General features: G+C 42.6%; 33 protein-coding genes and 1 pseudogene. 4 read left to right on the plus strand and 30 right to left on the minus strand.

The genetic code is table 11. The features are described 5' to 3' along the window. Positions 1-4: 4 nt before the first annotated feature. Genes DXB15_RS14615 through DXB15_RS14620 form a run of 3 tightly spaced genes read right to left on the minus strand, consistent with a single transcriptional unit; the run spans position 5 to position 1158 of the window. Positions 5-436 (minus strand): hypothetical protein, encoded by a 432-nt coding sequence (locus tag DXB15_RS14615; RefSeq protein ID WP_243115661.1) that lies wholly within the window; start codon positions 434-436, stop codon positions 5-7. Next, positions 415-537 (minus strand): hypothetical protein, encoded by a 123-nt coding sequence (locus DXB15_RS17450; protein ID WP_256385924.1) that lies wholly within the window; start codon positions 535-537, stop codon positions 415-417. Before DXB15_RS17450 ends, DXB15_RS14615 begins: the two co-directional genes overlap by 22 nt. Continuing rightward, positions 538-1158, minus strand: coding sequence for a sugar O-acetyltransferase (locus DXB15_RS14620; protein WP_109216726.1), 621 nt, complete (start codon positions 1156-1158; stop codon positions 538-540). Positions 1159-1320: 162 nt separating this feature from the next. Between DXB15_RS14620 and DXB15_RS14625 the strand changes: the two genes are divergently transcribed. Then, positions 1321-1896, plus strand: coding sequence for a cupin domain-containing protein (locus DXB15_RS14625; RefSeq protein WP_118703351.1), 576 nt, complete (start codon positions 1321-1323; stop codon positions 1894-1896). Between the two features lie 5 nt (positions 1897-1901). Then, the gene (locus DXB15_RS17905; RefSeq protein ID WP_431733527.1) at positions 1902-2210 is read left to right on the plus strand and encodes a helix-turn-helix transcriptional regulator; all 309 of its coding nucleotides are present in this window, start codon (positions 1902-1904) and stop codon (positions 2208-2210) included. A 14-nt stretch (positions 2211-2224) separates the two neighbouring features. Here DXB15_RS17905 and DXB15_RS14635 read toward each other — a convergent pair whose 3' ends face one another. The 3 genes from DXB15_RS14635 to DXB15_RS14645 form a co-directional block, all read right to left on the minus strand. Next, positions 2225-2671: a hypothetical protein gene (locus DXB15_RS14635; protein ID WP_109216728.1), complete on the minus strand. Its 447-nt coding sequence runs from the start codon at positions 2669-2671 to the stop codon at positions 2225-2227. A gap of 462 nt (positions 2672-3133) precedes the next feature. Next, positions 3134-4054 (minus strand): Cof-type HAD-IIB family hydrolase, encoded by a 921-nt coding sequence (locus DXB15_RS14640; protein ID WP_158582280.1) that lies wholly within the window; start codon positions 4052-4054, stop codon positions 3134-3136. After that, a complete protein-coding gene (locus tag DXB15_RS14645) occupies positions 4041-4535 on the minus strand; it encodes an alpha-amylase family glycosyl hydrolase (RefSeq protein ID WP_243115662.1) in 495 nt (164 codons plus the stop codon). The genes DXB15_RS14640 and DXB15_RS14645 overlap by 14 nt, the downstream gene beginning before the upstream one ends. 616 nt (positions 4536-5151) lie before the next feature. Here DXB15_RS14645 and DXB15_RS14650 point away from each other — a divergent pair. After that, a complete protein-coding gene (locus DXB15_RS14650; protein WP_118703355.1) occupies positions 5152-6525 on the plus strand; it encodes an NAD(P)/FAD-dependent oxidoreductase in 1374 nt (457 codons plus the stop codon). Positions 6526-6856: 331 nt separating this feature from the next. Here the strand turns inward: DXB15_RS14650 and DXB15_RS14660 are convergent, their stop codons facing one another. The 10 genes from DXB15_RS14660 to DXB15_RS14705 all read right to left on the minus strand — a co-directional run bounded on the left by DXB15_RS14660 (position 6857) and on the right by DXB15_RS14705 (position 24089). Next, positions 6857-10024: an ATP-binding protein gene (locus DXB15_RS14660; protein WP_118703357.1), complete on the minus strand. Its 3168-nt coding sequence runs from the start codon at positions 10022-10024 to the stop codon at positions 6857-6859. A gap of 287 nt (positions 10025-10311) precedes the next feature. After that, entirely contained in the window at positions 10312-12492 is a 2181-nt protein-coding gene (locus DXB15_RS14665; RefSeq protein ID WP_118703358.1) for a YhgE/Pip domain-containing protein, read from the minus strand. Then, positions 12489-15029, minus strand: a complete 2541-nt coding sequence (locus DXB15_RS14670) for a YhgE/Pip domain-containing protein (protein ID WP_243115663.1) — start codon at positions 15027-15029, stop codon at positions 12489-12491. The genes DXB15_RS14665 and DXB15_RS14670 overlap by 4 nt, the downstream gene beginning before the upstream one ends. A gap of 445 nt (positions 15030-15474) precedes the next feature. Beyond that, entirely contained in the window at positions 15475-16164 is a 690-nt protein-coding gene (locus DXB15_RS14675) for a GntR family transcriptional regulator (protein ID WP_118703360.1), read from the minus strand. Positions 16165-16330: 166 nt separating this feature from the next. Beyond that, entirely contained in the window at positions 16331-17548 is a 1218-nt protein-coding gene (gene pepT / locus DXB15_RS14680; protein WP_118703361.1) for a peptidase T, read from the minus strand. Between the two features lie 297 nt (positions 17549-17845). After that, a complete protein-coding gene (locus tag DXB15_RS14685) occupies positions 17846-19573 on the minus strand; it encodes a peptide ABC transporter substrate-binding protein (protein ID WP_118703362.1) in 1728 nt (575 codons plus the stop codon). 113 nt (positions 19574-19686) lie between these two features. After that, positions 19687-20724, minus strand: a complete 1038-nt coding sequence (locus DXB15_RS14690; protein WP_109215922.1) for an ABC transporter ATP-binding protein — start codon at positions 20722-20724, stop codon at positions 19687-19689. Continuing rightward, positions 20717-21781: an ABC transporter ATP-binding protein gene (locus DXB15_RS14695; RefSeq protein ID WP_109215923.1), complete on the minus strand. Its 1065-nt coding sequence runs from the start codon at positions 21779-21781 to the stop codon at positions 20717-20719. The genes DXB15_RS14690 and DXB15_RS14695 overlap by 8 nt, the downstream gene beginning before the upstream one ends. Positions 21782-21798: 17 nt before the next feature. Beyond that, the gene (locus DXB15_RS14700) at positions 21799-23145 is read right to left on the minus strand and encodes an ABC transporter permease (RefSeq protein ID WP_109215924.1); all 1347 of its coding nucleotides are present in this window, start codon (positions 23143-23145) and stop codon (positions 21799-21801) included. Positions 23146-23147: 2 nt separating this feature from the next. Further along, on the minus strand, positions 23148-24089 hold the full coding sequence (locus tag DXB15_RS14705) for an ABC transporter permease (RefSeq protein WP_109215925.1): 942 nt from the start codon (positions 24087-24089) through the stop codon (positions 23148-23150). Between the two features lie 645 nt (positions 24090-24734). Here DXB15_RS14705 and DXB15_RS14710 point away from each other — a divergent pair. After that, a complete protein-coding gene (locus tag DXB15_RS14710) occupies positions 24735-25787 on the plus strand; it encodes a M42 family metallopeptidase (RefSeq protein WP_118703363.1) in 1053 nt (350 codons plus the stop codon). Positions 25788-26081: 294 nt separating this feature from the next. On the opposite strand, the gene DXB15_RS14715 is transcribed toward DXB15_RS14710, so the two are convergent. The 14 genes and pseudogenes from DXB15_RS14715 to DXB15_RS17910 form a co-directional block, all read right to left on the minus strand. Beyond that, positions 26082-26912 carry a PRD domain-containing protein gene (locus DXB15_RS14715; protein WP_109215926.1) on the minus strand — a complete coding sequence of 277 codons (831 nt, stop codon included), beginning with the start codon at positions 26910-26912 and terminating at the stop codon, positions 26082-26084. A gap of 262 nt (positions 26913-27174) precedes the next feature. Beyond that, a complete protein-coding gene (gene ptsP, locus DXB15_RS14720; RefSeq protein ID WP_118703364.1) occupies positions 27175-28803 on the minus strand; it encodes a phosphoenolpyruvate--protein phosphotransferase in 1629 nt (542 codons plus the stop codon). A gap of 111 nt (positions 28804-28914) precedes the next feature. Beyond that, the gene (locus tag DXB15_RS14725; protein WP_118703365.1) at positions 28915-31071 is read right to left on the minus strand and encodes a PTS transporter subunit IIABC; all 2157 of its coding nucleotides are present in this window, start codon (positions 31069-31071) and stop codon (positions 28915-28917) included. Between the two features lie 329 nt (positions 31072-31400). After that, the gene (locus DXB15_RS14730; RefSeq protein ID WP_118703366.1) at positions 31401-31937 is read right to left on the minus strand and encodes a signal peptidase I; all 537 of its coding nucleotides are present in this window, start codon (positions 31935-31937) and stop codon (positions 31401-31403) included. Positions 31938-32102: 165 nt separating this feature from the next. After that, a complete protein-coding gene (locus DXB15_RS14735) occupies positions 32103-33110 on the minus strand; it encodes a MucBP domain-containing protein (protein WP_118703367.1) in 1008 nt (335 codons plus the stop codon). A 1-nt stretch (position 33111) separates the two neighbouring features. Continuing rightward, entirely contained in the window at positions 33112-33912 is an 801-nt protein-coding gene (locus DXB15_RS14740) for a hypothetical protein (protein WP_118703368.1), read from the minus strand. Positions 33913-33926: 14 nt separating this feature from the next. Continuing rightward, on the minus strand, positions 33927-34676 hold the full coding sequence (locus DXB15_RS14745) for a hypothetical protein (protein WP_242979863.1): 750 nt from the start codon (positions 34674-34676) through the stop codon (positions 33927-33929). Positions 34677-34689: 13 nt separating this feature from the next. Beyond that, on the minus strand, positions 34690-35199 hold the full coding sequence (locus tag DXB15_RS14750) for a hypothetical protein (protein WP_118703369.1): 510 nt from the start codon (positions 35197-35199) through the stop codon (positions 34690-34692). Positions 35200-35213: 14 nt separating this feature from the next. Then, positions 35214-36215, minus strand: coding sequence for a DUF5979 domain-containing protein (locus tag DXB15_RS14755; protein WP_118703370.1), 1002 nt, complete (start codon positions 36213-36215; stop codon positions 35214-35216). A gap of 30 nt (positions 36216-36245) precedes the next feature. Further along, entirely contained in the window at positions 36246-37148 is a 903-nt protein-coding gene (locus DXB15_RS14760; RefSeq protein WP_118703371.1) for a class C sortase, read from the minus strand. Further along, complete coding sequence (locus DXB15_RS14765; protein ID WP_118703372.1) at positions 37145-38026, minus strand: class C sortase; 882 nt, start codon at positions 38024-38026, stop codon at positions 37145-37147. The genes DXB15_RS14760 and DXB15_RS14765 overlap by 4 nt, the downstream gene beginning before the upstream one ends. Positions 38027-38141: 115 nt before the next feature. Further along, positions 38142-39497 carry a SpaH/EbpB family LPXTG-anchored major pilin gene (locus tag DXB15_RS14770; RefSeq protein ID WP_118703373.1) on the minus strand — a complete coding sequence of 452 codons (1356 nt, stop codon included), beginning with the start codon at positions 39495-39497 and terminating at the stop codon, positions 38142-38144. Between the two features lie 120 nt (positions 39498-39617). Beyond that, on the minus strand, positions 39618-40415 hold the full coding sequence (locus DXB15_RS14775) for a SpaA isopeptide-forming pilin-related protein (protein ID WP_118703374.1): 798 nt from the start codon (positions 40413-40415) through the stop codon (positions 39618-39620). 333 nt (positions 40416-40748) lie between these two features. Beyond that, positions 40749-41084 (minus strand): annotated as a pseudogene (locus DXB15_RS17910) (Cna B-type domain-containing protein); the annotation flags it as partial. Between the last annotated feature and the right edge of the window lie 14 nt (positions 41085-41098).

The raw sequence follows: 41098 nt of genomic DNA on the forward strand, positions 1-41098 counted from the left end.
TAGGTCATCTTGCAGTTTTTACCGCTATTGTGTGAATTGTGCCAATTATTTGCGCAATTTTTATTTTCGCTAGTGTTGCTCCACCATACGCGTGTCCCTTTGTAACTTTTGCCATCTCGCGCGCCGGAATGCTATCGATTTGCAGTTTACGTCTATACAACTCAGTCATTCTTACCACATTTAATGGTTCTGTATTTAGTGTTGCCGCCCTTCGATAAAACGTCAGATTTTTAACACTGCTCAACTCATGCATATTTTCATAAGAACCTGCACACATGAAATACACGGGATAACCTGCTCTCAACCATCTTCCATATTCAGAAATAAACTTTACCATTTGCGGAGATTTTGATACATCGTCAATTGCAATTAAAATTTTCTTTTGCTGAACCTGTTGGATCATCCCTTCCACTTCTACACAAATGTCCCAGAACATCCTGTCTTTTCCACAATTTCATCTACGTTTTCCGTAATAATATAAGTATCTTCCGGTACTTGGACAGCAGTAACTGCAAATGGATTGCATGTATTCTGCATTTATCTCCCCCCTATCATTTTCCACGCCTCATCATCAATTTCCCCATCCCGAAACAATTTTCTCTTATCACGTTCTGTTATCTTTCGAATGACGCGACATGGGTTGCCTGCTGCCACTGACCAGTCAGGAATATCTTTTGTAACAACACTTCCTGCTCCGATGACTACATTATTCCCTATATGAACACCAGGACACACCACTGTATTGCCTCCCAGCCAGACATTGTCACCGATAATAACTTCTTTTCCATATTCAAAAGCAGAATTTCGCGTATCCGGATAAACTGGATGTCCTGCCGTATAAATCGCAACATTCGGAGCCATAAAACAATAATCTCCAATTTTTACTTTTGCAACATCTATGATCGTACAATTATAATTGGCAAAAAAATTTCTTCCTACCTCAATATTGAACCCATAATCACAGTAAAAGGGCGGATTGATCCACGCATCGTCTGATTTACCCAAAAGTTCTTTTACAATCTCTGCAATTCCCGCAAAATCTGAGCGATCTGCAAAATTCAATTTTTGCAAAATCTTTCTGCATTTTATCTGTTCTGCCATAACAGCTTCGTCCGCAACATATGCAAGGTGCATGTCTCTTCTCAATTTCATATCCATGTTCCGTCTCCTCCTGTTTCACATTACCGGCAATACGCTGCCAGAAAAAGTTTTTTCACTTATTTATGATGTTTTATACAAAAATAAACTTTTCCAATTGATTTTTATACCAAAATTAATCATAATTATATAACAATCGTTCGCAAAGGAGTTTATTTTTTTATGGAAACCTGTCAAAATCTCATTATAAATTCAGATGCATCTGAAAACGTTGCTTACAACCATCCTGACTTTCCTGCCTATATAAAAAAAAGACAGCTTTCAAGCTATTCTGATTTTCGTGCGGTCAGCCACTGGCATGACGACTTGGAGTTTATTCTGATTTTAGATGGGACGATGGTCTACAATGTAAACGGAGAAAAAATCCCTCTGCAAACAGGTGAAGGTTTATTTGTCAACAGCCGCTGCCTGCATTATGGTTATTCTGGTGCACATACAGAATGTTACTTCCTCTGTCTCCTGTTATCTCCGGCACTTCTTTCTGCGAATACATATTTTAACCAGTATTTTTTTAATCCCTTATTGCAAAATGTTCATTTTCCTTATGTAAAATTGAGTCCAACAGTTCAATGGCAGAACCTTATTCTTCATGATCTGGAAATACTCTACGACAGTAATTCAGAAAAAATACAGGCTTTTATCGTGCTGGAAAAATTTGCCCACATCTGTAGATTACTCTATGAAAATATGAATCATTTTCCAGACACGATAAAAACACTGCCGATCTTATGTCTCTGACTGCAATGATCGGATATGTTCAAAAAAATTATGCAAACAAAATATTGCTGAAAAATATTTCATCTGCCGGAAATTGCTGCAAAACAAAATGCACTTCACTTTTCCAAAAATATCTGTCCACTTCGCCTATGCTATACCTGATCCACTATCGTTTAGGAAAATCCATTTTTCTTCTTCAAACCACGACCATGACGATTACAGAGATAGCATATGCCTGTGGCTTTTCCAATACCAGCTACTTTTGCGAACTATTTCGGGAATATTACAATACCACACCAGGGCAATACCGAAAAAGCATGCCGCCAACAATATGACACACAAACAAGACTTACTTGTCACAGAAGCAGATATACTCCTTCTCATAGTTTCCCCACCATGTTGTGCGTCCTCTTCCGCCTGCTTTTTCACTCGGCAGAAAATAAATTGTAGAAAATAGAATTTCTTCCGCATTCAATTTTACAATTATTTTCAGAAGTTTATCATCAAGTGGAAATACAATATCCTCATCTAAGTCTTCCGGCATCATCAGGTTCAAATATGTCTTTTCTGCATCTGTGAGAACCTCATCCACCATCTCACGGGAATCCAGATCCAGTCTGTAATAATAGAAATCGGCAAATGCCTTATTATTTCCATATTCTTTTTTCAGATTTTTAAAATGCGCCAGTGCACGTTTTTCATCCATCACCAGTTTAATATCTTTATAGTTCCGGAAACCCTCTGTAATTTTATCAAAATAAATTGCTCCCTGTTCCTGTAATTCTGCAGTCGTCATCACAAGTCCTCCTACCATTCACTTATACTATTATGGAAACAAACTTTTATATGCATGATCAGCACCAATGCTTCACCATGTCCCTCCAGTTTCTTCTATATATAAAATATAAAGCAATTTTCCACTAAAAACTGCATAACCCAAAAGAAAAAAGAGATGAAATTGCTTCCACCTCTTTATTCTACAATATTTTACTCATTTTATATACTATTTTTCGTAACAAAACTCTGGAAAATATCATTTGTGTTTTTTACAATGATATAAAACACATTCGATATCTTTGTATCAATCATGGAATGCCCACACTTTGTTTTAATTATAAAAATACACTCCGTTGAAACACCTATCATTCATTCGTATTCAAATTCAAGAATGCTCCGGCATTCTTGTTGCAAGGTGCGCGTCATGCAATTGCATGACATACTTCAACTGCGCACCTCTGTAATCCTGCCGGAGGCTATATCAGATGGGGGATTGGCTCCCACCACTGATACTAACTTGTTTCTCACCACCTATAGAGGTGGGAGTCATCTCCCATCTGATATACTTCTCAATAGCATGTGCCACACCACATTCTTCATTCGTGAGGGTAATAACATCCGATATTGCTTTAATTTCCTTCGATGCATTTCCCATAGCAACGCCAAGTCCTGCTGCCATCAGCATTTCTGCATCGTTTCCACTGTCGCCCACTGCCATTGTTTCTTCTATAGAAATGCCAAGTTCTTTTGCAATGAAACGAAGTCCCAACCCCTTGTTGACATTTGCGGCTGTGAACTCAATATTGTGGAAACCACCGTCTACCACGCAGATATCCGGGCAGGCTGTCAACAGATTCCATATCTCGTCACGGTGTAAAAAGGTGCCGTCTGCTGCCGGGATAAAATTCAGTGTCACTTTCTGGATTTTGGCTTTTCCACTTTTTACATAGGAAAGTAAATCCGGTAATTCATGACGTCCTTCCAGGAAATGATTCACAATGTGCTCCGGAAGTCCCAGTCTCCACACATAATCGTACACCGAAACCGGGGTATAGTTATGTCCGTCGATAAACACTGTCATATAAACTTCTCTCTGAAGGATAAATTCAAAAATAGAAAGTAATTTTTCTGCCGGAAGACAATGCTCATCCAGACAGATTCTGTCTGCCGTACGATAAACAGCAGCTCCGTTTGTTGTGATCAGATATGGCATTGCCACTTCTTTTAACTGGTCGTGTGGTACACCGTCATAGTCTCTGCCGGAAGCGACCACTACGGTCACACCAGCTTCCTGTGCCTTTTGAATGGCACGGATATTTTTCTCCGGGATCTGTCCCGCATTGTCAAACAGCGTTCCATCTACGTCCAGTGCCAGAAGTTTGATTTTGTTATTTAATTTCATATACATATGCTCCGTATGGTTTTAATTCGATAGCATCCGCATACTGCTGCGGTGCATCGTCATAATTGGAGATGAGCAATGTTCCCTGTGTGGCTTCCACAAAATCGCCCACCGGATAATCGATGGTTTCTTTTGTAAAGTTACAGATCACCAGTAATGTCTCATCCTCATTTTTTCGTAGTCGTAGATAAGTATATACCTTTTCATTGTCCGCGTCCAGAAGTTTGTATACGCCGTCTGTGATCACCGGCACTTCGTGACGCAATTGCACTAACTTCTTATAATAGAAGAAAACCGATTCCGGATCTTTGACTGCAGCCTCTGCATTGATGGTTTTGTAGTTGTCATTTACGGCAATCCACGGCTCTCCATCCGTAAATCCGGCATTTTTTTCGGTGTTCCACTGCATCGGAGTTCTGGAATTGTCTCTGGGCTTCTGCTTTTTCAAGCTGGATCTTGAAGTATCCGATTGCTGCCGCAAAACCATTGTCTCCCAGACAATGTGCGCCCTCGCGGAGCATTTATCTCAGTCGGAGATTGAACTCCCACTGAGAAATACTTGTTACTACTCACCACTTGCAGAAGTGGGAGTCTCAACTCAGACTGAGATCAAAATATTCTGTAACCAAATCATAACTTTTTACCTCAACCTTTCTCTTGCAGGTCATCTACTACCATAAAACGTTTTCTCTTTCTTGAACAAAAGTTCAAGAAGTATCACCTGAAAACAGGCATTTTTGCAAAATTGGTATCGTTTTGAATTTTGTCAAAACCATACAATTCAGGGTAGTTACCTTTTGGTACTGTTACACAAGAAGAAAACTTTTTTACTTATTTTCACATGCCTTTTGGCTTTCTATTTTTTCATTCTTTTCTAAACAAGTTCCTTTTCATCGTTTCTGCTTTCACTAAATATATTTTTCAATTTTTCCATGATTTTTATTGACATACCACCAATTTCCGCGCTAGAATAAATAGTAACTATAAGCAGTGCCAGTTACATAAAATTCAAAGCGAAAATCTATTTTCACTCTTGTATTTGTTGTAGAATGTTGCACTGCATTTTTCATGTCTTACTATTGGAGGTTATATCAACTATGAAATATGACGTTATTATCATTGGTGCCGGTCCTGGCGGTATTTTTTCTGCTTACGAACTGATCCACCAGAATAAAGATTTAAAGATTGCCGTTTTTGAGGAAGGCTATTCGTTAGAGAAACGCCACTGTCCGATCGACGGCAAGAAAGTTCCATCCTGTATCAAATGTCCGACTTGCGCGATCATGAGTGGTTTCGGCGGTGCCGGTGCTTTTTCTGATGGAAAATACAATATCACAAACGACTTTGGCGGTACTTTATTTGAATATATCGGCAAAGAAGAAGCACTGGATCTGATGCGCTATGTGGATGAGATCAACGTGACACACGGCGGTGAAGATACAAAACTGTACTCTACCGCTGGTACACATTTCAAAAAAATCTGCATGCAAAATAAACTGAAACTTCTGGATGCATCCGTTCGTCACCTTGGAACCGATATCAACTACGTTGTTCTGGAGAACATTTATAATGAACTGAAAACTCAGGTTGATTTCTTCTTCCAGACACCGGTTACAAAAGTTGAGTGTTTAGAAGGTGACAATTATCGCGTATATTATGGAGATACTTCTGCCGACTGCAGCAAATGTATCGTTTCCGTTGGTCGTATCGGAAGTAAATGGATGGAGAGCATTTGTAAGGAACTGAACATCCCGACAAAATCCAACCGTGTGGATATCGGTGTCCGCGTGGAGCTTCCGGCTGTGATCTTCTCTCATCTGACCGATGAGCTGTATGAGAGCAAAATTGTTTACCGTACAGAAAAATTCGAAGATAACGTGCGTACGTTCTGTATGAACCCACATGGAATCGTTGTAAATGAGAATACAAACGGTATCGTTACTGTAAACGGACACAGTTACGAAGATCCGGCTCAGCAGACAGAGAACACAAACTTTGCACTTCTGGTTGCAAAACATTTCTCTGAGCCGTTCAAAGACAGTAACGGATATGGCGAAAGCATTGCAAGACTGTCCAACATGCTTGGCGGCGGTGTCATCGTACAGCGTTTCGGTGATTTAGTCCGCGGACGTCGTAGTACCGTAAAACGTATCGAAGAAGGTCTGGTTCGTCCTACCCTCTCCGCGACTCCGGGTGACTTAAGTCTGGTACTTCCAAAACGTATCCTGGACGGCATCATGGAAATGATCTATGCTCTGGACAAAATCGCACCGGGTACTGCAAATGATGACACCCTGCTCTACGGCGTAGAAGTAAAATTCTACAACATGGAAGTAGAACTGGATGAGCATCTGGAAAGCTGCCACAAAGGTCTCTACATCATCGGTGACGGCAGCGGCGTGACACATTCCCTGTCCCATGCATCTGCCAGCGGTGTCTATGTAGCAAGACATATCTGTGAAACTATGTAAATCCTATCAAAATTCAAGTCGAACGCACGTGAGACTTGGTGCGTGATTCTGGTCAGCGAAAGCTGACATATTCTTCTCAGAATCACTGCACATCTACACTTCGGTCCGGTCGGCGCAAAACCATTGTCTCCCAGACAATGTGCGCCCCCGCGGAGCGTTTATCTCAGTGGAGATTGTACTCCCACTGAGAAAGACTTGTTATTACTCACCACTTGCAGAAGTGGGAGTCTTCTCGACTGAGATAAATACAAACGGATTTTTTCAGAATATTCCGATTGTACGCAAAAATCTCATCCCACAGGATCAATTTCCTGCAGGATGAGATTTTTTATTACTGCTCCTTTGTATTCGAATGTCTCAATTTATAGATTGTCTCTACCAAAGACTCCATTTTCAACGGTTTAGACAGATGTTCGTTCATTCCTGCCTTTTTGCTCATCTCAATATCATCAAAAAAGGCATTTGCTGTCATTGCAACAATTGGAACCGTCTGTGCATCTGTTCTGTCTAACTCACGGATTCTCCTTGCTGCTTCCAGTCCATCCATAACAGGCATCATGATATCCATCAGGATCAGGTCAACGCTTCCCGGCTCAGAAGAAGCAAAATCATCCAGCGCTTCCTTTCCGTTCCATGCTTTACACACCTTTGCTCCCTGTTCTGTCAGCATAAACTCTGCAATTTCCATATTCAACTCATTATCTTCTGCCAATAAAATCCTTGTTCCGGAAAGCAGTTTCTTACTCAGATCCAGTTTTGGCATCTCATCCTGTACTTCGGTCTGATCAATTTCAAACGGAATTTTAACGGTAAATGTAGATCCCACATTTACCGTACTTTCCACAGAAATCGTACCGCCCATTTCTTCGATCAGTTCCTTTACGATTGCCATACCTAGTCCGGTTCCACGGTACTGTGTTCTGGCATCATTTTTTTCCTGTGTAAATGGCTCAAATAACTGTGTCTCCACAAATTCTTTGCTCATGCCCACACCGGTATCTGATATTTTAAATAAAAACCATGCCGCATTTCCATCGTTAGACAGTTCTTCGGAATAAATGTTAATTCTTCCACCCGGTTTGTTGTATTTTACCGCATTGCTGAACAGATTCAATAAAATCTGACGAAAATGTATCGGGCTGCCAAGCAGACGGGTATGCTCCATCGGTCCACGCACAGACTGGCATACAATGTTCATCTGCTCGATCTGCGTCTCTACCAGCGTGGATACCACATGAAGCACATCATCCAACACAAACGGTACATGCTCCAGTTCAATATAACCTGCCTCCAGTTTGCTCATATCCAGCACATCATTGATCAAAAGCAGCAGATGTTCTGCGGACACATTTATTTTTTCCAGACATTCATCCACTTTTGCCTGATCCTCACGGTTATGACGGATCATCTCCAGCATTCCCATTACACCGTTGATCGGTGTGCGGATATCGTGACTCATCCGGCTTAAGAATGCCGTCTTTGCCTGATTTGCAGCTTCTGCTTCCTCATAAGCCACCCGAAGATCTTCCATTTCCTTTTGCTCCTGCGCATGAAGTTCTGTCACATTTCGCAACAGAACGATTCCATGCACGGCATCCACTTCACTGTCACTTACCACATCGTAAATACGATTTTCTGACATCAACACCGTCTTTTGTATCCAGTAATAGTTATCATCGCTTCCTTTTTCCCGATATTCGATCACGACCTGATTTTCACCATTTTCAAAACGTTTCAGCAGTTTATCGGATGTATCGATCATGCGGTAAGCTGCCCGTGTCTCCTGACTGAGCCGCTCACAATATTTCTGACAGTAGGCATCATATGAACACGGAAGCTCCATACCAAGGTCTGAAAGATCCTCCAGTTTGTTTGATTCTCCCGGTTTAAAAAAGTTCTGTTCCAACACATCTTCTGTCAGATTCACAGAATAAATAATGTCTGCATTTCCAAGCAGCGCATCTACATAATTCTCATCTTCCAGCACCGACTGTTTCATCTGCTCATAATACTGCTGCAGCTGAAACCGTGCATCTGCCATGTCATTGACCGCATTATGCACCTTCTCAAATGCCAGCAGGAAATGATGCAGCGCTCCGGTCTCATCTGCATCCACAAACAGTACAAAAATTCGACCATAGACTGCCTCCGATTTATCCCGGAATTGAATCTGAAATTCTCTGGTCGGACGCTCACTGGTCAGATTTTTTGCCAGTGCTTCCACCCGAAGCTGCTGCAAAATGGTATCCTGATCCTTATATTCTGCCAGTTCCAGTGTCAGCTGTTCCACTGCGCCGGAATAATTTCCCTCGGATGCCAAAATAAAATCCTCACTTTTTCGGATCATACGGTACATATCACGCTTCGCATCACAATACATACATTCCGAAAACTTATGCCCCGGAAGACGAAGTTTCCGCAATAGCTGACGGTCCATCTGCTTTTCTGCACGGGATTCCTCCAGTTTCATATGATTTTTGTGAATATACATATTGCGGTCTGCCCGGTCAAACAGCATCCGCATGGTGCTTCCTTCCCAATCCGTAGAAAGCGCATAACCAACGGCGTAACTGATCGGCATTTCCGCACGTGTCGCGGAATAAACTGCCACATGTTCTTCAATTCGTTTTAACTGCTCCTGCACTTCCAGATGATCCATGTCATAAAACAGCACAATAAATTCATCGCCGCCATTTCTGCCGACAAAATATTCCTTTGGAACGATCTCATACAAAAGCTGTGCAAAATTGCGGATATAGGCATCTCCTTTTTCGTGTCCCAGACTGTTATTGATGACACGGAGATTATTCAAGTCAAACACACACAATGCCACTTTTTCCGTCACTGGCTCCGCTGCGCTCAAAAGTTCTTCACATTTATTTTTATTTGGGATTCCGGTCGCTTCATCCAGATACACTTTTTTCTGCAATTCCCGGTTCAGGGCGGCATAGCGAAGCGCCCGCACCAGTTCCAGTGCAGTCAGAAAAATCAATGCCAGAATATCAACCGTTACCACTTTTTCCAGAATATCAAGCTGTGATGCTTTCCTCTGAGAATACGCTTCCGCAAGTCCGGTGGCATCATCACAGATCTGGAAAAAAGTCTCACTGTCCTCAATAATATTGGTATTATAATACCCACTCTCCCGGACATGCTGCACTTCCTCTTTCAGCTTCTGAAAATATTCTTTTTGTTCTTCCACCTTTGCCTGATACTTTGCATCTTTTAAGCGTACCAGTCCCAGATCTTCACTTCCGTTTTGCAGACCATCAATGTACGATTCTACCGCTTCCATCATTTTATCTCTTGGATTGCCGGTGATCTCCATCTTGATCCAGCGCTGTGTCCCTCCACGCACCAGTCCCGCATAATTAACCACACGGGCAGTTCCCTGAATCCCGGAAACTAACCGCATCATGATCAGAATAAATATAACAAGCAACACTGTCAGTACACCGATTGCCTTCCGTGTGATACCCGATTCTTTTTTTGCTGGCATTACAATCTATCTCCCAACTCTCTATCCCAAAAGATGTTTCCCAAACACCTTCTCATTCTTATTGTCACGTTTCAAGTAACATCTATATCAATCTAATTTTTAATGCTTCTTTTAATTTCTATTTTTAGATGATAGCATACGACCTACCGTTTTTCAAATAAAATACAGATATTTTACGGTTTATTTGCAATACAACGTTTCCTGTGCATTTAAAAAAGCTCTGCCACGTTTTCTTACATGACAGAGCCTCTTTTTATAAATATCAATTACATTTTCCTGATGATTCCTTACATCAATTTTGTTTCTTCTAATTTTTCCGTAAACGCATCGTTCAACTTGATGATCGGTTTTCGAAGAACCAGACCGACGATCAGGGAAATCACTAAGAAGATTGCAAGTTTTCCAAGGTCGATCCAATAATTCATTCCATACATACCGCCCACCGTCTCACGGAGTGCCGCCATACTGTGGGTAAACGGAAGCAGCGGATAAACCGCCTGGAAAAATTTCGGTGCAACCTCAATCGGGAAAGTACCACCGGTTCCCGCAACCTGTACAACCAGCAAAATAACGCTGACCGCTTTTCCGATATCGCCCAGAGATACTGTCAGGGTGTAGATAATGTTGACAAATACGATGCTGGAAAACCAGCAGGCAAGCAGGAACAAAAATGGATGCTCACACTGAATGCCAAGATATAATAGGTCTCCCAATGCGATCAGTGTACTCTGGAACAGACCTACGATCAAAAATGTGATAAAACGACCGAAGTAAACCTGATACAGTTTTACATTTTCCAAACCTTCCGTGCATTTATCCGACACATTGACTTTCAACATTGCAACCAGCACAATACCGCCGATCCAGATGGAAAGAACGGAATAGAACGGCGCCATGGAGGAACCATAGTTCGCAATCTCATACACCTTGTGTGTTTTGAGTGAAACCGGTGCTGCCAGGAAGGAACTGATGGAACTACGATCTCCGGAAATAATAGATTCCAGTTCTGAGAAATCTCCACTCTGCTCCATCTCATCCAATTTCGCCGTCGTATCGGAAATCTTGTCTGCTGCATCGTTTAGCAGTTTTCCGGAATCTGCCAGTACACTCTGAATCTGTGTCAGATCCGAATCCGCCGCATCGGTCAGAGAATAAATGCCGTCGGTGCTTTTTTCCAACTGGGACAACAAGCTGGAAATCTTGGTTTTTGAACTGTCAAGTGCATCCGTCAGCTTATTTAAGGAAGTCTCCATGGACGACTGATACTCATTTGTTGCATCTGCGATCTGTGTTCCATTCGTTGCAAAAAGATCCTGCAATTCTTTCTTCGCCGTCGCAATATCTGTCGTCGTATCACGCAAAGACTGTGCTGTATTTTGCAGTTTATCATGCAGTTCCTGCTGCGCTTTAATCGAAGTATCCATACGGGATACCACCGCATCTACCGCTGAAGCAAGTTCCGAATGGCTGTCTGAGATTGATGCCACCGCATCACGGACAGACTGATAAGAATCAATGATCTTCTGTACTTTTGCTGCCAGTGTGTCTAATGTGGATGCAACCGTTTCTGTATCCTGACTCTGGGCCTCAAAGGCTTTTGTGATTGTCTGATTCATCTCATCATATACAGACTGTGTCGCATTTAAAGCCGTTTCTACGTTGTCAGTCGCCGCATCCAGTGCACTGTCAATATCTGAAAAGCTATCCTTACTCTTCTGAAAGGTTTGCTTGCTCTCCTGAGACTGTGTCTGTGCACTCTGCATAAACTCAGTGGTTGAATTCAGCAGATTCTGTGCCGATACTGTCATGTCAGAAAAACTCTGTAACAGACCGGCAGATGCACTCAAATCTCCGGAGATCCGATTCAGATTTGTATTCAGATTACTTACGATTGTCTCTGCACCGCTTGCCTCTGTCATATTCGAAACCGCCTGCAATACAGTCAGTGTAGTATCCGAAATTGTCTCAATAAAGACCTGATTTACCTGACGCTGCACCGCACTGGCTCCTTTATCGGTAACCTTCGGTGCGATCGCATTTTCCTTTGCATTGGAATAATAAGTAATCTCTGGTTTTTCTACATTTTCAGAAAAAACGCTCATCATTTTATTACTGAAATCCTTCGGGATTACAATCGCTGCGTAATATTTTCCGGATTTTACACCGGCAGTTGCCTTATCTTTTGTGGTAAATACCCATTCCATCTGCGTATTTTCCCGCAAAGCAGACAACACCTGATCACCGATATTGATTTCCAGTGGAATCAGGCTTCCCTCATATCCCTCATCCACACTGGCAACTGCGACTTTCAGATTGCCGGTATTGGAATACGGATCCCAGCTTGCCGCAATATTAAACCACGCATACAGACACGGAACCACGCTGATACCAACGATAACCACAAGGGCAATGACATTTTTGCGGATCCGCATCATATCTCTTTGAAAAATTTTCCAGATGTTTTTCATTTGTCATTCCCCCCCTTTATCATATCCATCAGTTCTTTCTCTGTCAGGCCGCTCATTTCAAGCTGCCGCACGATCCTGTCATGAACATACTCCACACAGATCAGATATACCACCAGTGCGATCAATGATAAGATCCACAAAATCAGAAATACAAATTTTGCCTGCAGACTGAATGATAAGATTAAAAATACCAGCGGAATGATGATAATTCCGGCAAATCCCATCTTGATCATCTTCGGATAACGCTGTTCGAACTGTCCGGATTTTTCAATGAATTTCTTCTTGGTCTCCTCATTCTGCATTAATGTTTTCAACATCAGCTGTGCCTGCGGAAGTTGTTTTTCGCTGGTGGCAGTCTCGCCTACCATCATTTCTGTTTCTTCCAGTCTGCGGTCAAACAAATGATTCAGGTTCATCAGCAATGGGCGAAGTACCAGACCGATAAACAGTGCCAGTGCAACAAACACCCACAGAACCGTCAGATTTTTCACATAAGTATGGTCATAATATCCCGCAATACATTCTCTCATTGCCCGAATCGAATAAGTAAACGGCAGGAACGGATTGAGTTTCTGGAAAAATCCCGGCATCATCTCAATCGGATAGGTTCCGGAAGATCCCGGTATCTGTAAAATGATGAAAAATACACCCAGTGCTTTTCCAATATGCTTGAAGGTCAGTGCCAGTGCATAAATGATATTGACATACACAAAAGAGCAAAATACACCCGTGCAGACAAATACGACCGGATGGACGCACTGTACTTTCAACAAGATCAGGTCACCCAGACACACAATAAATCCCTGGATCAGTCCCAGTACGACAAACAGCAGCCATCTGCCAAAATATGCGCTGGTGGAAGAAAAATCGGACACTTCTTCATCTTTGTCTACTTCCTGCTTCAAAATAGAAACCAGGATCAGACCACCAACCCACAATGCCAGATTGGTGTAAAACGGTGTCATGCCGGAACCATAATTTTTCACATCATACAGTACTTCTGAGGTGATGGAAACCGGTGAGGACATAAAGTCCGAAATAGCTTCTGCATCAATGCCTTCCAGAGACAAAATCTGCTGATATGCTTCAGAACTCTGTAATGCCTGCACATCGGTTGCTGTAGATGCAAGCTGCGCGTCGACTTTTTCCAGTGCTTCTCCCGTCTTGGTCAGAGCATTCACACTGTCATCCAGACTGGTCTGCAGTTGCTGCAGCATTGCCTTTAACTGATCCACCGTTGGTGTAATTCCGGATAAAATTGCAGAAAAATTACCACTGACGGAAGCCACCGCATCCAATGAATCATCTACGTTCGGAAGGGTGTCCTGACTCAGAGAGTTTTTATAATCACGCAGGGAATTTTTGTTGTTTTCTGCGATCTGTTCCAGACTGGTACGTGTTGTCTGAGCATTTTTTATGCTGTCTGCAATTGCTGAATTTCCGCTGTTTAAGGAATCCAAAAGCTGTGAAAATTCCTGATTCTGCTGCTGCAGTTTTGTGATTTGCTCTCCAATCGTTGCAGAAATCTGAGAATCTCCACCGATGCTGTCATGCAGTTTGGAAAGTTCATCCAGAATCTGTTTGTTTTTCTGATTTAATTCGTTTACAGAATCAATACTTCCAGACACAGAGGTTGCAATCTGTTCTGCCTGTGTCTCCAATTTTCCAAATTTTACTGCCGCATTGATATAGGCATCGTTTACAAAACTTTCTCCATCCGATAAACTGTTTGAAATCTGTGTAGCAAAGGAGCTGGTTGACAGTCGGCTCTCCTTTAACAGATCGGTGCTGGTATTCAATGTGTCAGAGACAGATTTTACAGAATCTTTTACCTGATCCAGTGTCTTTACCGTATCGTTGATCAGACTGTCAGACTGCTTTACGGTGTCCTGAAAATCTGTCAAAACGCCCTGATAACCGGACAGGTTCTCACGCACGTCCTGAATCGTCTGTAACAGTTCCGAATTGGTTTGATCCACATCTACCGTCAGATTTCCTGCGGAAGAACTGATTACTTCCGAAATTACCTCCGATGCAACAGAAGAAAAAGTATCATTGATCTGCTGCTGTAAAGTCGTTGCTCCGGTATCTGTGATCTTCGGTGCAATAGCATTCTTCTTTTCATTAATATAATAGTCTAATTCCGGTTTTTTAATATCTCCGGACAAAATACTGAGCAATGAATCACTGAAATCCTCCGGAATAACGATCGCTGCATAATATTCTCCGGATTTTACGCCTTCTTTCGCTTCATCTTCATCGACAAAGGTCCATCCAAGCTGCTTATTTTCTTTCAGATTCTCAATGATCGTCTCTCCGGCATCCAGTGTCATCTGTGCGATGCTGGCTCCTTCATCACAGTTTGCCACCGCAACTTTAATGCCTTTCGTATTTCCATAAGGATCCATATTGGCATCGATATTGAACCATGCGTACAGGGACGGAAGTAGACACACACCGCCAATTACAAGTACCGCTGCACGGTTCCGAAGCAGACGCTTCAGATCTCTTTTAAAAATTTTCAGTACATTTTTCATACTTCTATGCATTCTCCTGTTTTTCTCCATTTAATAGGAAGCTGTTTTCTTTGTTATGTTTAAGCTGTAACAAACATTATACGAAAGCAGATTTTAACAGTCAACCATACAATTTCCGACTTTCGTCTAAAAAACGACGTTTTTTCAAAATCGTAGGATTTTTGCTTCGGGTAATTGTGTGGTTTAAATATAAGTTATGAAAAGGGACTCTGCTAACCCTTACTTTATGTCGCTGTGGCTATACGATAGGTTTACGAAAGCGGACTCAGACAAATTTTTTCTGTCAGCTAACAATCGCTCGCCAGAAAAAATTTGCTCTGAGCCCGCTATTTACACATATATTGGAAAATCAGCTTTATTTTTTCTTGGAAAGCGATTATTAGCTGACAAGAAAAAATAAAGCTGATTTTCCATTCACAGTCTACCGTTCTATCACAAAAGAGTTCTAAAACGCCTCATTCCAGCCAAGTTCAAGCTGCGGCGCATCTACTTTTTGATCGCGCATCATTCCGGCAATGGTTCTCCAATAATGATCCTTAATGGCTTTGCAGATTGCCTCGCAATCCCCGGACACACAAGCGTCAAAGATGACCTTATGTGACGCATACTGGCGTTTTGCAACGGCTTCTTTATCCTGCACCAGATCATATCCGGCAAACAGATTTCCGTAATACTGTTCTTTCCAGGCTTTCTGAACCCGTGGCATTCCACACATTTTGACCAGTTCTTCGTGAAATTCATTATCACATTCAAATACCTGTTCAAACTCCTCTGCAGTCAGATTTTTCATTCGATCCAGAATCTCTTCCAGGCGCTGCATAGTGTCCTCCGGGATTTTTCCCTGTAGAAACCGCACACTGATAACCTCATAATTGGTTCTCAGCAGATATACCTCATAGGAATCCTGAAAAGAAAGTTCTTTCACGGAACAACCTACGTTTCTTGTATACACAATAATCCCTTCATTTTCCAGTTGTCGGAGTGCCTCACGGATCGGTCCCCGGCTTGTATGAAATTCTTTCGCCAGCTCCAATTCCACGATACGCTGTCCGGATTTGATCTCATGGTTAAAAATTTTGCTGCGGATGGCATCCACAATGCTCTCTCTTAACGTCTGATACAATAATGCACCCATAAAATTTCCTACTCTTTCTTACAATCTCTATCTGTATTTCTCTCACAGTTTCTATGAAGCTTATTTTACACTTGCATTTGCTAATACTTTACTATGATAACACGATAATATAAAGTTTTTTGCACATGATAGTACCGAAAAATCATCTACATATGGTATTTTTCTATTATTTTGCAAACTGCAGCACAATATTTTTTATAATTGCAGCAGCTTTATCCATACCTTCTGCCGTGATATGCTCATAGGCACCATGAAATCCGTAACCGCCGGTTCCAAGGTTCGGGCACGGAAGTCCCACAAAACTTAAACGTGCACCGTCTGTGCCTCCGCGGATCGGGGCAATATCTGGTGTAACGTCCGCATCTTTGCATGCCTGAACTGCAAAATCAATAAGCTGCATACATGGTTCAATTTTCTCACGCATATTGCGATAAGAATCTTTCAGATTCAGCTCGACAGTTCCCTCACCGTATTTTTTATTTAAGGAAGCTGTGATTTCCTGCATCAGTGCTTTGCGCGCTTCATATTTTTCTGCATCAAATTCACGGATCAGATATCCCATTGTGGTTTCTTCCACGCTTCCGTTCAGCTCCATCAGATGGAAAAATCCTTCATAGCCTTCGGTGTGTTCCGGTGCTTCCTGCTCCGGCAGCATGCTCTGTAATTCCATTGCGATTTTCATGGAATTGACCATAATGTCTTTTGCCTCACCCGGATGTACGTTCACACCATGGATCGCAAATTCAGCGGAAGCTGCATTAAAGTTTTCAAACTGGATCTCGCCTTCCGCACCACCGTCTACCGTATAAGCATACGGTGCGCCAAAACGTTCCAGATCCATATGGCAGGCTCCACTTCCAACTTCCTCATCGGTAGTAAAGCTGATACATACTTTTCCGTGAGGGATATCGCCTTTTAATAATTCTTCAGCAACAGTCAGAATTTCAGCAATACCAGCTTTGTCATCGGCACCAAGTAAAGTGGTTCCATCTGTAGTGATCAGAGTTCTGCCTGCCATCTGCTGTAATGCAGGGAAATCAGAAACAGTCAATGTTCTACCAGAAGTTCCAAGAACCACATCTTTTCCATCATAATTTTCAATGATCTGCGGTTTTACATTTTCTCCGCTGTAATCCGGTGCGGTATCCATATGTGCGATAAAACCGATTGCTGTACGGTTCTCATATCCCGGAGTTGCCGGAATATGACCATACACATATCCATATTCGTCCATCATAGCATCTTCGATGCCCATGTTTTTCATTTCTTCCACCAGCAGTTTTGCCAGATCAAACTGACGTGCAGTGGTCGGAGAAGTGGTACTTTCCTCGTCACTGGTTGTCCAGACTTTTACATAATTTAATAATCTTTCATACGCTCGCATAGTGAATCCTCCTAAACCAATTACTCCTATGTATTTATATATAAAGTAATTTTACTGTCTGTTAATAAAATCTCATTGAAAAAGACATGCTCTCTTTGTTCATATCCTTTTCATTAAAATCTTATTACATACATCTTGTACTGAAATATAAAGTCATTCTATATAGTAAATTATATATCTAGTTGTATTTTCTGTTTCATAGAACAAAAATTTCCAGATCAATAAATATCTCTTTCTTAATGAGAATTTTCTTTTAAAAAAGGAATCCTGCAAGCAGGATTCCTTTTCATGTATTTACTACTGTGCCTGTGTACAATATCCGAAGAAGAAGTATCCCAGTGGGCAGTAGTACATGCCTTCGATTCCATCACGCAACATATATTTCTGTGTGTAGAAGTACAGCGGATCAACTACGTAATCCTGACCTACTAAAATATCCTCAGCCTGATGTAACAGTTTCATACGTGCAGCAGGATCAGATTCAGCTTTCGCCTGGCTGATCAGGTTATCGTAATCCGGATTAGCGTACTGAGCATCGTTGTTTCCACCACCTGTTACCCACATATCAAGGAAAGATACCGGATCATTGTAATCAGAAATCCATCCGTTACGTGCGATAGAGAAATCACCATCTTTACGTGTCTGAAGGAATGCATTCCACTCCTGATTGTTCAGTGTAACTGTTACGCCAAGTTCCTGCTCCCACATGTTCTGAAGTGCTTCAGCAACAGCTTTGTGAGCATCGTTTGTGTTGTACAGGTACTCTACAACCGGGAATCCTTCACCGTTCGGGTAACCAGCCTCTGCAAGGAGCTGTCTGGCTTTCTCGCAGTTTGCTTCATAAGCATCTTTTGTCGGATCATAGTAATCTCCGCCAACTTTACGGAAGTCAGATCCTTCCTCAGCATCAGAGATACCGCTTGGTACATAAGCACCAGCTTCAACCTGTCCGGACTGAGTTACTTTTTCAACAATGTAGTTACGGTCAACAGCAAGTGTGAATGCCTCACGTACTTTCGGATTATCGAAAGGAGCTTTCTGTGTCTGGAAGCATACATAATATGTTCCAAGGTAATCTACGATCTTCATATCACCGGAAGCGATCAGATTCGGAAGTTCTGCCTGCGGAGCCTCCTGAATGTAATCAAGCTCGCCGGATTTGAAACCGGAAAGCATAGCATTTGCATCATCCATCAGTTTGAATGTAAGAGTATCCGGTCCAAGGTTTGCATAATCATAGTAATTCTCATCTTTTGCCATTACAATCTGTGAGTTATGTGTCCACTCTGTCAGTTTGTATGGACCATTGGAGATGTATGTAGAAGGATCAAATGTCCACTGATCCCCGTTTGCTTCGATGATGTCCTGACGTACAGGCATCATAGCCGGGAATGCACACAGCTCTTCAAAATATGGAAGATCTGTTGTTAAAGTTACTTCAAATGTTTTGTCATCCACTGCTTTTACAGCTAACTCAGAAGGATCTTTCTCACCAGCCATAATCTCATTTGCGTTTACAACACAATCAAGCATGTAGTTGTAATCTGCTGCTGTATCCGGGCTAACCAGACGTTTCCAGGAATACTCAAAATCGCCTGCTGTAACATCTTTTCCGTCAGACCATTTGATGCCATCACGAAGGTGGAATGTGTAAGTTACAGTTCCATCATCATTTGTTGTTTTGTCATAGCTCTCTGCCTGACCTGGAACAACTTTTGCTCCTTCACAAGTTCCATCAGAACCTGCAACTTCTTCGCCTGTGCTCTCCCATTTCATCAGACCTTCGAATAAATGGTTAGCCATGATAGCTCCATCTACGGAGGAGTTCAGGGCCGGATCCATTGTCATCGGCTCGGATGCGAAGTTTACAGTAATGTTAAAACCATCACTGCTGGAAGTTGTGTTCTCTGCATCTGCAGATGTTTTGTTGTTGTCTTTAGATGCGCTGTTGTCGCTTCCACAGCCCGCAAGCATGGAAAAAGCGAAAGCTGCAACTAATACAACTGATACCAATCTCTTTTTCATAGTACTCTCCTTTAAAAGTTTTATTGATAAACAGGTTTCCCTGTGTTATCCAATCTCAAAATCTCTCACTTGTAAAAATGAGAGCCGTCTCACAGGAGGCAAAAGCAGTTTTTCTACTGCTCCAGAAGGTGGCAAGCCACCCAGTGACCCTTTTCATACTCTTTGAATTTCGGTACACATTCTTTACATTTATCCATTGCATATGGACAACGTGTATGGAAACGGCATCCACTTGGCGGATTCATCGGAGAAGGAATATCTCCTTCCAGAACGATACGCTGTCTGCTTCTGCTCACCTCCGGATCCGGAACAGGTACTGCGGAAAGCAGTGTCTGCGTATACGGATGCAACGGATGGCGGTTCAGCTCATAGCTCTCTGCCAGCTCTACCATAGTTCCCAGATACATTACGCCGATACGGTGTGAAATATGACGTACAACGGAAATATCATGCGCGATGAACAGATAGGTCAGTCCCATTTCTTCCTGCATATCTTCCAGCATATTTACAACCTGTGACTGAATGGAAACATCCAGTGCGGAAATCGGCTCGTCGCAAACGATAAATTCCGGTTTTACTGCCAGTGCGCGGGCAATGCCGACACGCTGCTGCTGTCCACCGGAGAACTCATGCGGATAACGGTTTGCATGCTCTGTATTCAGCCCTACCCGTCCAAGCAGTTCTTTGATACGATCAGTACGATCCTTTTTGTTCGGGCACAAATTATGAATATCCAGTGCCTCTCCGATAATCTCACCGACTGTCATACGCGGATCCAGACTTGCGGACGGATCCTGGAAAATAATCTGCATTTTCCGTCTGTATGGAAGCATGTTTTCCTGTTTTGCCTTTGGTACTTTTACCGGATGCAGATTACCCTCTGCATCTCTCACCCACGGATCCTCTCTCTCAAAAATTGTCTCTCCATCATAAACAATTGTTCCGGAAGTCGGCTCGTGTAACTGAAGAATGGTTCGTCCCAAAGTAGTTTTTCCACATCCGGACTCACCTACCAGACCAAGTGTCTCTCCACGGTTAATGAAGATAGAAATATCTTCTACGGCCTGTACACCAGGTCCTTTTAATCCCTTTACCGGGAAATATTTTTTCAGGTGATCAACCTGAACAAGTACATCATTTTTCTCACTCATGGTTGTCTACCTCCGTTTTTTCAATATTCTCTGTCTGAGTATCAACTTTTTTTGCTTCTTCCAGACAGTCCTGCACACGCAACCAGCATGCAGCACGATGGTTCTCTCCCATCTCCACATATGGCGGCATCTGCTGCAGACAGATCTTCATGGCATGCTCACAACGCGGTGCGAACGGACATCCTTCCGGCGGATTTAACATATCGACCGGTGAACCTTCAATCGGGATCAGACGCTCATAGCTCTCAGCATCTACACGCGGCATAGAGCGAAGCAGACCTTTTGTATAAGGATGACCCGGATTATAGAAAATATCATCAACCGGTCCCTGCTCTACCATTTTACCTGCGTACATAACAGAAACCTTATCACAGATTTCTGCTACAACACCAAGGTTATGTGTGATAAAGATAATACCCATGTGATTCTGTTTCTGAAGCTTTTTCATCAGTTCCAGAATCTGCGCCTGGATGGTTACATCCAGAGCAGTTGTCGGCTCATCGGCGATCAGAAGCTTCGGATGACAGATCAGTCCCATGGCGATCATAACCCTCTGACGCATACCACCGGAAAGCTCATGCGGGTACTGTTTCATACGTTTTTCCACGTTGTTGATACCTACTTCTTCCAGCATCTTCATTGCCTGCTTCTCAGCGTCCTCTTTGCTGACATTTTTATCATGTGCTTTCAGAGCCTCAACCAGCTGATTTCCGATGGTATATACCGGATTCAGACAGGTCATCGGGTTCTGGAAGATCATTGCTACTTCTTTTCCACGGAAAGCGATCATCTCATCTTTTGTTTTTGACAACATATCCTGTCCCTCGAAAGTAATGGAACCGCCCACTACTTTACCCGGATTCTGAAGTAATCCAATGATAGAATATGCTTCCACGCTTTTACCGGAACCGGACTCGCCTACGACACCCATAACTTCGTCATAGTTTACATCGTAAGAAATTCCGTTTACTGCTTTAACTTCTCCTGCCGGAGTAAAGAAAGAGACCTTGAGATCTCTGACCTCTAACAGTTTATCATTTTTCTTTTCCTGTTCCATATTGTCTCCTCCTCTCCTTATTTCTTCAGCTTCGGATCTAATGCATCACGAAGTCCGTCACCGAACAGGTTCAGAGCCAAGATCATAAGACTCAGGATTCCTGCCGGGATAAATAATCTGTATGGATATGTGCTCAGACCACTTAAAGCCTCAGAACACATAGAACCTAAACTTGTCAGCGGAGCAGATACACCTACACCGATGAAAGAAAGGAAGGATTCCAGGAAGATTGCGGATGGAATCTGCAGGAATGTGGTTGTAATGATCTGTCCGATACAGTTCGGAAGCAGATGCTTTCCAATGATACGTCCGCCTTTTGCACCAAGTGCGCGGGCTGCTGTAACGTACTCCTGCTGTTTTAACTGAAGGATCTGTCCACGGATGATTCGGCTCATGGTTACCCAGTATAACAAACCGAATGCGATAAACATGGAGATCAGGTTTGGTCCAAGAATTGTTACCAGATTCTGCAGCGGACCATCACCGGAATTCTGGAACTGTTCCAGCGCCGGTTTTAAAGTTGCGGAAAGCAGCAGGATGATCAGCATCTCCGGGATGGAGTAAATGATCTCAACAATACGCTGCATAACAGTGTCTACGACACCGCCGCAATAACCTGAAATAGATCCATATAAAGCACCAATGATCAAAACGATGATCGCAGCACATACACCAACGATGATAGAAATTCTTGTTCCCACCATGACACGGACCATGATATCACGTCCCTGATCATCTGTACCAAATACATGTGGGAATACTTTCTCACCATCTGCTTTTTTCTGAAGTTCCTGTGTAGAATATCCAAAGGCTTTGTGTTTGATGCCAAGTGCTTTTGCCGCCTCTGCCTCTGTTACATGTTCCTCGCTCTCTTTCTGTTGGGAAACACTTGCTTTCGCACGAATCTTTGATTCTTCAATACGACTTAATTCCTTACCTTCTGCTTCAGCTTCGGCTTTTGCTTTCTCGACTGCCTCATCCGGTGTCAGGTTTTCGGTATTGTTATGTTCTTCCATATAGGCATTGATTTTCTCCTGATCTTCCAGAGTATAATGCCATGGATGTAATGCCTCAGAACCACGTACCTGCTGCTTATAAGTATAAGGAACCACGCTCGGTCCCACAAATCCGAAAATAACCAAGGCAATGATAATACCCAGAGCAACCATTGCAACTTTGTTTCTGCGAAGACGGCGCCATGCATCTGCCCAGTAGGAAACACTCTTGCGATCTTTGATAAAATCAGCTTTTTCCTGAGAGCTTGCCGGATCAAACGCATCCTCCGGTAATTTGCTCCACTCTAAAATATCATCAATATTTGGTTGAAGAGAGCCTGGCTTTTGAAATCTTTTCTTTCCAGACATGCTTAATTTCCTCCCTTCGCCAGATTGATACGCGGATCTACCAGTTTGTAGCACAGGTCAACGATCAGGTTCATGATAACAATAAAGGAAGCCAGGAAAATTGTGGTTCCCATGATCAGCGGATAATCTCGGTTCTGGATAGCCTGAATGAAATAACGTCCCAGTCCCGGGATAGAGAATACCTGTTCAACAACCATACCGCCGCACAGTGTAAATGCAATCTGCGGTCCCAGATAAGTGATAACCGGAATCAGTGCATTTCTCAGTGCATGTTTGAAAATAATTTTACCGTTTTTCAGACCTTTTGCACGTGCTGTCTTAATATATTCCTGATTGATGGAATCCAGCATCGCTGTTCTGGTCTGTCGTGACAGATAACACATCGGGTAAAATCCTAATGCCAGACATGGCAGGACATAACTCTTTGGTGTTCCGTCAAATAATGCCGGGAATACTTTAAATCCCGGAATACCTCCACACAATGTGTGAAGTAATAATGTTGCAACTACGAATCCAGGCATGGAAATACCGATAGTACATACAACTCTAAGGAAGCTGTCTACCCATGTACCTCTCTTGTAAGCTGCCAGACATCCAAGCGGAAGTCCAACTGCAACTGCCCATAAAAGTGCAAACACACCTACTTTTGCAGAAACCGGGAACATTTCTTTGATAATGTCTAATACTGCACGGTTTTTCTGCATTTTGATTGATGTACCGAAATCTCCGTGAAGAAGATTCCCGAGATATTTGCCCAACTGAACAATCTTGGGCTGGTCAAGTCCATATTTAGCATTTAAAGCGTCGATAGTGGCCTGTGTCGGTGTTTTCTCAGATAACCACGGATTTCCCGGGATTGCATTCATCAAGAAAAACGTAACACATGCAACTACCAGCACCGTGACAATCGCCATTAAGACTCTTCGTGCTGTGTACTTTGCCATTTTTTACACCTTTCCTCTCTCATTCTCATACGTCACGCTGTCGCCAATCTAGTACAATTCTGTAATGCTTTACTATTGTAAATTGTCGACAATATTAATTATTATACCTGCTTTTTTCATAATGGTCAACTAAAATAGCTAATTTTTGTATTTATTTTTCGCACACCTGTTTTTGTGGTGCGTACACTTTTCCTCCTTTTGTCTTTACTTTGCAGAATATTTTTAATAATAAGGTAAAAACATGCAAAAGTCAGCACTGAAAAATTCGGATATTTTGTATAATTTTACCTTCCTGAAATAGGGACTGGAGGAGGACATGCACACGGACACGGACATTTTTCTGCATCCGCTGCGCCGCTTATCTCTGCCTCCTCCCGCGAACTCACACGCAAAACCAGCGTGCTCAGACACACTCCCGGAGGCAGGCTATGCTCGCTCCTGCAACGAAAAATGTCCTACCGTCCTGTGTGCATGTCCTCCTGCCAGCCACCACATTTCATTCACTCCAAACCGTGCCACAGCTGGCGCTACCCTATTTTTGTACTAGAATTTTTTTCTGTTTCGTTATAGAATAACAGAGCAAACCTCTTTGCTATAAATGTATGATTCATGCAGATCAAAAATATACTATTAAGGAGTTTGATTATGAAAAATTCAACTATTACTTTTATTACTGATCAGCTAAAGCAGCTGACTTCTATTCCAAGTCCGACAGGCTTTACCAAAGAAGTCACTCAGTATCTGGTTTCTACACTGGAAAGCATGGGTTACACACCGGAACGCTCCCGCAAAGGTAATATCCTTGTAGCGATCGGTGGCGAAGGAAGTCCTTTGATTCTTGCAGCACATGTAGATACTCTTGGTGCTATGGTCCGTTCCATCAAAAGCAACGGTCGTCTGCGCCCGACAACCATCGGTGGACATCAGTGGAGTACTGCTGACGGTGAAAACTGTACCGTACACACAAGAGACGGCAAAGTATACACCGGTGTTGTGTTGAATAAAGAGCCATCTGCACATGTAGCTGACCAGAAAGTGGAAACAGTAGAAGAAAACATGGAAATCCTGCTGGATGAAAATGTAAGTTCTGAAGATGAAGTAAAAGCACTTGGTGTTCAGACCGGAGATATCATTGCCATGGATCCGCGCACAACGGTAACTCCAAGCGGTTACATTAAAAGCCGTTTTCTGGATGATAAACTTTCTGCTGCGATCCTGCTTGGCATCGCAAAAGAAGTCGCTGATGGAGCACTTACTTTGAATCGCAAAGTTTCCTTATTATTTACTGTGTATGAAGAAGTTGGTCACGGTGGAAGTTTTATTCCGGCAGATACAGAAGAAATGATTTCTGTCGACATGGGTTGTGTCGGTGATGACCTTGGCTGTACGGAACGCATGGTTTCTATCTGTGCAAAAGATTCTGGCGGCCCTTACAACTACGATCTGGTGACAGAACTGTCTGAGCTTGCAAAAGCAAACGGTCTTGCTTATGCCATTGATGTATATCCACATTATGGTTCCGACGTGGAAGCAACTCTGCGTGGCGGTTTTGATATCCGTCATGGACTGATCGGTCCGGGTGTGTATGCCTCCCACAACTATGAGCGCTCTCATGTGGATGGTGTAAAAAACACATTCGAACTTTTAAAGGCATATTTGACAAATTCAAGTCGAACGCACGTGAGACTTGGTGCGTGATTCTGGTCAGCGAAAGCTGACATATTCTTCTCAGAATCACTGCACATTCCCGCGTAGCGTTTATCTCAGTCGGAGATTGTACTCCCACTGAGAAAGACTTGTTATTACTCACCACTTGCAGAAGTGGGAGTCTTCTCGACTGAGATAAATCGAACTGGTATATTGCAAAAAATGCGGGACGATGCACTTACATCAACCCGCATTTTTGTATTCGTCCGTTTTCCAACATGTTTTTCCTATATTTGTCCGCTTTTCCAAAAATCACATATTTTCGATCATTTTTACAAGCGAACACTATTCATCATCCTGACTTACTCGCTCAATATGCATTGCCAGATATCCGATCTCCAGTTCTTCCAGAGGTTTACGAAGCGCATGGCTCAGATGATCACAGACAGTCGTTGCCAGCTCATATGACTCTGGAAAATTATGCTGTACATAATCATTCATATTGACTTTCAGAGACTCCCCTTTTAACACACGGGCAACCATATATTTCACATGATTCATCAGACGGTTATAGCTTAAAGACATCACATTGATATGAATACCGCGCTGTTCCTCGATCATGGATACACAATCGCGCACCGCCCGCGCCATCTGCATGGACACCGAAACAGATTCTTTTTCCAGTGCAGAATGAATGTGTAATGCCACATAACCAATCTCGTCATCATCAATATCAATCTGTTTCTCTTCTTTCAGAATCGGTCGTATGAGAGACGCCACTTTAAATTCCGAATGAAACAATGTTTTGATATCTTCCGTCAAAGGATTGGAGATCTGCTCTCCTTTTTGCAAACGCTGTACCGCAAACGCGATATGGTCTGCCATCGGAAACAGAATGCTGCGGTCAATTTTTCCAAAATGACGCTCTGCCTCGTTTAGAATCCGGTTTGTCATCTGAAAATATTCCGGCTGGATCGTCTTGATCAGATCAGCAGCATCTCCCCTTGAAGAAGTCTCCTGCAGGGAATATACGGTACAATCCACCGGCTGTTCAAAACGCTCACCGGGCTTTTTCCCAAATCCGACACCTTTTCCTAAAAGCACATATTCTTTACTGTCATTCATATCAAGGGCAATTACCCCATTATGATTCAATACCTTACATATGCGATACATGTTTTTACTTCCTTCTCCCACAAAATAGTTTGTAATAGTATTATTCTAGCATAGAACCCCATATTTTCAAACCCACAAAACAGAATTCACCCTCTAAAAAAGCAATAAAAAGCAATCTTATGCTGTAAAATATTGTTATGAATCAACGTTCTATACAAGCACGCTTCATTTTTACAGTACCATATTTACAATTATATTGACAAAACGGACAGCAACAAATCCTCTCCGAACCTGCTGCTGCCCGCATTTCTTTCGTCAATATTTATATTTCTGCATATTCACGGATATTTTTGCGAACTTTCAAAACCATGGACGGTGCCACAGAAAGCTCATCCACACCCATTTCCATAAATGCATCGGTCAGTTCCAGATCTGCGCCAAGCTCGCCACAGATGCCTGCCCATTTTCCGTATTTGTGTGCGTTTTCCACAACCATACGAATCATGCGTAAAATCGCTTTGTGATGTGCATTGTAAAAATCATCCAGTTTTGCATTCTGACGGTCGATTGCCAGCGTATACTGTGTCAGATCATTGGTTCCGATACTGAAGAAATCAACCATCTGCGCCAGTTCATCACTGATCATAACTGCTGCCGGTGTCTCGATCATCACACCCTGTTCCGGCATTTTATAAGGGATCTCCGCTGCTTCTAATTCTGCCCGCACTTCCTCTACAACAGCAAAAATCTGCTCCACTTCTTCGGTGGATGTGATCATTGGATACATCACAGACAGATTTCCGTATACAGCGGCACGAAGCAATGCGCGAAGCTGTGTTTTGAAAATCTCTGGCTGCTTCAGACAAATACGGATCGCACGGTAGCCCATTGCCGGATTTTCTTCTTCACCAAGGTTAAAATAATCTACCTGTTTGTCCGCACCAATGTCAAGGGTACGGATGATCACTTTTTTGCCTGCCATCAGCTGTAACGCCTGTTTGTAAGCTGCAAACTGTTCTTCCTCTGTCGGAAAATCTGTTTTTCCAAGATACAGAAATTCGCTTCGGAACAGACCGACACCTTCTGCATCATTATCCAGCACACTCGCGATATCGGAAACACTTCCGATATTTGCATACAGATGGACGTGTTTTCCATCTTTTGTAACAGTTTCCTGTCCTTTCATCTGCTGCAGAAGCTGCTGTTTTTCCGCTTCTTCTGCCATGCGTGCTTTTGTCTGCTCGCATACTTTCTCTGACGGCTCCACAATAAACATCCCCTCAAATCCATCGACCACTGCCTGCATACCATTCTTCATTGCATCCAGATCCATCGGCACACCGATCAGCGCCGGAATATTCATCATCCGGGCAAGGATTGCAGTATGTGAGTTTGTAGATCCGTGTACAGTTACAAAACCAAGAATCTTGTCTTTATCCATCTGAACCGTCTCACTTGGGGACAGATCATCTGCTACAATAATGGACGGCTCCATGTCGTTCATATCCACCGGTGCATTTCCGGATAAGTTCTGCACCAGGCGGTTGGAAATGTCTCTGACATCGGCAGAACGTGCCTGCATATAATCATCATCCATGCTTGCAAACATTTCTGCAAAATTATCTCCGGTAACAGCAACTGCATATTCTGCATTTACCATCTCATTGCGGATCATATTGCAGATCGCATCCTGATAATCTTCATCCTCCAGCATCATCTGATGTACTTCAAAAATCGCTGCACTGGCTTCTCCAACTTCTTTCACTGCCTTGTCATACAGTTTCTGAAGCTGCTCCTGAGAAGCAGATACTGCTTCCTGCATACGGGCGATCTCGCTCTCCGCATCTGTGATTTTTTCCCGTTTTACCTGTACATCATTTTTCTTAAATACTGCGATCGGTCCTAAGACAATTCCTTTATATACGGATTTTCCTTTGTATTCCTGCGCCATACTGCTCTCCTTCTCCTTATGATCATTCGTTTCTTACTTTGTTGTTTCAATCTTCTTTTTATCTGACAGCTCAGGTTTCTTTTTCCAATCCCTGAGCTGCATTTATTTTCTTTACGCTTCTTCGTATACGTCTACTGCAAATAACGGCTCGCCAGCTTTTACTTCGCCCTCTGCCAGCAGTCTGACTTTCTGGTTATCCTCTAATTCTGTACACAGAATCGGAGAGCATAAGGACGGTGCATTTGCGGTCAGATACTCAATGTCGATTTCCAGCATCTTGTCACCCTTTTTCACGCTCTGTCCGTTTTCTACAAAACAGGTGAAACCTTTGCCTTCCAGATTTACAGTATCAATACCGATGTGAAGCAGCATGGATAAACCGCTGTCTGTCAAAAATCCGATGGCATGTTTTGTATCAAATACGAAGATGACCTGTCCGTCTTCCGGTGCCACGATGGTTGCTGCAGTCGGAGTAACCACGGCTCCGTCACCCATCATTCTTCCAGCAAAAGCATCATCCGGTGCAGTTGCCAAATCTGCTGCGATACCTGTGATCGGGCTGGATACGATAATGGTTTCTTTTACAACTTCTTTTGACTCCTGTGCCTCTGCTGCATTCTCTGTCTGAGCTGCATCTGCGGAATCAGAAGCTGTCTCATTTGTGTTAATCTCCTCATTCGGAGCTTTTTCCAGATAATCTTCAAAATTTGATTTGATTACGGTTACTTTCGGTCCGTAAATGATCTGAACACCGTTTCCTTTGTGAACCACGCCGGATGCTCCGGTTGCTTTCAGGATCGCATCGTTTACTAACTCCGGTTTGAATACGGTACAACGAAGTCTGGTTGCACAGCAGTCTACGTCAGAAATATTTTTCTTTCCGCCAAGTCCCTGCAGGATTCCTTCAGAAACAGAATCATCCCCTGCTGCACCGTTTTCGCCTTCTTTTCTTGCATTGACATCTGCTCTTGTATACAGTTTTACTTCTTCTGTATCGTCACGACCAGGTGTTTTCAGGTTTAATTTTTCGATCAGGAAGCTGAACAGGAAGTAGTATACAACGAAGTAGATCACACCGATGATCACTACCCATACCCAGCTTGTTTTCTTGTTACCCTGTAAGATACCAAACAGGAACAGATCAATAAATCCACCGGAGAATGTCATTCCGACACCAACGTTACAAATATGCATCAGCATGTATGCCAGACCTGCAAATACACAGTGAATACCATACAGCAGCGGAGCTACAAACAGGAATGTAAACTCTAACGGCTCTGTGATACCTGTCAGCATGGAAGTCAGTGCTGCGGAAAGTAACAGACCACCGACCGCTTTTCTTTTTTCCGGTTTTGCAGTGCGGTACATTGCAAGTGCTGCTCCCGGCAGACCAAAGATCATAAGTGGGAATTTACCGGACATAAATCTGGTTGCAGATACTGCAAAGTGATCCACGGTCGGATCGGATAACTGTGCAAAGAAAATGTTCTGTGCGCCTTCGATGAGTTTTCCACCAACTTCCAGTGTTCCGCCCACGCCTGTCTGCCAGAATGGCAGGTAAAATACGTGATGCAGACCAAACGGAAGCAGTAAACGCTCAAGGAAACCATATACCCATGTACCTGCGTAACCGGATCTCAGTACCAGATCACCAAGTGCGTAAATACCGGACTGGATCAGCGGCCATACAAAGAACATCAGGATTCCGACGCCAACAAATACGATACCGGAAATGATCGGTACAAAACGGGTTCCGCCAAAGAAAGATAACACCTGCGGAAGCTCAATTTTGTAAAAACGGTTGTGCAAAGCAGCAACGCCAAGTCCAACGATGATACCGCCAAATACACCCATCTGTAAGGATGTGATACCACATACATCGGTTACAGAACCGGACAGCATTGTCTCAGCGCCGCCCTTGATGTTGATCAGTGCTCCGATAGAGGCATGCATGATAAAAAATGCGATAACCGCTGCCAGTGCAGCTACTTCTTTTTCCTTCTTTGCCATACCAATGGCTACACCCATGGCAAATATGATCGGCAGATTCGTAAAAATAATGTTACCTGCGGCATTCATAACCTGCAAAATCTGATTCAGTACGGTTCCCGGTCCCATAACACCAAGCAAACCGTAAGTTTCCAGCATCGTTTCATTTGTAAAAGATCCACCGATTCCAAGCAGCAGACCGGCTACCGGCAAAATTGCGATCGGCAGCATGAAGGATCGTCCAACCCTCTGCAAAATTCCAAAAATTTTGTCTTTCATAGTTCTCCTCACTCTTTCTCCAATATTCTTCTCGACTGAGATAGGCATTATTTGTTATAGTGTACCCATTTTTTGAATTCACATAGCTGGCAGTTTTCTTCTTTCGTCTCTATTTTCCCGGGCAACAAAAAAAGGCACTAACCCTACATAAATATCAAAAAATATCTATGCACGGTTAATGCCTGCGTAATCAGTAACACACCATGTATGATTTATTTATATCACATTGACAAATTAATGTCAATCTAATATAACTATTCTTTTTGCTTCTTTTTTCATACAAAGCATTTTCTCTAAGTTGTGTCTGCTTTTATCAGCTTTTGACTTTGTTATTCTTCCTCATCGTCTTCCAGCCGCCGGTTCAGCACTGCTGCAATGATTTCCAATACGATTGCCAAGCCGATCACACATCCCACAGCAGCTTTCCCGGAACCGCCGGTGATTGTCTGCACAATACCTCCGATTTTTGGAATGGAACGCACCATCTTGCCCATATACTGATTATACGTCACGGGATTCATATCATTTTCTTCGTTAGCATCGCCTTTTGTGATAAATTCACCCATGGCAGAACTGTTTGATACTACACGATGTGTGATGATCGAACCATCTGCATCCGATCCGTAAAATGCGATCACATCTCCTTCAGCGATTTCCTTTGGTTCCACATATTTGATATATACCAGGCTTCCTACCGGAATTGCCGGTTCCATACTGCCACTGACTACCGTATAGAGCTGATAGCCCATGGCTTTGGGAAGTGTCAACGGAATGCATGCTGCGACTACTATTATTAGCAAAACCGTTCCTATTACGCTGCATAATGTCGCAATTGGATTTTTTTTCTTTCGTGTTTCTTTACTCACCCTTCATTCTCCTCTGATTTTAGATTATTCGCACTTTTTATTTTTCTGCATTTATTATAACTGATTTCCATCATATTTACTACTTCAAATTCTACCCAAAAACTCCCCAGAGTTTTCACTCTGGGGAGCCTCATTCTATGCCATCAATCATGATTCACATATTTTTTATTTTGTTTCTTTGCTGCGACGTCTCAGTGCTACTAAAAGAGCCACAATTGCTACTGCAGCTGCCACAATGATCGCAATACTGAAATTCATTGTTTTCACAGATTCCGACTTTCCTGCATCGATATTTCCGGTAGGTGTATCTTCATCATCCAGGTCTACCAGTCCCTGCGGTGTCTGCTCGTCCGTATTCTCTACAGTATTATCCTGATCTGCATCCTGTCCGCCATTGGCATCTGTAGTTCCGCCCGGTGTCGTTGTTTCATTTGCATTTCCACCTGTCACGTTGGTGCCACCGGTCGTTGTTCCATTTGCATTTCCACCTGCCGCATTGGTGCCACCGGTCGTTGTTCCACCTGCTACGGTACCTGCCGGAACCGTCACTGTATTGTAAACAGTATTTCCCGGTACAACGGTTGTAATCGTTGTGGTTGTCTCTACCACCCGATTGGTCTCACCCGGTGCGTAAGTAAAGGTAAACACATTGTCTGCTTCATTTTCACTCAGGGTTTTGGTCAGTGCCAGTGCCTGCGGAATAAAATTTTCAATATAACGGTAAGCAACGACTGGTTTGTCACCGACATTTCCATAAAAGGTCTGGCTTTCTGCCAGTGTGTTGCCATCTTCATCCTGATACTGAACCGTATAGGCTACCTGATTGCCTTTGATGCCGTATGCTACGACATAATCTGCATCACCGTCCACGTTAAATGCCGGTGCTGCCAGAGCTTCTGCATTGTCACGACCGCTGAGACGGATACCTTTTACATAATATTTCTCATCTGTCACCTGAATCTGGCTCAGATCAAAAGAAACATCATCGCCTGCATTCAGATCCTGCACTTCGATCTTCTCCTGACCGCTGATGCTGCCCTTATTTCCTGCGGATAAGGTTACTTTGTAAGTATATGCATTTCCCGGCTGCGTTGCCAGCGCGGTTGTTGCCGGCGCTGCCGCGATCACAGATACACTCAGGAGAGAGATTAACATTTTTTTCCATTTGAACATATTATTTCTCTCCTTTCTTTCTGTATGCCTTTGCTTCTTTCTTCTTTTTGTTCATGGAGAAGATTGCAAGAATCAGGCAGACAATTCCGCAAACCAGAGCCAGTGCACAATATCTGAGGATCAGATTGGTGTCACCTGTTTTTACCCGTTTGGTTGTTGTTACGACATTGTTTTTGCCCGGAACTTTCTTCTCTACTTTGTTTTCTTTGGTAGTGGTTGTTCCTTCTGTCACCTTTTCCGTTGCAAAATTCATACGGAGTTTTGCCAGTGTCAGCTGATAGCCGTTACCCTGTGTCTCGCCATCAACACCAACGGTCAGATGTACTATTCCGCTTTCGCCGGATGCAAGTCTGCCAAGATAGAAGTATTCCTGTGTGGAATTATCCACCTGTTTGAGACCTTCCCCGGCTTTGGAAGCGCCCTCACCACCAACGGTTGTACTGTCGTATAATACGTTTTCTGTATTGTCGGCTCCCACATAAGTCAGACGGTAAGTATATCCGCCGCCTTCTGCTGTCGCCTGTGCATCTTCCAGTGTCTGAATGACTTCATTGGTCATATACCAGTCTGTCTTGCCACTGTCAGAATTGGTTACCTGTACTTTCAGTTCGATACTGTCACCCGGCTGGATGTTTGCCATCTCGTCGGTCACATCGGAATCCTGAAAATTACTGTTCATCTTGCTGCCGTCAAAGGTTACATTCCATCCGTCAGCACCCTGATAATCTTTTGCAAATGCAGTTGTCGCTGCCCCTACTGTCATAACAAGTGTCAGCACCAGGCACAAAATTTTCTTTTTCATTCTTCTGTACCTCCTTACTGCAGACTGATCTCGGTCTCATCCTCTGACACGTTCACATCCACACCCCAGGCACTCTTGATCGCATCTTTTGCGTTATGTGTCTGAACTGCATCAACTTCCGCATCCACATGGAATGTATAACCGTCATATTGGTAACTATAAGTAATTGTGTTATCTTTCACTGTCTTTGTCACTTCAGAAGCAATACTCTGATTGATGCGAAGTGTATCAGACAATGCCGGTGTGGATTCTCCGACACCTACTGCTTTTGTGTAATACAGAACTGTCCGCTCCGGTGTAGACTGATCTTCTGCGATTGCCCATCCGTTATCGGTCAGATAATTTAATTCGATCAAATCCGGAGAAAGTGTTGTATTTTTGTTTCCATCAGCATCCTGCCAGCTTTTTGTAATGATCACACGTACAAATGTGTCGATATTTCCGCTGTTTGTTACGCCGATAGCTTCCTCATATTTCTTGCCCGGTGTGAATTTTTCATTTTCACCAAGCATCTTGCTTAATAAAGTACCTTCTGTGGAACCTTCCCATTTATCTGGCTCTGCATAATCTCTGCTGCTGACAACATCTCCGTTCTCTGTCAGAGATACGCCGATACTCTGCATATTCATCTGTACGGAATAGTTCTCACTGTAATAGGTCAGTGCTGCTCTCGCACTTCCCACACCGCTCCCAACCAGAAGCACTGCGGCTGCCGCCAGAAGCAGGACTGTTACTTTCGGAAATGATTTCTTTTTCTTCTTCATCCTCATTTACCTCCTACTCCTGTGTATTGCTGCTGTCTGTCACAACGTTGTCCCAGTCAGCGTATGCGTTTCCATCTTCATCATAAAGAATCGATGTACATTCCTGAATAACTACTACGTTAAACTCCTCCGGTTTCTGATCCCCGGACGGGAATTTATAAGTAATATTCAATTCCTTCTCCGTGGTCTGTCCTGCCTGAAGAACATCATTGTAATACCAGTATCCGTCACCGCCGTCTGTCCATCCACCGTCCGGTACATTGTAGCTTAATTCCACCGGAGCAAATGCTCTGACTCTGACAAAACAATCATAATCGCCAACATTGGAAATCGTGACATGTTTTCCGTTTTCGTCAACTTCCTCATGTGGTTTTGTCTCTGTAAATCCCATATTCATGGTGACACCGCCCTGTGCAGTTGCATATGTGGTAAAATATGCCACCGCACTTCCCACGGTCAGGGAGCCGGTTAACGCGATCGCCGCAGCTGCCAGAACCAATGGTTTTTTATGTAGCTTTCTCATTTGGCTTCCCTCCTTTACTGTGCCGGTTTTATATGGTCATACAGACCATTTTTATTTAATTTGAAGTTATTAACTATGCCGTATCCGCCGTTTGGACGACCATCGGTATCATTTTTGAAAGAAACTTCTGCTGTCGGTGCATCTGCGCTGCTGTACTCATCGTTTGCGGTAATCTTTGCCTTAACAGCATTATCGGATACCAGACTGTAAGATGCTCCGCTGTAAACCTCTGTCACCGTTACGTCTGCGCCTGCCCGCAGATGCTCGATCGTAATGGAATCAGATCCTGCGGTTTTAAAATCTAATGCCTCTACTTTTGATTCTTTCGTTCCATCCGGATTTTCAATATCAATCTGGAAAACGAATGTTGCTTTGTCACTGGATGTCACATTCTGATGTAACAGTGTTTTGTTGATCACCAGCTTACCATATCTTGCATGCTGTTCCGGTTTTAAGGTAATACCATTTTCTCCGGTCAGGTTGTAAACCCATGTATCACTGCCGCCGTTTCCATAATAGTTATTCGGCAAAGCTACCAGTGACGGTGCAAATGTATACGTATAATTATCTGTTACAACTTCTTCCGGCTGAATCAGGTAAAGTCCTGTCTCAAGTCCCTCGGATTTTGTCATTCCGTTTGTAGTTGTAACGGTATCAGTTGCATTCAGATTCTTCTCTGTCACCTTCTGTGCTGCGCTTGCTGCTCTCTCTGACCATTTTGCTGCGGAACCTGCCTGATCATCGATATCCAGTGCACTGACATCCAGCCCTTCGAAATCCGGCTCAGCGGTATAAGTTCCTGATTTATCCACAGAAGCAACTTTGTATAAATCAATTGTCACGTCTGATGTCAACAGCTCTTTATAATCACTTCCAACGGAAAATTCCACGGAGCAGTCATTTCTGTCAACCTGTATCGCATCTGCCGCCCATACGCCAGGCAGAACAAATACGGAGAATGCCACTGCCAGAGCCAGGAAAATGGCACTTCCTGCTTTTACTTTTCTTTTCATCATCGCCTCGTATCCTCCTTTAAAGTCTGTGCTTTATTTCTTACGCTGTTTTCTTCCTGATACAACTTTCATAATGAGAATCAGCAGAACCGTAACTGCGATTCCAAGGATCAGATACAACATGTAGTAATTCTGGATGGAATGTAACATGCTGTCTGCCACCGATCCGGTTGCTTCCTCTTCTCCATTATACGCTACGCGGGTTCCTCTTACAAGTAAACGGTGGGAATTAACACCATATGGTGTGCAGGTAAATAAAGTTACCTGATCCTTACCGTCTTCTATCTTCATTGCATCATCCAATGTCTCGTGATCATCCTTGTCTACCATCGGTAAAATCTGATCTACCTGATAAGCTAATACCTGATCTAACACATGGATGTAAAATTTATCTCCGATTTCCATCTGGTCAATATCGGTAAAAAGCTTTGCACTCGGCAATCCTCTGTGTGCTGCCAGTACGGTATGATTGCTCTCACCACCGATTGGAAGTTTTGTTCCATTCAGATGTCCGACTCCTGTCTGGAGCACGTCATCACCGGTTCCATGATAAATTGCAAGTTTGATATTGATCTTCGGAATGGACAGATACCCCATGACTCCGTCATCCCCGACATTTAACACTTTCCAGTAATCGGTACTTTTCAGATCTCCGTCATCTTCCCCAAACACATCTCCATACAGATTATTCTGTGTGATATTTGCATTAAAATCTTCTGCTTTCTGCCATTCATCGGTATAATCTTCCGGCGTCATGTTGTTTACGCTGCTCTCATAATTACTGATCAGCTGGCTTTGCCGGTAAGTATTCCACTGATTCGAAATCGTTGGATAAGCCAGGATTCCGAATCCAACCAGAAACAGCAGTCCGAAAAGAATCGGAGCTAATCTGCCTTTTTTCTTTACAGGCTTTTTTTCCAGTTCTTTTTCACTCATTCTTCAGATTCCTTTTGTTTTGCTGCTTTCTTCTGCAGTTTTTTCTCTCTGATAAATAATATAAGGATAAATACTCCGGTAATGACAATTCCTACCACTACCCAAAGTAAATAATTCGTATGTAAGCTAAGGCCACTGAGTGGTGTCTGCTCATCTGCCACTGCCTGCTCTTCGTAAGGAACTCTGTGTCCCCGAACCATCAATCTCTGCGTATTGACACCGTATGGTGTACAAGTCAGCAACGTCACCAGATCTTCGCCATCCTCTACTGCCAATGCAGATGTATCTTCCGGATCTACTACCAGGATCTGATCTACTTCGTAACAAAGGGTTTCGTCCAGCACATGGATCAGAAAATGATCTCCGATCTCCAGCTGATCCAGATCGGTAAAAAGTGATGCGCTCGGCAATCCGCGGTGCGCGGAAATAACTGCATGTGTGCTCTCGCCACCGATTGGGAGAGAACTTCCTTCTAGATGCCCTGCCGCTTTCTGTAATACTTCATCACCTGTTCCATGATAAATCGGAAGCTTGATCGCAATCTTTGGAATTTCTACAATTCCCATCATCCCGTCTCCGGCAATATTCAGACTGTCTTCATAACTGCTGTCTGTCTCTGTACTTGCATCTGCCACGGCAAATGAGTCTGGCAAAATACTCGGAAGCAATGCATCGTTATAGGCTTCTGCTTTTTTCATCTCTGCTGCGTAATCAATGTTCCCTGCCGCTTCCTTATCAGAAATAACACTTTCGTAATTGCCAATCAGCTGCTTTTGTCTGTGATTGTTCCATTGATTTGAAACGAAAGGATACAGCAATAAGGACAAACCGGCTAAAAATATAAGAATGATCACTATTTTACTGCTTTTCTTTTTCATCCGGGCTCTCCTTGTTGTTGTAAATTACTCTTTTTGTATGAATCCGGGGCGGCCATCGCCCCGGATTCTGTTGTTTCTTCAGTAAATCTCATTTACTGACATTCACTATCATTCATTATTTGTTTGCTTTCTTGCGGCTTGTGAAGAAGAAGAAAGCTGCTGCTACCATGATTGCACAACCTGCGATTGTGAAGATTGTAGTACCGATACCACCGGTATGCGGAAGTGCAGAAAGTTTTGTATCAGTTACTTTAACAGTAATATTCGCATTCTGTCCTGCGGAAATAGTCTGATTAGGTACATCTACAACAGAATAACCCTTCGGTGCTTTTTCCTCAACGATTTTGTATGTTCCTTCGTCAAGACCTTTTACTACTACAGATCCGTTTGTAGCTACTACATTTGTTACTTTTGTATTCTCAGCATCATCTGCTGTTGCTAATCTGTAAACACCTGTATCTACCTTAACGAACTCAAGTTTTGTTTCATCAAGAGCAACACTAAATTCTGCACCTTTCAGAACATTATCGTCTTTATCAACCTTGTTGATTGTGATAGATCCTGTCTCACCTTCTACTTTAGATGGAGCAGATGCTTTATTTGTTTTTGCTTCGTTGGAATATTTTCCTGTCTCAGTTACGGTTGCTGTTACTTCTACTGTTACAGTTTTTCCTGCATGTGTATTGTCAGTTCCAATATATGCAGATGCAAAATTTACTGTTACAGCTTCTGTTGATGGTAATTTCTTATCTAAAGTATAATCTGTATTCGCGCGAAGTTCATCATTTCCAACTTTAACTTTAATATCTGTGATTTTCATTCCGGTTGGTGTATCTGTGATTGTAAATGTTCTGTCTTTTGTTCCATCTTCATAACTTGGGAAAGTTGTTGTAATTACAAACGGAATGCTGTCACCAAGTTTTACGAATTTATCAGGATAACCTTTATCAGGATCACCATTTTTAAATGTTTTAACTACAGTATAGTTAGATGCTTTTGCACTGATTGTTTTCTGAGCAGGTACCATTAAATTATCGCTGTCATAATCATATGTAAAATCACCCATTACGTTGTACTCAGTGGTAAGACCGTTTGCAGTAATAAGATATGCGCCAATTTCCAGGTTATTAAATTCTGCTGTTCCGTTAGAAACGGTTTTAGCTGGCTGATATAAATCAGCATCTGTAGCAACATCTTTCAAATTATCCCAGTCAATCGTTACCGGATTCTTTGTAAGATCAACATAATCTTTTGCCCATGCTTTTGCTTCCCATTTACTCTCAGCTTCATTCCATGAAACCACTTTGTAAATTTTTACAGTTGTTTTTTCCTTTGTCAGACCTTCCACTGTAATCTTACCTGTAGCTGCCTGAGTAGCTGTTCCAGCTTCCGTTGCAAATGCTGTGATACTCATTCCAAGTACCATTGCCAGTGATAAAATCACTGCGAAGAATTTTTTCATCTTTTTCATCTCGTCGTCTCCTTTTCTTTTAGGCCATTGCCCGTTTATCTTGTCCCGTTTCGGGAAGATAGTTAAATTAATTGGTTGTTGTAGCGGCGGTAGGCCGCTGAAAAGCTAAATCAGTTGTTTTTATCTTTTCAGCACCTCCCTGCATTTGTTTTTGTATAAGATCCATGCGGCTGCTCCCATAAGAAGCATTCCGCCAATCGTGAACAGGTAAATACCAAGTCCGCCGGTATGTGGAAGATTGTATAATTTTTTGTTTGTAAGTGTGATCTCTACGCCTGTATTTCCATCTCCCGTAACAGCTGCACCATCCAGTTTAGTTAAAAGACCGTTATCAAATTCTACTGTCCAGTCTGTGTCACTCTTCATATATCCTTCTGGTGCTTTTGTCTCATGGATAACATAAGTTCCATTAAGGCTATTCAGATCTACGTTCTGACCGTCAGCTGTCACCCATGTAATTGCTCCATTATCTCCTGATGTACCAGTTGCAATTGTTGTGTCGTTTTGTTTCAGTTCAAATTCAGCACCGCTTAAGCCAACGCTCTTTGAAGTGTCTCCATCCCAACCAATGCTTTTCTTTACTGCAAACCACTTTAACGTATTTGTAATTGTATAAGTATCTCCACTCTTAGTTATCGACGGTACATAATTACCATTATTTTCCGCTGTAGCGACTTCATCATTACTATTAAGTTCGACTACCTGATACTCATACGCTGTTGGCAAGTTATGAATTACTTTTGTCCATGCATTTGTTCCATTATTATCTTCTTCCGTAATTGTATATGTACCATATTCATTCCAACTATTGTTAGATCCTTTATTACGATACTCTAATCGAATTTTTACAGAAGTTGGACGATTTTCTGCATTTCCATCATTCCAATTTTTCTTAACGGTTATGTCTTTTGTATTCAACTGGTTTTTAAAAGTAATATTTACACCATCAGCTGTCGGTTCAATCTCAGCAGCATTGTTAACCAGAATATAATTGTCATTTTCTAATTCTTCACTTGTAACATAAGATGCATTCTTCTTTTTCAGAATGGTAACATCCCTTGTCCAAAAATCTGAATCTCCACTTAATTTATATTCCTTGTTATTTACAGTTACTTTTAAGTTATTTGGACGAAGACCTGCTATATTACCGTTATCATTCCATATCTTGTTGATATGTAATTTTTCGGTCTGAAGTACATTGGCAATATAGTAATTTTCATCTTTACAATTCGGATCATAAGTATTCGTAATTGTTGCAATTATTGAATCATTACCATATTCGTAACTAATACTGCTCTGATAATTGTTTGGAATATTTTCTTCACGTACTGCATAAGAATATGTTTTCTGGTCTGATGCGCTTCCTTCGTACTGAGGAAGGTTCTCCCAAGTATATTTCCAACCATTATCTTTATTTAACGTTACTGTTTCATATACTTTAGCGTCTCCACCATTAACACTCTGATACAGACTAACCTCGATGTCACTCTTAGGGCCATCACCCTCCCAAACTTTTTTAACAGTTATACTATTTGCTGTTACTTTGTATATAAACTTTATATCTGATTTTTGATTATCCCTATAAATATTACACTTTCAAG

Origin of the sequence: Roseburia sp. OM02-15 (assembly GCF_003481835.1) — a bacterium.
Lineage (GTDB): Bacteria > Bacillota > Clostridia > Lachnospirales > Lachnospiraceae > Eubacterium_I > Eubacterium_I ramulus_A.

Excerpts from the sequence above, each read along its gene's own strand:
- DXB15_RS14615 (WP_243115661.1), bottom strand. The coding sequence starts at position 436 with ATGTTCTGGGACATTTGTGTAGAAGTGGAAGGGATGATCCAACAGGTT.
- DXB15_RS14620 (WP_109216726.1), bottom strand. The coding sequence starts at position 1,158 with ATGGATATGAAATTGAGAAGAGACATGCACCTTGCATATGTTGCGGAC.
- DXB15_RS14745 (WP_242979863.1), bottom strand. The coding sequence starts at position 34,676 with ATGAAGAAGAAAAAGAAATCATTTCCGAAAGTAACAGTCCTGCTTCTG.
- DXB15_RS14690 (WP_109215922.1), bottom strand. The coding sequence starts at position 20,724 with ATGAGTGAGAAAAATGATGTACTTGTTCAGGTTGATCACCTGAAAAAA.
- DXB15_RS14665 (WP_118703358.1), bottom strand. The coding sequence starts at position 12,492 with ATGAAAAACATCTGGAAAATTTTTCAAAGAGATATGATGCGGATCCGC.
- DXB15_RS14765 (WP_118703372.1), bottom strand. The coding sequence starts at position 38,026 with ATGAAAAAGAAAAGCAGTAAAATAGTGATCATTCTTATATTTTTAGCC.
- DXB15_RS14635 (WP_109216728.1), bottom strand. The coding sequence starts at position 2,671 with ATGACGACTGCAGAATTACAGGAACAGGGAGCAATTTATTTTGATAAA.
- pepT (WP_118703361.1), bottom strand. The coding sequence starts at position 17,548 with ATGCGAGCGTATGAAAGATTATTAAATTATGTAAAAGTCTGGACAACC.
- DXB15_RS14640 (WP_158582280.1), bottom strand. The coding sequence starts at position 4,054 with ATGAAATTAAATAACAAAATCAAACTTCTGGCACTGGACGTAGATGGA.
- DXB15_RS14755 (WP_118703370.1), bottom strand. The coding sequence starts at position 36,215 with ATGATGAAAAGAAAAGTAAAAGCAGGAAGTGCCATTTTCCTGGCTCTG.
- DXB15_RS14735 (WP_118703367.1), bottom strand. The coding sequence starts at position 33,110 with ATGTTCAAATGGAAAAAAATGTTAATCTCTCTCCTGAGTGTATCTGTG.
- DXB15_RS14670 (WP_243115663.1), bottom strand. The coding sequence starts at position 15,029 with ATGAAAAATGTACTGAAAATTTTTAAAAGAGATCTGAAGCGTCTGCTT.
- DXB15_RS14750 (WP_118703369.1), bottom strand. The coding sequence starts at position 35,199 with ATGAGAAAGCTACATAAAAAACCATTGGTTCTGGCAGCTGCGGCGATC.
- DXB15_RS14705 (WP_109215925.1), bottom strand. The coding sequence starts at position 24,089 with ATGGCAAAGTACACAGCACGAAGAGTCTTAATGGCGATTGTCACGGTG.
- DXB15_RS14695 (WP_109215923.1), bottom strand. The coding sequence starts at position 21,781 with ATGGAACAGGAAAAGAAAAATGATAAACTGTTAGAGGTCAGAGATCTC.
- DXB15_RS14725 (WP_118703365.1), bottom strand. The coding sequence starts at position 31,071 with ATGAAAGACAAAATTTTTGGAATTTTGCAGAGGGTTGGACGATCCTTC.
- DXB15_RS17905 (WP_431733527.1), top strand. The coding sequence starts at position 1,902 with ATGATCGGATATGTTCAAAAAAATTATGCAAACAAAATATTGCTGAAA.
- DXB15_RS14770 (WP_118703373.1), bottom strand. The coding sequence starts at position 39,497 with ATGAAAAAGATGAAAAAATTCTTCGCAGTGATTTTATCACTGGCAATG.
- DXB15_RS14625 (WP_118703351.1), top strand. The coding sequence starts at position 1,321 with ATGGAAACCTGTCAAAATCTCATTATAAATTCAGATGCATCTGAAAAC.
- DXB15_RS14675 (WP_118703360.1), bottom strand. The coding sequence starts at position 16,164 with ATGGGTGCATTATTGTATCAGACGTTAAGAGAGAGCATTGTGGATGCC.
- DXB15_RS14685 (WP_118703362.1), bottom strand. The coding sequence starts at position 19,573 with ATGAAAAAGAGATTGGTATCAGTTGTATTAGTTGCAGCTTTCGCTTTT.
- DXB15_RS14710 (WP_118703363.1), top strand. The coding sequence starts at position 24,735 with ATGAAAAATTCAACTATTACTTTTATTACTGATCAGCTAAAGCAGCTG.
- DXB15_RS14700 (WP_109215924.1), bottom strand. The coding sequence starts at position 23,145 with ATGTCTGGAAAGAAAAGATTTCAAAAGCCAGGCTCTCTTCAACCAAAT.
- DXB15_RS14740 (WP_118703368.1), bottom strand. The coding sequence starts at position 33,912 with ATGAAAAAGAAAATTTTGTGCCTGGTGCTGACACTTGTTATGACAGTA.
- DXB15_RS14650 (WP_118703355.1), top strand. The coding sequence starts at position 5,152 with ATGAAATATGACGTTATTATCATTGGTGCCGGTCCTGGCGGTATTTTT.
- DXB15_RS14715 (WP_109215926.1), bottom strand. The coding sequence starts at position 26,912 with ATGTATCGCATATGTAAGGTATTGAATCATAATGGGGTAATTGCCCTT.
- DXB15_RS14760 (WP_118703371.1), bottom strand. The coding sequence starts at position 37,148 with ATGAGTGAAAAAGAACTGGAAAAAAAGCCTGTAAAGAAAAAAGGCAGA.
- DXB15_RS14660 (WP_118703357.1), bottom strand. The coding sequence starts at position 10,024 with ATGCCAGCAAAAAAAGAATCGGGTATCACACGGAAGGCAATCGGTGTA.
- ptsP (WP_118703364.1), bottom strand. The coding sequence starts at position 28,803 with ATGGCGCAGGAATACAAAGGAAAATCCGTATATAAAGGAATTGTCTTA.
- DXB15_RS17450 (WP_256385924.1), bottom strand. The coding sequence starts at position 537 with ATGCAGAATACATGCAATCCATTTGCAGTTACTGCTGTCCAAGTACCG.